This is a genomic window from Janthinobacterium sp. SUN137, from assembly GCF_030587265.1.
Lineage (GTDB): Bacteria > Pseudomonadota > Gammaproteobacteria > Burkholderiales > Burkholderiaceae_D > Janthinobacterium > Janthinobacterium kumbetense.
This window is the reverse complement of the sequence record NZ_JAPWHZ010000003.1, coordinates 342323-399185: the sequence shown is the minus strand read 5'-3', so window position 1 is coordinate 399185 and position 56863 is coordinate 342323. Positions and strand designations below refer to the sequence as shown.

Genomic DNA, 56863 nt, shown 5'->3' with positions numbered 1-56863 from the left:
GCGAAAAAAGCGCCGGTCGCCAAGGTCGCCGCCGTCAAGGAAAAAGCCCGCAAGCCGAAACTGGTGCGCGACAGCTTCACCATGCCGGAAGCGGAATACGAAGTCCTGGGCCAGGTCAAGAAAGCCTGCTTGAAGGCCGGTTTCGAGATCAAGAAAAGCGAATTGCTGCGCATCGGCGTGGCGCTGATCAGCCAGATCGACCTGGCGACCCTGCAAAACGTGCTGGCTGGCCTGCCGCAGCTGAAAACGGGCCGCCCGAAGAAGGATTGATGGCGCGGGCAGGGGCCGCCCCTGCCTGTCCATTCTGGTTTACCATGGGGCCTGTGATAGTTCCCCCATGGTTGCCATGTCAGAAGATACAGATATCGAACGCGCCGGCTTCGTCGAGCGCGCCATCGTCCGCCACCAGGCGGGCGTCTCTACCCCAGCCATCGACCGCGTCGCCGAGGAAGTCCCCGTCGCGCTGGTCTTCAATGGCATTTCCCACGTCGTCATGATGGCCACCCCGCTCGACCTGGAAGCGTTTGCCTATGGCTTCGCGCTGACGGAAGGCGTGGTCGCTTCCGCCGGCGCCATCTTCGATTGCGAAGTTTTCCTGCGTCCCGACTCCGCCGAAGTGGCTTTGAGTATCGCCCAGGAGGATTTCGTGCGCCTGAAGGACCGGCGCCGCCAGCTGACGGGCCGCACGGGCTGCGGCGTGTGCGGCATCGACAGCATCGAGATGCTGGACTTGCAGCCGCAGGCGCTGCCGCCGGCCCTGATCCATGTCGACCTGCCGGCCGCCCTGGCGCGTGCCTCCGCCGGCTTGCGCGCGCACCAGGCGTTGATGCGCGAAACGGGCGGCGTGCATGCGGCTGCGTGGTGCACACCCGACGGCGATATCGTGCACGTCTTCGAGGATGTCGGCCGCCACAATGGCCTGGATAAACTGATCGGCCATTTGGCACTGAGCGGGGCGGACATGCGGCGCGGCTTCGTCTTCCTGTCCAGCCGCGGCAGCTACGAGCTGGCGCGCAAGGCGGCGCGCATGCAGATTCCGCTGCTGGCGACGATTTCCGCCCCCAGTTCGCTGGCCATTTCCATCGCCACGCAGGCGGGCATGAAGCTGGTGGGTTTCTGCCGCCAGGATGCGTACGTCGATTACACGCCCGGCATCACCTTGTAGCCTCCACTGCGCTCCAGCAAAACTGGCACGGACTTCGACGTGGGCGTGCCGGCGCCGTCCGCCGTGCTGGCCAGCGGCACCAGCGCATTCGTTTCCGGATAATACGCGCCCAGGCAGCCGCGCGGGATGTCGTAGGCGACGAGACGGAAGCCGTCGGCGCGGCGCGCCACGCCATCGTCCCAGGCGCCGATCAGGTCCACCAGCTCGCCATCGGCAAATCCCAGCATGGCGATATCTTCCTCGTTGGCGAAGACCACCTTGCGCGTGCCGTACACGCCGCGGTAGCGGTCATCCATGCCGTAGATGGTGGTGTTGTACTGGTCGTGCGAGCGGGTGCTCATCAGGACCATCAGGCGCTCGCCATGGCGCTGTTTCGCGCGGTGCAGCGGCGTATCGAGGTCCAGGGGGGCGACGAGGAAGCTGGCCTTGCCGCTGGCCGTCTTCCACACGCGCTCGCGCGAAGCCACCGTCAGGTGAAAGCCGCCCGGCTGCGCCACCCTGGCGTTGTAGTCATAAAAATCGTCGAACACCTTTTCGATGTCGTCGCGGATGCGCGCATAGTCGGCCGCATAGGCGCGCCAGTCCACCAGGGCGCTGCCCAGCGTCGCTTCGGCCATGCCGGCCACGATGGCCACTTCCGAGCGCAGCTGCGGTGAAGCGGGCGCATTGCGGCCGTACGAGATATGCACCATGCTCATCGAGTCTTCCACCGTCACGCCCTGCGCCACGCCGTGCTGCGAGTCGATTTCCGTGCGCCCCAGGGTGGGCAGCAGCAAGGCTTCCTTGCCGATGACGAGGTGGCTGCGATTGAGCTTGGTGGCCACCTGCACCGTCAGCGCGCACTGGCGCAGGGCGGCAAAGGTCAGCGGCGTGTCCGGCGTGGCGGCGGCGAAATTGCCGCCCAGCGCGATGAATACCTTGACGTCGCCGCGCTGCATGGCTTCGATGGTGGCCACCACGTCGTGGCCATGCGCGCGCGGCGGCTCGAATCCATACACCTGGCCCAGGCGGTCGAGGAAGGCCCTGGTCGGCTTTTCCTCGATGCCCACCGTGCGGTCGCCCTGCACGTTCGAGTGGCCGCGCACGGGGCACAGGCCGGCGCCCGGCTTGCCGATCTGCCCGCGTAGCATCATCAGGTTCGACAGCATGCGGATGGCCGCGACACTGTGCTTGTGCTGCGTCAAGCCCATGCCCCAGGTAGCGATGATGCGCTGGCCCTTGACAAAGATGTCCGTCAATGCCTCGATCTGCGCGCGCGCCACGCCGGACTCCCGCAGCAGCAGTTCCCAGCTTTCCATGCGCAAGTCGTCGCGGAAGGCGTCGAAGCCGCTGCAGTGTTCAGCGATGAAGGCGTGGTCGACGACGGCAGGGGTGCCGGCCGCCTGCGCCGCATCGTCATGTTCGACGACGCGCTTGGCGACGGCCTTGATCAGGGCGAAGTCGCCGCCCAGGGTCGGCTGGACGAACAGGCCGGCCAGGCGCGTGCTGCCCAGGGTTGCCATTTCCAGCGCGCTTTGCGGGTCCATGAAGCGCTGCAAGCCCCGCTCGCGCAGGGGATTGATGGAAACGATGCTGCCGCCGCGGCGCGCGCAGTCGCGCAATTCGCCCAGCATGCGCGGGTGGTTGGTGGCGGGATTCTGGCCGAAGATGAGGATGGTGTCGGCCAGCTCGAAGTCGGCCAGGGTCACCGTGCCCTTGCCGATGCCCACGGTGGCCGGCAAGCCGCGGCTGGTCGCCTCGTGGCACATGTTGGAGCAGTCGGGGAAGTTGTTGGTGCCGTACAGGCGCGCCATCAGCTGGTACAGGAAGGCCGCCTCGTTGCTGGCGCGGCCCGACGTATAGAACGCGGCCTGGTTCGGGTCGGGCAGGGCGCGCAGGTGGCGCGCCACGAGGGCGCATGCGTCATCCCAGGAGATCGGCACGTAGCGGTCGCTGGCGGCGTCGTACACCATCGGCTCCGTCAAACGGCCGTGCTGCTCGAGCGCGTAGTCCGACTGTGCCAGCAGCTGCGTGACGGTATGGCTGGCGAACAGTTCCGGGCCGGCGCGGCGGCTGGTCGCTTCGGCGGCGACGGCCTTGGCGCCGTTTTCGCAAAAGGCAAACGTGGACGCGTGGTCGCGGTCGGGCCAGGCGCAGCCGGGGCAATCGAAGCCGTCTGGCTGGTTTTGCGCCAGCAGCGCCTTCAGGTTGCCGGGCGCGACGCGCTCCTGGCGCAGGCTGATGGCCACGTGTTTCAAGGCGTCCCAGCCGGCGGCCGGCCTGGTGTAGGGCGTGATGTGCGGTGCGTCCTGGTCCTTCATGGGCTCTTTCGGCTGGGCGAGTGTGGTAATTATGCACGATCCCCGGATGACATTGACTTGCGTCATGGAAATGACATTCGGCTGTCATTTTCCTGACATATTAGACAAGTACGCTGGAGTCGTCTTGATCACAGGGGATGAAACCATGCAGAACATAGTCGCATCAAACGAAGCCAAGGCCCGGCCGGTCCAACTGGTGCTGAGTCAGGCCACGACCGCGGCGGAATTGCGCGAAGTCCAGCGTTTGCGTTACAAGGTGTTTATCGAGACCATGGGCTTGACGTCGCTGGCCAACGCCGATGGCCTCGACAGCGACGAATTCGACGCGCACTGCGATCATCTGATCGTGCGCGACGCCGATACCCTGAAAGTGGTAGGCACCTACCGCGTGCTGAGCGCCGCCAAGGCCGCCAAGATCGGCCGGCTGTATTCGGAAAACGAATTTGACCTGAGCCGCCTGAAGAACCTGCGCGGACGCATGGTCGAAGCGGGCCGCGCCTGCATTCACCCGAAATACCGGGGCGGCAGCGTGATCATGCTGCTGTGGTCCGGCCTGGCCGAGTACATGCGCCGCGAGCGCTGCGACTACCTGGTCGGCTGCGCCAGCATCAGCCTGGCCGATGGCGGCCATAACGCCGTCGCCGTGTACCAGGCGCTGGCCGAAAAGCACATGGCTCCAAGCGAATACCGCGTCACGCCGCACCTGCCTTTCCCCATCCACCAGGTGGAAGCGGCGCACAAGCCGCAGGTGCCGCCGCTGATCAAGGGCTATCTGCGTTCGGGCGCCTGGATTTGCGGCGAACCGGCGTGGGATCCTGATTTCGAAAGCGCCGACATGTTCATGATGATGCCGCTGGCGAATCTGGACGAGCGCTATGCGCGCCATTATGGCGTGGTGCCTGGCTAAGGCTATTGAGGTGAATGCCGGGCAGTGACGCCTGCAGCTGGCTGGCCAGCGCCTGCACGGCGCTGCGCAAGCCGCTCTCCGCGCCGTCGGGTGGCAGCAGTTCGAGCAGGAAGCGCAGCGGCGCCGTGATCGCCTCGGGTTCGCCGATGCTGCCGTGGCGCCGCACGGCGTCGAGGTACAGGGCCAGGAAAGCGGTGCGCGCGGAGGCGTCGAAAGGCTGGCCGTCCGGCGCCTGCCACAGGGCCGCCAGCAGGGCGGCGCGAACGGGGGCGCCGGCGTCGATGGCGCGGTGTTCGTCCGCGTGGCGCTGGCGCGCATAGGCGATGGCGTCGTGCAGCAGGTCGCCCAGCTGCGGATCGAGCGCGCGCCAGGCGCCGCTGTCGCCATGGGCTTTCAACAGCAGGGCGCCCGCCAGCACCTGGAAAATCAGGTCGCAGTCGGCCACGCCGCTGCGCCGCCGCGCTTCTTCCAGCGCGGCCAGGCAGGCGTCCGTCATGGCGTGCAGGGCGGGCGCGCCGGAGCTTCCTGCGCGGCCGGCCAGGCGCGCCTGCAAGGCCCAGTAGCGGCCCAGCAGGGCCAGGCGCTGCGCCGTGGGCGCCAGCGCCACCAGCAGGTCGATATGCTGTTTTCCATCCTGCAGCAACTGCCGTCCCTGCGCCATATCCGGCACGGCCGGCACCTCGATGCCGGCGCCCGCATCGAGGCCGCACAGGGCCGCGCCCTGGCGTATTTCCAGTTCCGCCCAGTGCGCCAGCGCGCGCAAGCCCACCTTGCCGTCGGCCGCGCTGTGCGCCGCGCGGTAGTGTTCGATGGCGCGCAGGGTGTTCTCCAGGCCGCCGAGGCCGGCCCGCGTGGCGGCCATGTTTTCGCGGATGTCGGCGCAGCCGAAGAAGCGGGCGCGCACGGCTTCCTCGATGCTGCCCAGCTTTTCCTCGATGGCCGCGCGGCGCGCCGCATCGGCGCCCGCCAGGCGCGCGTGCAGGGTTTCCAGGTCGGCCAGCAGGTGGCCGTGGTAGTGGTAGTCGGGCGCTTGCCAGGGCCGGCTCTGCGTGTTCGGAAAGCGGTAGCGGTCGTCGCCATACGCCTGGTAGGCGCCCCAGGTGTTCGACGCCGGGAACTGCAGGTACGCCGCCTCGCGCGCCAGGCGCACGGCGTCGCCAAAATATTCGCCGCTCAGCATGGCGTGATAAAAGCTGTGCGCGAAGATGCTGGCCGCCTGGTCGTCGATGCGCCAGCCGGCCGCGATCACCGCCTGCGAGCCCATTTCGATGAAGGCCGTGGCCAGGCTGGCGGCCAGTTTCGACCACGGCGCGATGGCGTCCGGGCGCATGTCGCCCAGGTGGCAGCAATTGATGAAGACGAATTGCGGCACGCGCTTCAATTTGCCCACCTGCGCCGCCGTCAGCCGCGTCTTCGGTCCCAGTACCAGGCCCGTATGGGCGATGCCGGGGCCGGCCACTTCGCCGTGGCCGGCCAGGTGGATGGCGAAATAGCGCTCGTCGAACAGGTGCACCAGCACGCGCTGCGCCTGCGGGCGCAGCAGCTCGCGCACCTGGTAGCCGTACGCGCCGAACATGCGCGCCACGTCCTGCGCCTCGGCCTGCGCGGCGGGCAGCTCGGGCAGGCCGGAATCGGTGTCGCCGATCACCAGCACGCTGTTGCTGGGCGGGCTGACGGCCGATGGCTGCTCGCGCAGGCTGGCCAGCTGGCGCACCATGCCGATGCGCGTCGACAGCGGGCTTTCCTCGCTGCCCGCCTCGTCGCGCATCAGCTCCCACGGATAGATGGCGGCGCTCTGGTCGACGGCCAGGATCAGGCCGCGCATCTCGGGGATGGCCGCCTTCAGGCCATTGGGCAGCATCAGTTCGTACAGCGCGCGCGACAGGCCCGGCTGGTCGGTGGTGTTGTCGGTGGCGTCCATGATCAGGCCATCGACGGCTTGCCGCTGGTTCGGCTCCTCGTCGACGCTGTTGTGGGCGCGGTCCGTCAGCACGGTGAAGCGCAGGGCGCCGGAGAGGTCGGCGGCGACGATCTGTACGCGGCGCCAGCCATTGTCGCCGCTCAGGCTGGGCAAGATGCGCCGGTAGCCGCCGGGGCTGTGGCGGATGCGCTGCTCGAACGTGAAGCTGCCCTGGTAGCGCGCCTCGGCCATGATCTGCTCGATGGCCATGGCGGCGGCGATGGCGCGCGCCTCCGACTGTTCGTAGATGGCGATATGGCCGATGCGGCAAGCCATGCCCGCGTCTTCCAGGCGCCGGTTGGCGCTGCGCGCGCCGTCGAGCAGGGCCCGCGCGCACAGGGCGATGCTCAAGCCGCCATAGCCGGAGCCGGACAGCAGGCTGGCCACGCGCAGGCCGTGCTCTCCCATCGGCGGCGCGGCCGCATGGCCGGCGGCGCGCACCTGCAGGCAGACGCACGCGTATTCGAGCAGGCCGCCGGCAAAGGCGCGCGCCAGTTCGCCCGGCGTCAGCTCGCCCAACGCGCCCAGGCCGATGACGATGGCGCCGCCGGGCCGGCGCGCCGCATCGGGCTGCAGCACCACCAGGGCGGAGTCGGGGCGCTGCGGAAAGCGTCCCAGCGCGTGGATTTCCTGCAGCTTGCCCGCCAGCAGGCGGTCGAGAAAACTCATGCTGCCGCGCAGCGATTCTGCGGCATAGCAGCCGCTCATGACGGGCGCGTCGGCCGAGGCCATGCTGCCGTGGATGATGGATAGGCTCAGCTGCGGCGCGCGGTTCTCCGGCGCGATGGCGGGGCAGGCGGCGCCGAGGGCGGCGTCGAGCAATTCCTGCGGCTGCGGGTACAGCGGCGTGGCGTCGGGGGCGTACGGATGGAAGCGGGGCGGGGCGCCGCCAGGCGCGTGCGGCGGGTGCCGCGGCAGGGCTGCGGCCTGGCCGCTGTCGAGCAACTGCGCGATGGCAGGGTAGTATTCCTTTTGCAGCAGCAGGTCGCCGTGCGCCACCGGCAGGTAGCAGGCCGCCACGCCGTCCGGCACCGCGCCTTGCCAGGCCGTGCGGCCATCGCCGTCCGGCGACCAGGCTGTCTCGATGCCGCCGTCGCGCAGGCGCAGGGCCACCGGCGTGTCGGCGCAGCCGGCCAGGTAGCTGCAATGGCGGGCGTCGGGCGGGGCCGCTTCCAGCAGGGCCACGGTGGCGCGCGCCGCGGCCAGCGCCTGGGCCTCGGGCGCCTGCCAGCCGCCGGGCAGGCCCGCCTGCGCGTCGCCGGCGGCCAGCTGTGCCCACGCACCGGCGTCGAAATAATCGATACCGCCCGGCTGCGGCCACGGCAGCATGTCCAGCACGCCGGGAAAGGCGCGCACGAAGCCGAGAAACTGGCGCCGCGTGTGCTTCCAGCCTATCCAGCACGCCAGCATCTGCACCAGCCGGTCGCGCCCCAGCAGCACTTGCACCATCGCCTGCGTGCCGCGGTTGGCCGTGCCCACCTGCAGCAGGCGGCTGCCGGGCAGGGCGTTGAAGCGCTGCCAGCGGTCTTTCAGGGCCAGGCGCGCCACCAGCCCGCCCATGCCGTGGGCAACGATGCGCAGCGGCTGGCCGCGCTGTTCGGCGTCGCGCATGGCCTCGTCGAGCACGGGCAGGAAGGCGTTGCCGGAGTGCTGCAGCGACAAGCGCCAGTCATAGGCAAAGGGCCGCACTTCCTGGCTTTGCGCGAGAAAGCGGGCAAACGGTTCATAGCAGGATTCGACCCAGCCGGCGCTGACGATGTGCGGCTGGCCCACGGCCAGGCGTTCGATGCGCCCTTCGACCAGGTTGACGGGGTCGAACCAGATGCGGTTGCTGCCCACTTGCAGGTGGCTGCCCATGATGTCGGGCAGCAGCAGCACGATGGGCGCTTGCGCGCGCCGTTTCGGCACTTCGCCGCCGCGCGCCAGCGGGCCGTGCTCGATGCCGGGCAGCGGCAGGTAGGCGGTCTCGTCGCCGGTGAGCGCCTGCACGGCGGCCAGGCCGGACGGCGCGCGCTCGAAATAGTTGAGGTGGTGCGCGTGCGGCCCGCGCAGCAGCAGTTGCCGCACGGGCGTGCTGCGCGTGGCGCCGCCGGCCATCGAGGCGCAATTGACCACCAGGTCGTTCTGCCCGCCATACAGCTGGTCGTCGAGGCAGTCGCCCAGCCAGCCCAGCAGGCCATCGCCGCTGCACGCGCCGGCCAGCACATGCAGCGGGCTGGCCACGCGCACGTCGGGCGCATTGAGCAGCGCCACCAGGGGCGAGTCGGGCATCATCGCTTCCAGGCCCGGCAGGATGCGCGCGTCGCAGCGCTGCTGCACCACGGCCAGCAGGAAAGCCATGGCGCCATCGGGCAGGCCGCCGTGGAGCAGCAGGTTGAACATCGCGCTGGCCCAACGGTCGAGGCGGCCCGACATCAAGGTGGTGCCGCGCGCCGGGCAAGCCACGCGCACGAAGCGGGCGATGCGGATGGCGCGCGTCTTCAGCTCCATGCTCAAGTCGCGCAGGCGCGCCGCATCCCCGTCGTAGCCGCCGCGTCCGCCCAGCCGCGCTTGCGCCGTGAAGTGGTCGATATCGTGGCTGTTGAACGCTTCGCCGCCCACCGTGTTTTCGCTCAGCCGCTCCAGGCCGTCGCCTGCCAGGTCGACGGCGCCGCGGCTGTCGATGCGCTGCGCCCGCGCCAGCAATTCGCCCAGCAGGCCGCCGCGCGAATGGCTCAGCAGGTGCAGCACGGCGCCGTGCGGCAACTGGCGCACGAGGGTCAGCGCGTTCTCGATGGGGCTGTCGCTGAGGCTGCGGTGCTCATAGCCATAGATGCGGTTGCCGTACTGCGCCGCCAGTTGCGGCGCCAGGCCGTTGCGCCACAGGCCGGCAAAGCTGCGCTGGGTCGACGAAGCCGTGCCGTGCAACAGCAGCAGCAGCGGTTCCGGCCCGGCGGGCAGGCTGGCGACGGCCGTCATGCTGCCCGCCTCGATGCCGCAGCGGTACAGGCCCAGGCGTTGTTCCAGCTGGCGGTCCTGGAAGGCGCCCGCCGCCGCCAGCGCCGTCATGGCGGCGCCGCCGCAGCGGTACACGCGCACGGCGCGCAGCATCCAGGCGCCCAGGCCGTCGCGGCTGGCGCCCGGCGGCGGGCGCGCCGCCTGCGGGCGCAAGGCCAGTCCCACTTCGATGCTGGCGGGCGCGCCGTCGCGCGCCAGCGTGGCCGGCCCCAGGTAGCGTGGCAGGTCCAGGCTGCCGGCGAGCAGCGAACTGCCGTCGCACAGCAGCAGTTGCACGACGTCGTCCGGGCCGATATCGAGGGCGATGCGGCAACTGCCGATGCCGCGCGCGCCGGACAGCACATGGGTCTGGCTATGCCAGCCGGGCGCGGCGGGGCAGTCGCCGGCGCTGGCGAGGGGATCGCGCGTGAGCGTCAGGCGCAGCACGGGCGGCGCAAGGGGATCGCTGGACATGCGGTTGGGATCGCTGGTTAAAAGCTGACCTTGATGCCTGCGCGGACCATGCGTGTTGTGTCAGATCAAGTTTGAGTGGAAATGCAGGGGAGAAGCTGGGAGGGCGCTGGAAGGCAGAGAAACGGTCAGCATGGTTTGGGCTGGGTCTCTTCGCTATCGTGTCCGGATGCGGTGCGGTGAACGAACTACGCGAATTGTATGGCAAAAGTTCATGGCGCCGGGAACCTGGGTGCCTGGCATGGCATTACAACAGCGGGTAACTCAATGGACTGGCGTGGCGGACAGTTCCTTCAGTTCGCGGATGGTGATGTCCGATTTTTCATGCATGCGCAATAAAATCGTTGCACCGACCGACAGTTTGCCGTGACGAATCTTGCTGATGATGGGAGGCTGCACTTCCAGTACACGGCACAGTTCCGCATCATTTTTCAGGTTCATCTTCTCGATCAGGGTGTCGAGCAGCTTGTTGGGCACAAAACTCGATGGTTCGAGCGCACGCGCCCGGTTCATCGCTTCAATCATTTCCAGCTTCTTTTGCCGAACGTTCATTTACTCCTCCTTCAGGTTATGCAAGGGACGAGACCACTTTGGGTGGTCCCGGCTATAGTTCGTCATCGCAGTACGGCTGTCTGGGTGACGTAGTACAACATTCGCGTTAAAACATTGATAACCAGGCAAGTGTTTTCAATAATACTACGATAACAAAACTTGTGACAGATGGTCAGTTAAATTAACTGATTGTTTGATCAATTTGGTTGACGATTGTTGTATTTTGTAGTCCGCTTTTGGTCAATATCATGGTTCTGTCCGCCATTTCGGCGGCGGCCAGCGAATGCGTGACCATGATCGCGCAACTGCCGTTGGCCTTGATTTCGGCGCGCAGCAATTGCAGGATGCTGTGTGCCGTGTCCGGGTCGAGGTTGCCGGTAGGCTCGTCGGCCAGCACCAGCGCCGGCTTGTGCACGAGCGCGCGGGCAATGGCCACGCGCTGCATTTCACCGCCGGACAATTGCTGCGGAAAGTCGCCGCCGCGTCCGCCCAGGCCGACCGCCTCGAGCATGCTGGCGGCACGCTCCTGGGGCAGTCCGTTGAGCAGCAGCGGCAGGGCCACGTTTTGCAGCAGGGTCAGGTGCGGCAAGACGTGGAAAGCCTGGAAAATAAAGCCCATGCGGGCGCGACGCAGCCGGGTGGCGGCGGCGTCATCGAGGCTGGACATGGCAATGCCGTCCACCAGGATAGGGTGCGCTTCGGCACCCGCGTCGGGCGTATCGAGGCCGGCGATCAGGTTCAGCAAGGTCGACTTGCCCACGCCCGAGTCGCCCATGATGGCGATGAATTCCCCCGCCTTGAAACGGCAGGAAATATTGGCCAGCACGGGACGGGCATTGGCATAGGACTTCGACAGATGGCGCAATTCGAGCATGGTGTTAACGGCTATCGTAAAGGGAGGCACGCGGGGGAGAGGGGGGCCTGGGAACTGCAAAGGGGCGCGGATTGTTTGGCCGGCAATGTGTAGTATACGACAGGCTTATGCTTTTTGCTTGGCAATACCACTTTTGCGTGCACGCCGCCGATATGGACCCTAAGTTACCTGCCGCACGGCTGGCTTGCGCGGATTCCGTTATGATGGAAAAAAGTCATCGGCAAGGCGCCCGCCAAGCACTACGGCAGGGGCGGCGCGCCCGGTGGCCGACCGTGCAAGCCTTTCGTGAAACTAGTGAACCTAACATTGACGACGCCAGCCCATGACCATGCCACTTGCGCAACAGCAGTCCGATTTCCGCCCCGCCAGCCACGCCGCGGCGGCCAGCGCCACTCCTGCCACGATAGCCGAGATCAGCAGCGGCCTGCTGGCGCGCCAGGCCTGGACCTCGCCCAAGTACCTGTACGACGCGCTCGGTTCGAAACTGTTCGAAGCCATCTGCGCCTTGCCCGAGTACTATCCGACGCGCACGGAAGCGGCCATCTTCGCCCGCCACGGCGCCGAGATCGCGCATGCCGTGGGGCCGGGCAGCACCCTGATCGACCTGGGCGCGGGCAATTGCGCCAAGGCCGCCAGCCTGTTCCCGCTGCTGCACCCGGCCCAGTACGTGGCCGTGGATATTTCCTACGATTTCCTCAGTGAATCGCTGAGCCGGCTGCAGCAGCGCTTTCCGCACATCGAGATGACGGGCCTGGGCCTGGATTTTTCCAGCCGCCTGGACTTGCCCGACAGCGTGCGCGAGGCGCGGCGCCTGTTCTTCTATCCCGGCTCGTCGATCGGCAATTTTGCTCCAGAGCAAGCGACCGCCTTCCTGCGCCGCCTGCGCGCGAATGCGGATGGCGATGGCGGCCTGCTGATCGGCGTCGACCTGATCAAGGACGACGCCATCCTCGACGCCGCCTATGACGACGCGCTGGGCGTCACGGCCGCCTTCAACCTGAACATGCTGCGCCACGTGAACGGGCTGATCGGCGCCGATTTCGACGTGCGCGCGTGGCAGCACCACGGCTTTTTCAATGCCGACGAGCGCCGCGTCGAAATGCACCTGGAAGCGCGCAGCGAACAAGTTGTCCATTGGAAAGGTGGCCAGCGGCGCTTCGCGAAAGGCGAGCGCATCCATACGGAAGACAGCTACAAATACACGCGCGCCACCTTCGTCGGCTTGCTGGAGCAGGCAGGATTTTCCACCGTGCAAGTCTGGACGGACCCGCAGCAGTGGTTTGCCGTGATATACGCACGCGTGATTCGAGACTAAAAGGCGACGATGCTGATCGATCATTACCATCAAGTGCGCCAGCATTCTCTGCGGCTGGCCGAACCCCTGTCCGACGAGGATTGCGGCGCGCAATCGATGCCGGACGCCAGTCCCGTGAAATGGCACCTCGCGCATACCACCTGGTTTTTCGAAACGTTTATCCTGGAAAGCATGGAAGCGGCGTTCGCGCCTTTCCACCCGGCCTTCCGCGTGCTGTTCAATTCGTATTACAACGGCGTGGGCGAGAAACACCCGCGCGCCCAGCGGGGCTTGCTGACGCGCCCCGGCATGGAGGTCGTGCGCGCCTACCGTGCCAACGTCGATGCGCGCATCGCGCGCCTGCTGGCGGGCGAACTGGCGCGCGACGAGCGCGAACGGCTGACCATGCTGCTGGCGCTGGGGCTCGAGCACGAGCAGCAGCACCAGGAGTTGCTGTTGACGGATGTCAAGCATCTGCTGGCGCAGAGCGCCCTGTTTCCCGCCTACCTGGAGCGCGGGGACAACGGGCTTACGCCAGCGCAAGAACACGCGCAGCCCACGGCCTGGCTCGCCTTCGACGGCGGCCTGGCGCAGATCGGGCATGCGGGCGACGGCTTTTGCTTTGACAATGAATTGCCGCGCCATCCGCAATACGTGGCGCCGTTCGAACTGGCCAGCGCGCTGGTGACGAATGGCGACTATCTCGCCTTCATCGAGGCGGGCGGCTACCGCACGGCGCACCTGTGGCTGGCCGAAGGCTGGGACTGGGTGCGCAGCGGGCAGTTGCAATGCCCGCTGTACTGGCAGCGCGATGACGCCGGCCGCTGGCAGGAATTCACCTTGTTCGGCTTGCGGCCGCTCGATCTCCAGGCGCCGGCCACGCACCTGTCCCTGTTCGAGGCGGACGCCTATGCGCACTGGGCTGGCGCGCGCCTGCCGACGGAAGCGGAGTGGGAAGTGGCGGCGCAAGGCGTCGCCGTGGAAACGGGCCAGCTGCATCCGGCCGCCGGCGCGCCGGGAACAGGACTGCGGCAAATGTTCGGCCACTGCTGGCAGTGGACCAGCAGCAGCTACGCGCCGTATCCGGGCTACCGCACGGCGCCCGGGGCGCTCGGCGAATACAACGGCAAGTTCATGCTGAATCAATACGTGTTGCGCGGTTCGTCGTGCACCACGCCGGCCGGCCATGCGCGCGCCAGCTACCGCAATTTCTTCCCGGCCGGTGCGCGCTGGCAATTTTCCGGCATCCGCCTGGCGCGCCAGGTGGAATAAGCGGCTTAGTGCAGGCGCGGAACGGACGGGGCAGGGCGGCTTGGCGCCTGGCCACCGGCGCTCTGTTCCAGCTTGAACTGGCTGACGAGGGTTTCCAGGTCGCCCGCCTGTTCATGCATGGCTGCCGCCGCCGCAGCCGCTTCCTCGACCAGGGCCGCGTTTTGCTGCGTCGTCTGATCCATCTGCATGATGGCCGCATTGATTTGCTCGATGCCTTCGCTTTGCTCGTGGTTGGCGACGCTGATTTCACCGACGATGGCGCTGACCCGGCCCACGCTGGCCACCACTTCATCCATTGTCGCGCCCGCCTGGCTGACCAATTGTGCGCCCTGGTCGACCCGGCTGACGGAGTCGGCAATGAGTTCCTTGATTTCCTTGGCGGCCGCTGCCGAGCGCTGCGCCAGGTTGCGCACTTCGGAAGCCACGACGGCAAAGCCCCGTCCCTGTTCGCCGGCCCGTGCCGCCTCGACGGCCGCGTTCAGGGCCAGGATATTCGTCTGGAAGGCGATGCCGTCGATGACGGCGATGATGTCGACGATCTTGCGCGACGAGGCATTGATGGCGTCCATGGTGCCGATCACTTCCGCCATGGCCGAGCCGCCGCGCTGCGCGATGGCCGATGCCGAGCGTGCCAGGCTGTCGGCCTGGCGCGCATTGTCGCTGTTGCTGCGCACGGTACCCGTCATTTCGATCATCGACGAGGCCGTCTCTTCCAGCGCGCTCGCTTGCGCTTCCGTGCGGGCCGACAGGTCGGCATTGCCGCTGGCAATCTGGCTCGACGCCACGGCGATCGTGCCCGTGCCGCCGCGCACCTGGCCCACCAGGGTGGCCAGGTTGGTGTTCATGTCGCGCAGCGCCTGCAGCAGCTGGCCCGCTTCATCCTTGCCGTCGGCCACGATTTTGCTGCTCAGGTCGCCTCCGGCCACGGCTTGCGCCACGCGCAAGGCATACGCGATCGGCGTGGTGATCGAGCGCGTGACCCACCAGGCAAAGAGCACGCCCAGCAGCAGGGCGGCCGTGCCCAGGCTGGCCATCAGCACATTGGCTGCGGAAATATTCTGCTTGATTTGCTGGCCGCCATGCACGACCACGCCGCGCTGGATTTCATTCAGGTGGTTCACCGTCTTTTGCAGCTGGTTCAGGGCGGGCAGGGTATCGTCGCGCACGTGCACGGCCGCTTCCGCGCGCTGTCCCGCCACCAGCAGCTTGTCGGCCTGGCTGAACGACACGACATAGGCCTTGCGCTGTTGCTTCAGCGTGGCCAGCAGTTCCTTGCCTTCAGGCAGCACGATCAGGCGGTCGAGCACGACCAGCGCATCGGTGATGGTGGCCTTGTTGGCGTCGATTTCGCCGTGGATGGCGTTGGCGCGGGCAGGATCTTCATGGATGAACAGTTCCAGCACCAGTGCCGCGTTCGAACGCGTGGTACTGCGGATGGTGGCGATGGCGTCGGCCTTGGCCCAGTCTTTTTCGATGATGGCTTCGCTGAGCGCACCGATCTTATCCAGGCGCAGCAGGCCCGTGCCCACCAGCACTGCCATCAGCAGCAGCACCACGCCAAAACCGGCACCCAGGCGCACGCCTATCTTCATATCCGTTAATTTCATACTGATTCCCTCGGTAGCTAATGATCTGTCTCCGGTGGTCTTGTTATGAAACAATTATACGGCTGGTGATACCTGATTTGCACTACTAATTGCCCAATAGAAATGAAAAAGCGGCACGGCGATCAAGCCGTACCGCTTTTTCTCCCTCTGGAGCGCGCCGAAATTGCTTAGGCAGCGCTGGCAGCCACGTCGGCCGCTGTTGTTTTTTCGGCTTCCGTTTGCCCGATGCGGCGGTTCACGGCGGACAGCACGGCCTTGAACGAGGCGGTGACGATATTGCTGTCGATGGCGGCGCCGAACAGGGTCGGGCCGTTGTCGAGGCGCAATTCCACGTAGCAAGCCGCTTGCGCATTGGCGCCGGAGCCGATCGAATGCTCATGGTAATCCATCAGCTTGATGTCGAGACCGAGCGCATTGACGAAGGCGTCGATGGGACCGTTGCCGCCGCCTTGCAGGGCCAGCGGCGTCTGGCGGTGCGACAGGCTGATGTCGATCTGCACGGATTCGTCGCTGCTCGTGTCTTCCACCATGCGGTGCGAAGCGTAGGCGTACGGCGCCGTCTGCTCCAGGTATTCGCGCTGGAAGATGTCGTGGATATCCTGCGCGGCGATTTCGCGGCCCGTGGCGTCGGCCACGGCTTGCACGGCGCGCGAGAATTCGATCTGCAGGCGGCGCGGCAAGACCAGGCCGTATTCCTGTTCCAGCAAGTACGCCATGCCGCCCTTGCCGGACTGGCTGTTGACGCGGATCACGGCGTCGTAACTGCGGCCCAGGTCGGCCGGGTCGATCGGCAAGTACGGCACTTCCCAGATGGCGCCGGCTTCTTGCTTGGCGAAACCTTTCTTGATCGCATCCTGGTGCGAACCGGAGAAGGCCGTGAACACGAGGTCGCCCGCATACGGGTGGCGCGGGTGGACGGGCAACTGGTTGCACTCTTCCACGCACTTGCGCACGGTATCGATGTCGGAGAAATCCAGGCCCGGATGCACGCCCTGCGTGTACAAATTCATCGCCAGGGTGACCAGGTCGACGTTGCCGGTGCGCTCGCCGTTGCCGAACAAACAGCCTTCCACGCGGTCGGCGCCCGCCATCACGGCCAGCTCGGCCGACGCGACGGCCGTGCCGCGGTCGTTATGCGGGTGCACGCTGATGATGATGGAATCGCGGCGGGCCAGCTTGCGCGACATCCATTCGATCTGGTCCGCATACACGTTGGGCGTGCTGCATTCCACGGTCGATGGCAGGTTGATGATCATCTTGTTGGCCGGGGTCGGCTTCCAGATGGCGCTGACGGCGTCGCAGATATGCTTGGAGAAATCGAGTTCCGTGGTGGAGAACGATTCCGGCGTGTATTCGAAACCCCATTCCGTTTCCGGATGCTGCGCCACCAATTGCTTCACGAGGGTGGTGCCGGTGGTGGCGATATTCGTGATTTCTTCGCGCGACATGCCGAACACGACCTTGCGGAATACGGGCGCCACGGAGTTGTACAGGTGGACGATGGCGCGCTTGGCGCCGACGACGGACTCCACCGTGCGGCGGATCAGCTCTTCGCGCGACTGGGTCAGCACGATGATGGTGACGTCGTCCGGGATGCGGCCTTCATCGACGAGCTTGCGGACGAAATCGAAATCCGTCTGCGATGCCGATGGGAAACCCACTTCGATTTCTTTCAGGCCGATGGCGATCAGCATGTCGAAGAACCGCAGCTTCTTTTCCGCGCTCATCGGCTCGATCAGCGACTGATTGCCGTCGCGCAAGTCGGTGCTCATCCAGATAGGCGGTTTGCTGATGATCTGGTTCGGCCATTGACGGTCGGTCAATTTGACGGGAGGAAAGGCGCGGTATTTGGAAGCTGGGTTTTGCAACATCATGATCGGGTACTCCTGAAGATAGGGGGAAATCAATGGTTGTGGCGCAAGCTTGCCGGGCGGCCACGCAACACTAGGCCAGGCAAGCGATCGGTAGCGATAGCAGTGCAGCGACGATGCCAGCGGGGGCTGTCGCAGTGGGGATTACGTGTACGAATGGGGATGGTGCAAACATCATCAAACCTTCCAGGGTTTTTGAAACACGCCGGCGTGTGGCCAGGCGAAGCAATGCGGCAAACTTATGCGCGTGCTAGTAGTAGTCGCGATAGCGACAGCAGGGAAGGGGATGAATGTTTGAAGGAGGACATGCACTTAATGTACGGGAAATCAGGCGGGGCTGTCAAGCGTTTCCGTTCTACACGTAATGCACGTGCGCCGCCCCGTCCGGCGCATCTTGCGCCATGCGCGCCAGGATGCGCTGCAGGATGGTCGCTTCGTCGGGCAGGCGCGCGGCGAAGGCTGGCCAGCCGCGCAGCTCCAGTTGTTGCGGCATGTCCACCAGGCCCGTGATGGCATCGTGGAAAGCATCCCAGTTCATGCCATAGAAGGAAGGAAAACCCAGTGCGGCGGCCAGCGCCGCGTGCAGCTGGCGTGGCGAGTTGATATCGCTCAAGTCGATTGACACAAGGGTTGGTCTCTTCACACTATTCCCTTGAGCAAGTTCTGCAGGTTGGCACGCATGCCGGCGACCACCGTTTCGTGCCGTTCCAGGATAGCGGACGCATCCTGGAATGGCGCCGGGTCCAGATACAGGCGCGGCAAGTCGGCCACGGCCACGCCGCGCGGGCCGCCGCGCAGGATGTCGTCCGCATGCTGCTGGATCGAGTTGACGGCCGCCTGGATGCGCGGCGTCGCCGAGGCGGCCAGGCAGGCGGCCAGCGCGGCGTCGAGGTCGGCGCGCGCGGGCGCCTGCGGCAGCACGGGGGCGGCGATCTGTTCCAGCGGCGACATATTGACGGCCGGCTTGCGGTAGGCGAGCAAGGTGTCAAGCGCCATCAGCCGGTGCGGGCCGCCGCGCCGCAGCCAGTCCAGGATGCGCGGCCACGGCGTGCCCAGCAGCGCCGCCGCCACGCCCCATTGTCCCGCCACGGGCGAGCCCACATTGGCGTCGATCCAGGCGAGGGCGGCCGGATTGCCCGTGTAGGCCAGCAAGGCGGCGTTCGACGAGCGCAGCGCGGGCGCCTGCGTGACGAGGATGGCGGTCAGCCAGGCGAGGGCGCCGTCGGGCGGCTGCTGCGATAGCTGTTGGGTAAACGGGTCGCTCAGGGCGCGGCTGTCGGAAAATTGATATGCGTCGGACATGTTCTGTGATTCGGCGAGTGAGAAGAGTTTATAGGTTGACTGCCTGCCAGGCCAGGGGCAGGGCTGAGCAAGCAGGGTTGAGCAATACATCGGACGCTGCGACGCCGGAGGGTTGGCGGCTACTGCGCCGATTTTTGGCAGCGTGCGGAAAAGTGCATGGTGGCGCTGTTTTCGAACGGGGAATTGATCTCGCCCTTTACCTCCTTCAATTTGCCGCTAAAGCGCATGGTCAGCGGGCCGCTGGCCGGTCCCGCGTCATATGTGCACGCCAGGTTGTCGCCGCTTTGCCGGCAGTCGTAGAAGTTGCTCGCCTTGCCGCGCTCGTCAACCATGAGGGTGCCTTGCGCCCCGTGCTGGTCGGGGGCGTCAAAGCTGAGTGCTATCGTGTGCTCCCCCGGATCCATGGGCATCTGCAAGTTCCCCGTACAGGTAAAGCCCGCCATTTTCTCCGCGATGTTATTGGCACCCTGCGTCGCCGCGACGGCGTTGGCGCCGGCCGCACCCAGCAGGGCGGCAACGAGCAGGCATGGATGGGCGATGAGGCGTAACAGGTCTGTTTTCATAAGCCGATCAATATAGGTTGGCTTGCGGCGCCAGGCTGGTGCGCGCAATTGATTATATTAAAAACAACATTAATGATGCGGTAAGCCAGGCGCCAGTCTAGCAGCCGCAGTGGCGCGCACGATTCGGAATCTTGTTATTTATTAACATTTAAGGCGGCCTTCAGTGCGGGCGGCCCCGCTTGCGCTACAATCGGCTCTCCTTTGTTGCCACTGCCGCGCGCGGTTCTCATTCTCCACCATGTTCCCTAAACGCCTGACCCTGCTTGCCCTGGCCGCCTTTGCGCTGGCCGGCTGCGAAACCACCGCCCCGAAACCTATCCAGGTATTGACGCCACCCGAGCCCATCGTCGTCACGCCGCGCAAGATCAAGATCGGCCTGGCCCTGGGCGGCGGCGCGGCGCGCGGTTTCGCGCACATCGGCGTGATCAAGGCGCTCGAATCGCAGGGCATCAACGCGGACATCGTCACGGGCACCAGCGCCGGCAGCGTGGTGGGTGCCATGTATGCGGCGGGCAACTCCGGCTTCGCCTTGCAAAAGATGGCGTTCGACATGGACGAGGCGGCCATTTCCGACTGGGCCTTGCCCCTGTTCGGCAAGTCGTCCGGCGTGCTGAAGGGCGAAGCGCTGCAAAGCTATGTCAACAAGGCCGTGGGCGGCGTGCCGCTGGAAAAACTGAAAATTCCGTTTGGCGTGGTGGCGACCGACCTGAAAAATGGCCAGCCGATCCTGTTCCAGCGTGGCAACACCGGCATGGCCGTGCGCGCCTCGTCGGCCGTGCCGGGCGTGTTCCAGCCCGTGACGATCGCCGGCCACACCTATGTCGATGGCGGCCTCGTCGCTCCCGTGCCCGTGCGCTTCGCGCGCGACATGGGCGCCGATTTCATCATCGCCGTGAATATTTCGTCGCAAACGGATACGCAAAAGGCAATCAGCTCGATGGAAGTGCTGATGCAGACCTTCGCCATCATGGGCCAGCGCATCAACCAGTTCGAGCTGAAGGATGCGGACGTGGTGATCCAGCCCAGCCTGGGAACCATGAAGGGCAATGATTTCAACAGCCGCAACCAGGCGATCCTGGCGGGCGAGCAGGCGACCTTTGCCGTCATGGCGCAGCTCAAGCAAAAGCTGAAAGCCAAGCGCGAGCAGTAGGGGATAGCGCTGCTGCGCATTTCGTATACAATTTTGATTCAACATAACAAGGATGCACCATGCAATCGAAACCGATTTTGACCCTGGACGACGTAAAGAAAATCGCTGCCGCCGCCGAAGCGGAAGCGGTCAAGAATAACTGGGCGGTCACGATCGCCATCGTCGACGACGGCGGCCACCTGCTGTGGCTGCAGCGCATGGATGGCGTGGCGCCGATCTCGTCGCACATCGCCCCATCGAAAGCCAAGACGGCCGCGCTGGGCCGCCGCGAATCGCGCATCTATGAAGAGATGATCAACGGCGGCCGCGTCTCGTTCCTGAGCGCACCGGAAATCGACGGCTTGCTGGAAGGCGGCGTGCCCATCGTGTTCGACGGCCACTACGTGGGCGCCGTCGGCGTCTCGGGCGTCAAGTCCGCCGAGGACGCGCAAATCGCGAAAGCGGGCATTGCCGCCCTGACGGCCTAAGTAGTAGCCGCAGTTGCAGAATAAGCCGCCCCGCGCAAGCCGGGCGGCTTTTTTCATGGGGCGGGGGATTTATGCTGCTGCGCAAAAAAATGCCACCGATTCCGAGTTTTCTTCCTTGTGGAAAAGCTTCCTTTTGGTTATAATTCAAAGGTTTAGCCAATCACACATATACCGTAGCGACTACCCATCCCCTCATTCAAAATGACCGTTGAAACACCCTGAGTGCATCTGGCTCGGGTATCTAGGCGGTCGGTCTGACGTGGCGCAGCTACGGTAACTTTATCAGGAGTTGCCCTTGCCGCCATTTTTTTCTGGCCCTGCCGTTCCAGCCATATTAGCGCTTGCTGATGGAACGATCTTTAAAGGTTTTTCGATCGGTGCCGCCGGTCATACCACGGGCGAGGTCGTTTTCAACACCTCGATGACCGGGTATCAGGAAATCCTTACCGACCCAAGCTATTGCCGCCAGATGGTCACCCTGACCTATCCGCATATCGGCAATACGGGCGTCAATCCGGAAGACGTCGAATCTTCCAAGGTTCACGCCGCTGGCCTCATCATCCGCGATCTGCCATTGCTGGCATCCAGTTTCCGTTCCACCCTCTCCCTGTCCGATTACCTGAAAGCTGAAAATATCGTCGCCATCGCCGGCATCGATACACGCAAGCTCACGCGCATCCTGCGTGAAAAAGGTGCGCAGGGCGGCGCCATCCTCGTCGGTACGCAAGGCAACGAGCCATCCGCCGCGCAAGCGCTGGAACTGGCCCGCTCCTTCCCCGGCCTGGCCGGCATGGACCTGGCCAAGGTCGTGTCCAGCAAGGACGCCTACGAGTACCGCGAAACGGAATGGACCTTGGGCGAAGGCTATGGCCAGCTGGCCGACGCGGACGCGAAATACCACGTGGTCGCCTTCGACTACGGCGTCAAGCGCAATATCCTGCGCATGCTGACGGCGCGCGGCTGCAAAGTCACCGTGCTGCCCGCGCAAGCGACGGCTGCCGACGCCCTGGCGCTCAATCCGGACGGCATCTTCCTGTCGAACGGCCCCGGCGACCCGGAACCGTGCGACTACGCGATTGCGGCGACCAAGGAACTGATCGAGAAGGGCATCCCGACCTTCGGCATCTGCCTCGGCCACCAGATCATGGCTTTGGCTTCCGGTGCGAAAACGCTGAAGATGAAGTTCGGCCACCACGGCGCCAACCACCCGGTGCAAGACCTGGAAACGAAACAGGTCTTGATTACCTCGCAAAACCACGGTTTCGCAGTCGACGCGGCAACCTTGCCCGCGAACTGCCGCGTGACCCATGAATCGCTGTTCGACGGCTCCCTGCAGGGCTTTGCCCGCACGGACAAGCCGGCCTTCTGCTTCCAGGGCCACCCTGAAGCGTCGCCGGGCCCGATGGATGTTGCTTACCTGTTTGACCGCTTCATCAACTTGATGGCTGCGGAGGAGAAAAAGAAAAATGCCTAAACGTTTAGATATCAAAAGTATTCTGATTATTGGCGCTGGCCCGATCGTGATCGGCCAGGCCTGCGAATTCGATTATTCCGGCGCGCAAGCGTGCAAGGCCCTGCGCGAAGAGGGCTACAAAGTCATCCTGGTCAACAGCAATCCTGCGACCATCATGACAGATCCGGAAATGGCCGACGTGACCTATATCGAACCGATCACCTGGTCGGTCGTTGAACGCATCATCGCCAAGGAGCGTCCTGACGCCATCCTGCCGACGATGGGCGGCCAGACGGCGCTGAACTGCGCGCTGGACCTGTTCAACAATGGCGTGCTGGCAAAATACAACGTCGAGCTGATCGGCGCGTCGCCGGAAGCCATCGACAAGGCGGAAGACCGTTCCAAGTTCAAGGACGCGATGACCAAGATCGGCCTCGGTTCGGCCCGTTCCGGCGTGGCGCACTCGATGGAAGAATCGTGGGCCGTGCAGCGCACCCTGGGCTTCCCGACCATCATCCGTCCATCGTTCACCATGGGCGGCTCCGGCGGCGGCATCGCCTACAACGAAGAAGAATTCGAAACCATCTGCAAGCGCGGCCTGGAAGCATCGCCGACGAAAGAGTTGCTGATCGAAGAATCGTTGCTGGGCTGGAAAGAGTACGAGATGGAAGTGGTGCGCGACAAGGCGGACAACTGCATCATCATCTGCTCGATCGAAAACCTCGACCCGATGGGCGTGCACACGGGCGACTCCATCACGGTTGCGCCAGCGCAAACCCTGACGGACAAGGAATACCAGATCATGCGCAATGCCAGTCTGGCAGTGCTGCGCGAGATCGGCGTCGACACGGGTGGCTCGAACGTGCAATTCTCGATCAACCCCGTCGATGGCCGCATGATCGTCATCGAGATGAACCCGCGCGTGTCGCGTTCGTCGGCCCTGGCATCGAAAGCGACGGGTTTCCCGATCGCCAAGATCGCCGCCAAGCTGGCCGTCGGTTTCACCCTGGACGAGCTGCGCAATGAAATCACGGGCGGCGCCACGCCGGCTTCGTTCGAGCCGTCGATCGATTACGTCGTCACGAAGATCCCCCGTTTCACGTTCGAGAAATTCCCGACCGCCGACCACCACCTGACGACGCAGATGAAATCCGTCGGCGAAGTGATGGCCATCGGCCGTACCTTCCAGGAATCGTTCCAGAAAGCCTTGCGCGGCCTGGAAGTGGGCGTGGACGGCATGAATGAAAAGACCAAGGACCGCGAAAAGATCGAAGAAGAACTGGGCGAGCCTGGTCCTGAGCGCATCTGGTACGTGGGCGATGCGTTTGCGCAAGGTTTCACTTTGGAAGAAGTGCACAACCTGACCAAGATCGACCCATGGTTCTTGATCCAGATCAAGGAGATCGTCGACCTGGAACTGTGGCTCGATACGCAGAAGCTGGAAAACCTGGACAAGAACACCCTGTACAAGTTGAAACAGAAGGGCTTCTCGGACCGCCGCCTGGGCTTCCTGCTGCAGACGACCGACACGGCCGTGCGCCAGCAGCGCCATGCGCTGAACATCCGTCCCGTCTACAAGCGCGTCGACACGTGCGCGGCGGAATTCTCGACCGACACGGCGTACATGTATTCCACGTACGACGAAGAGTGCGAATCGAATCCGACCGACAAGAAAAAGATCATGGTGCTGGGCGGTGGCCCGAACCGTATCGGCCAGGGTATCGAGTTTGACTATTGCTGCGTCCACGCGGCCCTCGCCATGCGCGAAGACGGCTACGAAACCATCATGGTCAATTGCAACCCAGAAACCGTTTCGACCGACTACGATACCTCGGACCGCCTGTATTTCGAATCGCTGACGCTGGAAGACGTGCTGGAAATCGTCGCCATCGAAAAACCGGTAGGCGTGATCGTGCAGTACGGCGGCCAGACGCCATTGAAACTGGCGCTGGACCTGGAAGCGAATGGCGTACCGATCATCGGCACCTCGCCCGACATGATCGATGCGGCCGAAGACCGCGAGCGTTTCCAGCAAATGCTGCACAAGCTGGAACTGCGCCAGCCGCCTAACCGCACCGCGCGCACGGAAGCCGACGCTTTGGCGCTGGCGCAGGAAATCGGTTACCCGCTGGTCGTGCGTCCATCGTACGTGCTGGGCGGCCGCGCCATGGAAATCGTCCACGAGCAGCGCGACCTCGAGCGCTACATGCGCGAAGCCGTCAAGGTTTCGCACGATTCGCCGGTGCTGCTGGACCGCTTCCTGAACGACGCCATCGAGTGCGACGTCGATTGCATCTCCGACGGCGAAACGACGTTCATCGGCGGCGTGATGGAACACATCGAACAGGCTGGCGTCCACTCGGGCGACTCGGCTTGCTCGCTGCCACCATACTCGTTGGCACCGGAAACCATTGAAGAACTGAAACGCCAGACGGCGCTGATGGCCAAGGGTCTGAACGTGGTCGGCCTGATGAACGTGCAGTTTGCGATCCAGAAGCAAGAGATCGATGGCCAGCTGAAAGACGTCGTCTTCGTGCTGGAAGTCAATCCACGCGCTTCGCGCACCGTGCCTTTCGTCTCGAAAGCCACCGGCTTGCAACTGGCGAAGATCGCCGCGCGCTGCATGGTTGGCCAGTCGCTGGCGTCGCAAGGCATCACGCAGGAAGTCGTGCCGCCATACTTCAGCGTCAAGGAAGCCGTGTTCCCGTTCGTCAAGTTCCCTGGCGTGGACACCATCCTAGGCCCTGAAATGAAATCGACGGGTGAAGTCATGGGCGTGGGCCTGACGTTCGGCGAAGCGTTTGTGAAATCGCAACTGGGCGCCGGCGTGAACCTGCCAAAATCGGGCAAGGTCTTCATCAGCGTGAAAGCGTCGGACAAGCCGCGCGCCGTGCAAGTGGCGCGTGACCTGGTCGAGTCCGGCTTCACCGTGGTCGCCACCAAGGGTACCGCCGCCGTGATCGCTGCTGCCGGCATCGCCGTCACGCCAGTGAACAAGGTGATCGAAGGCCGCCCGCACGTGGTCGACATGATCAAGAACCATGAAATCGTGCTGGTGATCAACACCGTGGAAGAAAAGCGCAGCGCCATCGTCGATTCGCGGGCCATCCGCACGTCGGCCCTGGCATCGCGCGTGACGACCTACACCACCATCGCCGGCGCGGAAGCGGCCGTCGAAGGCATCCGCCACCTGGATGAGCTGCGTGTGTACGATTTGCAAGGTCTGCACAAGACCTTGAACTAAGTGCGTTTGCAGTGGCCGCCGTTAGGCGGTACACTGCATGCTTATCAACCACAGAGTTCCGTGCAGAGCAGCGCGCGGCCTCTGTGGTTTTCACTTGGTAAGTCCGTTAACCGTGGCAAAACACGGACAGCGGCGCCGATAACTAGCAGATAGTAGAGATAACATGACCTCAGTCCCATTGACCAAATACGGCGCAGAACTCTTGAAGGAAGAGCTGCATCATTTGAAGACCAAGGAACGCCGCATCGTCATCGATGCGATCGCCGAAGCGCGTTCGCACGGAGATTTGTCGGAAAACGCCGAGTACGATGCCGCCAAGGAACGCCAGGCCTTCGTCGAAGGCCGCATTGCCGAGCTCGAAGGCAAGCTGGGCGCAGCGCAAATCATCGACCCGACCGCGCTCGACGCGGAAGGCCGCGTGGTGTTTGCCTCGACCGTGAACCTGGAAGACCTGGAATCGGGCCAGAAAGTCACGTACCAGATCGTCGGCCTCGATGAAGCTGACTTGAAAATGAACAAGGTTTCCGTGACGTCCCCGATCGCCCGCGCGCTGATCGGCAAGTACGCCGGCGACGTGGTGGAAGTGCAGGCGCCGTCCGGCCCGCGCGAGTACGAAATCCTGGAAGTGCTGTACATCTGATGCTGATGCGCGTGCGCCTCCTCGTTGCCACCCTGTGGGCCGGCAGCCTGTGGACCATCGGCTTCATCGTGGCGCCCACCCTGTTCGGTACCCTCAGCGACCGCGTGCTGGCGGGCAATATCGCCGGCAGCATGTTCCGCGCCGAGGCCTGGCTGTCCATCGCCTGTGCGCTGGTGCTGCTGGCCCTGTTGCAATGGGGCGCGGGCGCGCTGGAGTTGAAGCGCCGCCGTTTGCTGGCCGCATTGGTACTATCGATGCTGGTGTGCGCGCTGCTCAGCCATTTCGGCATTTCGCCCCTGATGGCCGAACTCAAGGCGCAAGCGCCGTCGGGCATCATGGACGAGGCCATGCGCAGCCGCTTCGGCATGCTGCATGGCGTATCGACCCTGATCTTTGCCGTGCAGAGCCTGCTGGCGGGCGTGCTGATCTGGAAGCAACAGTAATCTTGATTCAGCAGCAATAAAAAAGCGGAGCAGGGAATATCCCGTGCTCCGCTTCTTGTTTCAAGCCCGGCCGCCTTGCGGTGGCCGGGTGAACAGGCTTACTTGCTGCCCAGTGCGCTTTTCTTGGCGCTTTTCTGACGCGGCTTGGCACGCTTGATGGAACCGCCTTCGGTAACGCGCTCATTGCCCTTGATCATGACTTTCGTCACGCTCGGGCGCTTGGTGCCGCTGGCGCTGGCCTTGACGATGGTCACTTCGCGCATGCCTTTGCCGGCGCTGACCTTCTCCTTAACCACTTCTTTTTTCGGACGGTAGATTACCAGCAGTTTGCCAATATGTTGTACCGGGGCGGCGCCGAGATTGCCGCAAATCGTATCGTACATTCCGACGCGGGCTTCGCGGTCGTCGCCGAACACGCGGACTTTAATCAGACCGTGCGAATCCAGGCCAAGGTCGATCTCTTTGAGGACAGCAGGTGTCAAGCCCGCTTCGCCAATAATGACGATAGGCTTCAGCGCGTGTGCTTCGGCGCGCAGTGCGCTGCGCTCTACGGGTGTAAGTTTTAGCATAATAATATTTAGTAATTCCCTTAAAAGCAGTATTCTACGCGAATGGCAAAGAAGAAATTAAACAAAAACTGGTTGCACGACCACATAAATGATCCATATGTGAAGTTGGCGCAAAAAGAGGGCTACCGCGCCCGGGCAGCATACAAGCTGAAAGAAATCGATGAAGACGAGAAACTGATCAAACCTGGCCAGGTGATCGTCGACCTGGGTTGCACTCCTGGCAGCTGGGCCCAGTACACGCGGCGCAAGCTGGCCGGCAAGGACGGCGGCGGGGTCAATGGTACCCTGATTGGCCTGGACATGCTGGAAATGGAGCCGATTGCCGATTTCCACTTCATCCAGGGCGACTTCCGCGAAGCGCGCGTGCTGCGCCAGCTGGAGGTGGTGTTGCAGGGCCGCAAGGTGGACCTGGTCTTGTCGGACATGGCGCCCAACCTGTCGGGCATCGCCACGGCGGATGCCGCGCGCATGGAACACTTGATCGACCTGGCCATCGAATTCTCGCAATTGCACCTGAAACCGTCTGGCGTGCTGCTGGTGAAATGCTTCAAGGACATGGGTTTCAGCCAGATCGTGGAGAAATTCCGCGCCGAATTCAAGGTCGTCGTGCAGAAAAAACCCAAGGCCAGCCGCGATAAATCGTCGGAAATCTTCCTGATGGGCCGTGGAATCAAGAATCCGCTGAAAAATGCCGTGGAAGAAGATGATTCCGCCCTTGATATTTAAGAGGGAATCCGCACATGGGAACGAGAAGTGCAGTAGCGTCTGATGGCATAAAAGCCTAAATTGTTTATACTGCATTTTTTTGCGTGAACGCGATTTTTTCGCGCGCACGGATCGGCGGGCTTTGGCACGGCCCGCTTATTGCGAGTAAAATCGTGTTTCTAGCTATAGGTAAAGAGATGCGCACTGCATCCAAGGAGTCTTCGTGAATAACATGTTTTCCAAATCTGCCATCTGGGTAGTCGTATTGCTGCTGTTGTTCATGCTGTTCAAGCAATTCGACAGTCATGGCGCCACAGGCGGCAGCAAGGCCATCGCTTATTCCGATTTGCTGGATGAAGTCAAAGCCAAGCGCGTCAAGGATGTCGTGATCGAAGGTTCGTCGATCACCGCCAAGCTGATGGACGACACCAAGGTGCGTACCACCGCCACCAGCCTCGACAAGGGCTTGATCGGCGACTTGCGCGACAATGGCGTGCATTTCGATGTGCGTCCGCCCGAGGAAGCGTCTTTCCTGCAAACTATTTTTGTTTCCTGGTTCCCCATGCTGCTGTTGATCGGCGTCTGGGTCTTCTTCATGCGTCAGATGCAAGGCGGCGGCAAGGGCGGGGCATTCTCGTTCGGCAAGTCGAAGGCGCGCATGATGGATGAAGCCAGCAACACCGTCACCTTCGCCGATGTCGCCGGTTGCGACGAAGCGAAAGAAGAAGTCAACGAAGTGGTCGACTTCCTCAAGGATCCGAGCAAATTCCAGAAACTGGGCGGCCGCATTCCCCGCGGCGTACTGATGGTCGGTCCTCCGGGCACGGGTAAAACCCTGCTGGCGCGCGCCATCGCCGGCGAAGCCAAGGTGCCGTTCTTCTCGATTTCCGGTTCCGACTTCGTGGAAATGTTCGTCGGCGTCGGCGCCAGCCGCGTGCGCGACATGTTTGAAAACGCGAAAAAGCATTCGCCATGCATCATCTTCATCGACGAGATCGACGCTGTCGGCCGTCACCGCGGCGCCGGCATGGGCGGCGGCAATGACGAACGCGAACAGACCCTGAACCAGTTGCTGGTCGAGATGGACGGTTTTGAAGCGAACTCCGGCGTGATCGTCGTGGCCGCCACCAACCGCGCCGACGTACTCGACAAAGCGCTGCTGCGTCCGGGCCGTTTCGACCGCCAGGTGTCCGTCGGCTTGCCCGATATCCGCGGCCGCGAGCAGATCTTGAACGTGCACATGCGCAAAGTACCTATCGGTACCGACGTGAAAGCCGATATCCTGGCCCGCGGCACCCCCGGTTTCTCGGGCGCGGACCTGGCCAACCTGGTCAACGAGGCAGCCCTGTTCGCCGCGCGCCGCAGCAAGCGCCTGGTGGAAATGGCGGACTTCGAAGATGCGAAAGACAAGATTTACATGGGTCCAGAGCGTAAATCGATGATCATCCGCGAGGAAGAGCGTCGCAATACGGCTTACCATGAGTCCGGTCACGCCGTCGTCGCCAAGCTGTTGCCGAAGGCCGATCCCGTGCACAAGGTAACGATCATGCCGCGCGGCTGGGCCCTGGGCCTGACGTGGCAGTTGCCGGAACACGACAACTTGTCCGCCTACAAGGACAAGATGCTGGAAGAAATTTCCATCCTGTTCGGTGGCCGTATCGCCGAAGAGATTTTCGTGGGCCAAATGTCCACGGGCGCGTCGAACGACTTCTCGCGTGCCACCAAGCTGGCCCGTTCCATGGTGACCCGCTTCGGCATGTCCGACAGCATGGGCGTGATGGTCTACGAAGACAGCGAAAACGAAGGTTTCTTCGGTGGCGCCACGAAGACGATCTCGGAAGCGACCCAGCAAAAGGTCGATGCTGAAATCCGCAACATTCTCGACAAGCAATATGCATTGGCGCGCACCTTGCTGGAAGGCAACCGCGACAAGGTCGAAATGATGACCAAAGCCTTGCTGGAATGGGAAACCATTGACGCAGAGCAAATCAATGACATCATGGCCGGCCTGGAGCCGCGTCCACCGAAAGTCATCCCGCCACGCCGCAATGCGGGCGACAGCGGCACGGGCGGCATCTCGCCTAACGTGACGGCGCCAGCCTGATAGCGACCACTGCCTGATTAGCGGCATGCAAGAGAAGGGTAAGGAGCAATCCTTGCCCTTTTTCGTTGCCGCCGCAGTTTTTTCCTGACGACTACAAAGAATCACATGCGACACTATTTGCAATTCGGCCGTTTCGGCTTCAACCTGCAGGGCACGCAGGCGCTGGTGATGGGCATCCTGAACATCACGCCCGACTCGTTTTCCGATGCGGGCCAGTACCAGCACCTGGAATTTGCCATTTCCCGCGCCGAGCAGATGATCATGGACGGTGTCGACATCATCGACATCGGCGGCGAATCGAGCCGCCCCGGCGCGCCGCCGCTGCCGCTGCAAGACGAGTTGCAGCGCGTCATGCCGGTGCTGTACGCCTTGCGCGACTGCGGCAAGCCCCTGTCCGTCGACACCTACAAGCCGGAAGTAATGCGCGAAGCCATCCTGGCGGGCGCCGACATGATCAACGATATCAACGGTTTCCGCGCGCCGGGCGCCATTGACGCCGTGCGGGACAGCGATTGCGCGCTGTGCATCATGCACATGCAAAACGTGCCGGAAACTATGCAAGCCCAGCCGCAGTACGAAGATGTGGTGCGCGAAGTCATCGACTTCCTGCGCGAGCGCATCGACACGATGACGGCGGCCGGCATCGCCCGCGAGCGCCTGTGCGTCGATCCCGGCTTTGGCTTCGGCAAGACGGTGGAGCAGAACTACGCCCTATTGCGCGCCACGCGCCAGTTGCGCAGCGAACTGGGCCTGCCTGTGCTGGCCGGGCTGTCGCGCAAGTCGATGATCGGCGCCGTCACGGGGCGTCCCGTCGAGCAGCGCCTGGCCGGCAGTGTTGCCGGTGCACTTGCTGCGGTAGCGCAAGGTGCGGAAATTATCCGTGTGCATGATGTAGCTGAAACCGTCGATGCACTGAAGGTCTGGCGCATGGCACACTGAGCCTGTAAGATTTATCATAAACAACAAAAAGAGAAATACTATGACGCGTAAATATTTTGGCACGGATGGCATCCGCGGCCTGGTGGGCACGGCTCCGATCACCCCCGATTTCGTCATGCGCCTCGGCTATGCTGCCGGCAAGGTGCTGGCCAAGTCGCAAGGCGGCAAGACGCGACCGACGGTGCTGATCGGCAAGGACACGCGCATTTCCGGCTACATGCTGGAAGCGGCGCTGGAAGCGGGCCTGTCGGCCGCCGGCGTGGATGTGATGCTGGCCGGCCCCATGCCGACCCCGGCAATTGCCTACCTGACGCGGGCGCTGCGCCTGTCGGCCGGCGTGGTCATTTCCGCCTCGCATAACCCGTACCACGACAATGGCATCAAGTTCTTTTCCGGCCAGGGCACCAAGCTGCCCGACAGCGTGGAACTGGAAATCGAAGCGGCACTCGACGAGCCCATGGCTTGCGTGCCCTCGGACAAGCTGGGCCGCGCCAAGCGCCTGGACGATGCCCAGGGTCGTTACATCGAATTTTGCAAGGGTACCTTCCCGAACGAGCTGGACTTGCGCGGCCTGAAGATCGTCGTCGATTGCGCGCACGGCGCCGCCTACCATATCGCGCCGCACGTGTTCCATGAGCTGGGCGCGGAAGTCATCGCCATCGGCAACAAGCCCGACGGTTTCAATATCAATGCGGGCTTCGGCGCCACGGCAACCAAGGCCATGGCCGAAGCCGTCGTCGAGCACGGCGCCGACCTGGGCATCGCCCTCGATGGCGACGCCGACCGCCTGATCATGTGCGATGCCACGGGCCGCTTGTATAACGGCGACGAGTTGTTATACGTCATGGTCAAGGACCGCCTGGCGACCGGTCCCGTGGCCGGCGCCGTCGGCACCCTGATGACGAATATGGCGCTGGAAGTGCTGTTCAAGCAGCAGGGCATCGGCTTTGCGCGCGCCAAGGTGGGCGACCGCTACGTGCTGGAAGTCATGAAGGAAAAGGGCTGGATACTGGGCGGTGAAGGTTCCGGCCATCTGCTGTGTCTGGACAAGCACACGACGGGCGACGGCATCGTTTCCGCGCTGCAAGTATTGTCCGCCCTCAAGCGCAGCGGCCAGAGCCTGCAGCAATGCCTGGCCGAACTGGTGCTGTTCCCGCAAACCCTGATCAACCTGCGCGTGGCGCCCGGTTTCGACTGGCAAAAAAATGCCGCCATGGTGGCCGAGAAAGAACTGGTCGAGGCCGAGCTGGGCGACACGGGTCGCGTGCTGATCCGCGCTTCCGGCACCGAGCCGCTGATCCGCGTGATGGTCGAGGCAAAAGATAAGGAAAAGGCCGAGTCGATGGCGCGCCGCATTGCGGATAAAGTGGCTGTGTAAAGGCAGGCGCCGATAGTTATTTCCATCTAATTCGTCTATGGCAATTGACGAAATTGGGTGGGGGCGTTATTATCTTGTCTTCGGAGTGTGGCGCAGCCCGGTAGCGCACCTGGTTTGGGACCAGGGGGTCCAAGGTTCGAATCCTTGTACTCCGACCAAAGTCATAAGCGGGCTGTCAGAAATGACAGCCCGTTTTCTATTCCTCGCTGGCATTTCATTGCTGGCGCGCATGGATTAAAATACTGCACCTCTCCGCCCATCGTTCAACGGATAGGACAACGGTCTTCTAAACCGTGAATGGGGGTTCGATTCCCTCTGGGCGGACCAGTTTCATACTGGCCACGATCATGCTGCGGCAAGCTGCCGCAACGCAACGCACCCTATCTTTCCCCCCCACATCCGGTTTTCGCGCAGCGGTTCAGGGCTGCGCGCCCAGCACTAAGCTCAGCAAATACAGCAGCGGCGCCGCGCACAGCAGCGCGGAACACAGCGACAGTACTTTCTTGCTGGCCAGGCGTGCCAGGCGCAGCCGTTCGCGCACGGGCAAGTGCTGGCGCAGCGCATGGCGCGCGCGCGGCTGGAATGGGGATTCATGCATGTGGGCTCCCTCGCAACGGTGACTGAAGATGCCGGTCAGCATAGCGGGAGAGGCATAAAGGCGGTGTAAAGAGTGGGCGGCGCGGCGCAAGCGCGCTGTAAACATGGGTGCGCCGGCGCCGTGTTGCGGGTCTTGCCCGATGCTCTTATTTTGCCTGGCGGCGGCGCGCCAGGACGCCGAGCAGGCCCAGGCCGGCGAGCAGCATGGCATAGGTTTCCGGTTCAGGGACGGCGGAAACGTAGGCGCGGTAATTGCTCAGGTCCTTGGGCAAGCCTGCCACCGTGAAGGTCGTGCCGGCTGCGACGGGCGCTGCCCATTGGAAGACCAGTTCGCCCTGGCCGAAATGGATGGCCAGGTAATCATAGGCCGCCGCACTCGTGAAGGAATTCACCCCGCCGCTGGCGCCTGCCGTGGTGCCGGCGGTGCAGCCTGAGGTGGCATTGTCGCAAAACGAGACGGCCGCACCCAGGCTGGTGCCGAAAACGCCGTTGATATAGCCCTGGATGTCGGTGGGACTCTGCGGCACGAGATTGTCGTTATAGTATTTCACCATGAGGGCAGGTGACGGCGAGTAAGTGACGGTGCTGCCTTCGATGCTGAAACCGCTGGCCGGTCCCACATCGACCCATGTAGCAGCCTGTGCCACGCCCATGCAGGCCGTCAGGGCGGCCAGCATGGATGCCCGTATGGCAATGCTTGTTATGCTTTTCATGAAAATCCCCTTTTATTTTATTGCAGACATTTCACTGCTTCAGGGTGCGCGCCGTCCGGTCAGGGAGGTCGACTTGTCGCCCGGTCGCCTTTGCGTGAGTACGCATATGCAAGCTTAGTCTTGATGTAAATTAATACAATTTAAATAATGCTATTGGCATGCTTGACAACATCGCATACGGCTATGTATGGCTGTGCTGGCGAAAGCCTGTACGGCGAGCGGAAATGGCGTGACAAGGCACGCCAGCTTGTGCTAGCAATGCATTGAGTAGGGAGAGGGGCGGCGGGTTTCAGTCGCTGTTATTGCTGACGCCGAACAAGCGATCCTTGGCGTTGAGCAGCTTTTGCACCTTGGCGCCCATTTTCATCAGCTGCGCCATCGATTCGGGCGACAGGCGCTGCAAGTCGTCGAACCAGGTGTTGGCCAGGTCGACCAGTTCATACATTTCGCGCATGCGCTCCTGCGCATACTGGTCGACGGGTTCCGTGGCTGGCGCCAGCAGCGATTCGCGCAGCACCGTCAGGGTGGGCGCCACTTCGCGGCGGCGGCGCTCGGCGGCCACCACGCGGAAGATTTGCCACACATCGCCCAGCGAGGAAAAATACTCGCGCCGGTCGCCGGGGATGCGCGACTGGCGGATCAAGCCCCAGCCCTGCAATTCCTTCAAGCCGATGCTCACGTTCGAGCGTGAAAAACTCAGGTGTTCCGCGATTTCATCCGCGTGTAAAGGATGCTCTGCGACAAACAACAAGGCGTACACTTGCCCCACTGTCCGGTTAAAGCCCCAGCGGCTGCCCATCTCGCCGAAATGGCTGACGAAGGTCAGGATCAGCGGCGTCATTTGGATATGTTGAGTTTTCATAATTATCTGAATTTTTTCACGCCACACCCGCAGGGTCAATTGATATATGTCATGTTTCGCAGTATTATGCAAAATATCGAATTTACAGAAAATTCTGAAAACTCAAAAAGTATAGATATGCCTACCACGCCGCTGTCCTTGCCCCGCTTTATCCTTCCCCGTGCCGCCAGCCTGGCGCAGGGCGGCGCCGCCTTGCTGTGGCTGCCGCAAGCGGCTTTGCTGGCCTGGGCCGTGCAAGCCATGCTGGCCGGTGCACCCTGGCGCGCGGCCCTGTTGCCGGCCGCCGGCGTGCTGCTGCTGGGCGTGCTGCGCGCCGGCTGCGAAGCGTGGGGCGCGCGGCGCATGTATGCGGCGGCGCGCGACCACCTGTCCACCTTGCGCGTGCAAGTGGCGCAAGCGCTGGCGCACCGTTCGCCGCTGGACCGCCAGCGCGCCCAGTCGGGCCAGGCGGCCAGCGTCATCGCCGAACAGGCCGAAGCCATCGTGCCCTACCTGGTGCGCTACAAGCCCGCGCGCTGGAAAGTCATGCTCGTGCCGCTCGTGATCCTCGCCGTGGTGACGCCCCTGTCGTGGATCGCCGCGCTGATCCTGCTCATCGCCGCGCCCCTGATTCCCGTCTTCATGGCCCTCGTGGGCATGGGTGCGCAAGCGGCCAGCCGCGCGCAGATGGTGGAAATGGGCAGCATGAACGCCTTTCTATTGGACCGCCTGCGCGGCTTGGCCACCCTGCGCGCGCTCGATGCCGTCGGTGTCACGGCCGAACGCCTGGATGCTTCGTCGCAATCCGTGCGCCGGCGCACGATGGTGGTGCTGCGCATCGCCTTCCTGTCGTCCGCCGTGCTGGAACTGTTTTCCGCGCTCGGTGTCGCCATGGTGGCCGCGTTTATCGGTTTCTCCTTGCTGGGCAGCATCAATTTCGGTACCTGGGGCCGCGAACTGAGCCTGGGGCAGGGCTTGTTCATCCTGCTGCTGGCGCCCGCGTTTTTCGAACCCTTGCGCGAACTGGCCGCCGTCTGGCACGACAAGGCGGCCGGCGAAGCGGGCCTGGCCGGCCTGCACGATCTGGCGGCCGAGGGCGTGCCCCTGCCCGGCGCCGGCGTGGCAGCCGCTGCCGTCTCCGCCGCCGCCATGGCCGTGGCGCCGCCGCCCGCTATCGATATCCATCAACTGCGCTTTGCCCATCCCGGCGAGGCGCCCGTCTTCGACGGCTTCGACCTGACCGTGCGCGCCGGCGAACATGTCGCCCTGCTGGGCGCCAGCGGCGCCGGCAAGACCACCTTGCTGTCCTTGCTGGCCGGCTTGCTGCCCGCCAGCGGCGGCGAGATCCGCATCGGCGGCGTGCGTCTGAACGACGGCACCGTGAATACCTTGCGCCAGCGCATGGCGTGGATGGGCCAGCGTCCCCATGTGTTTGCCGCCTCCGTCAGCCAGAACGTGACCCTGGGCCGCGTGGGCGCGCATGCCGCGCAAGTGACGCAGGCGCTGCACCTGGCCGACCTGGCTGCCGTGGCGCAGGCGCAGCCGGCCGTCATGCTCAGCGATGGCGGGCAGGGCTTGTCCGGCGGCGAAGCCGTGCGCCTGGCCCTGGCCCGCGTGGCCCTGCATCCGCATGCGGACTTGCTGCTGGTCGATGAACCGACGGCCCACCTGGACAGCGAAACGGCGGCGCGCGTGACGGACGCCTTGCTGGAATTGGCGAAAGGCAAGACGATGATCGTCGCCACGCACGACCCCGTGCTGGCCGGCCGCCTGCAGCGCACGGTGCAGGTCGATGCCCGGGCGCAGGCACAGGAGTTGCGCGCATGAACACCACACTGATCTCGCATCCCGTCCTGCGGCAATTGCTGCTGGCCCAACCAGGCAAGCTGATCGGGGGCGCCTTGCTGGCGGCCCTGACGGCGGTGTCCGGCATGGCCTTATTGGGCTTGTCCGGCTGGTTCATCACGGCCACCTCGATTGCCGGCCTGCATGCCTCGACGGCCATCCTGTTCGACGTGTTCGGCCCGTCGGCCGGCATCCGCCTGCTGGCCATCGGCCGCACGGGCTCGCGCTATGCGGAACGCCTCGTCACGCACGACGCCACGTTCGCCGCGCTGGCCAGCATCCGCGTGCAACTGTTTCGCGGCTGGTCGCGCCCGGAAGCGGCCAGCCGCCTGCTGCGCCAGCCCGCCAAGCTGCTGTTCCGCCTGACGGCCGATATCGATGCGCTCGAATCGCTGTACCTGCGCCTGCTGGTGCCCGCCTTCACGGCCCTGTGCGCGGCCTTGCTGGCGGGTGTGGCGCTGGGCGTGATGCAGTGGCAGCTGGGCCTGGGACTGGCCGCGTGGCTGCTGGCCGCCGGCGGCGGCATCAGCTGGAGCGTGGCGCGCCGCGCCCGCCGCCCGGCCATCCTGCGCTCGCGCGGCATCGAAAAACTGCGTTCCGGCGCCATCGACCTGGTGGCCGGCCAGACGGATCTGGTGATGGCGGGCCGCATCGACGCCCAGTGCGCGGCGCTGGGGCGGATCGACCGCTCGCTGGCGCAAGCCGATTTCGCCCTGCTGCGCCTGGAAACGGCGGCGGGCGCCGCGTATGGCGTGGCCGGCAGCGCGACCCTGGCTGGCGTGCTGCTGGCCGTCGCCGCGCTGGTGCAGCAGCAGGCGCTGAGCGTGCCGGCCGCGGCGCTGGCCCTGCTGATCGCCCTGACGGCCGTGGAACCGTTTGCGGGACTGCGCCGCGGCGCGCTGGAGGCGGGGCGCATGCTGCTGGCGATGCGCCGCCTGGCGCCGCGTCTGGAGCAGCAGGATGTCGCCACGCTGCCCCTGGATGCCGCACCGGGCTTGCGCCTGGAACGCGTCAGCGCCGCGCATGCGGGCAGCCATGTGGCCATCCTGTATGACGTATCGCTGCACATCGCCGCCGGCGAGCGCGTGGCCTTGATCGGCCCCAGCGGCGCGGGCAAGTCCACCTTGCTGGCCCTGGCCGCGCGCGAGCTGGCGCCATTGTCGGGCAAGGTGAGCGCGCCGCGCGCCTGCCTGTTCACGCAGAAGACGGAATTGTTCCAGGACAGCTTGCGCGACAACCTGCGCCTGGCCGACCCCGCCGCCAGCGATGCGCAGCTGTGGGCGGCGCTGCAGGCGGCCGGCTTGGACGACGAGGTGCGCGCCCTGGCGGGAGGCCTCGACACCATGCTGGGCGAGGGCGGCCTGGGCTTGTCGGGCGGGCAGGCGCGCCGTTTGGCGCTGGCGCGGCTGTTCCTGCACGAATCGACCTTGTGGCTGCTCGACGAAGCGACGGAAGCGCTGAATGCGGGGACGGCAAGCGACGTTTTGCAGCGCTTGCGCGCGCGCTGCGAAGGGCGCAGCTTGCTGATCGCAACCCACTTGCGGCGCGAAGCGGCGCTGGCGGATCGGCTGCTGCGCATCCGCGACGGCCGCATCGTCGAAGAGCTGCGGCGCGGCACGGATGGCTTCGAAGCGGCCCTGGCGGGCTTGCGGGGGGATTGACAAGAACGGAGACAGGCGGTGCCGCACGCCAGCCCGAAGGCGGCGGAACCAATCGAATCGCATCAGATAGATACCAAGTTTACAATTACAGTAGGGAAACACCAAGGAAATCATATGGACTTCGATATTGTCGCTTTATCCAGACTGCAGTTTGCGCTGACAGCCCTGTACCACTTTATATTCGTTCCGCTGACGATAGGCCTGTCAGTGATCCTCGCCATCATGGAGACGGTTTACGTGATGACGAACCGCCCCATCTGGCGCGACATGACCAAGTTCTGGGGTGTCTTGTTCGGCATCAACTTCGCCATGGGCGTGGCGACGGGCATCGTCATGGAATTCCAGTTCGGCATGAACTGGAGCTACTACAGCCATTACGTGGGCGACATTTTCGGCGCGCCGCTGGCCATCGAGGGCTTGATGGCCTTCTTCCTGGAAGCGACCTTCGTCGGCCTGTTCTTCTTCGGCTGGGACAAGCTGTCGAAGCGGGGCCACCTGGTCACGACCTGGCTGGTGGCCATCGGTTCGAACTTCTCGGCCCTGTGGATTTTGATCGCCAATGGCTGGATGCAAAATCCCGTCGGCGCGGCCTTCAATCCGCAAACCATGCGCATGGAAGTGACGGATTTCGGCGCCGTGCTGACGAATCCTGTTGCTCAGGCGAAATTCGTGCACACGGTGTCGGCCGGCTATACGGCCGCAGCCGTGTTCGTGCTGGGTATTTCCGCCTGGTATCTGCTGAAGGGCCGCCACGTGCAGCTGGCCAAGCGCTCGATGACGGTCGCCGCCTCGTTCGGCCTGGCCGCCTCGCTGTCGGTGGTGGTACTGGGCGATGAAAGCGGCTACCTGTCGTCGGAACACCAAAAGATGAAGCTGGCCGCGATCGAGGCCATGTGGACCACGGAGCCGGCCCCGGCCGCCTTCACGGCCTTCGGCTTCCCCGACGCGAAAGCGCGCGAGACGCATTATGCCGTGCACATCCCGATGGTGATGGGCTTGATCGGCACGCGTTCGCTGACGACGGAAATCCCCGGCATCGAGCAATTGGTCGACCGCGGCGAACTGCTGATCAAGGATGGCATCAAGGCGTATGACGCGCTGCAAACCATCCGCAGCGTGGCACCGGGCAGCCCCGTGCCGCAGGATGCGAAGGACATGTTCGAGTCGAAAGGCCAGTCCATGGGCTATGCCTTGCTGCTGAAACGCTATGTCGACGACCCGCGCCAGGCCACGCCCGAGCAAATTCGCAAGGCCGCGCTCGATACCGTGCCGCCCGTGGCGCCCCTGTTCTGGTCCTTCCGCGTGATGGTGGGCCTGGGCATGTTCTTTATCTTGTTGACCGGCACGTTCTTCCTGCTGTCGACGCGCCGCACCCTGGACAAGCACCGCTGGCTGCTGAAGCTGGCCGTATTCGCCATCCCGCTGCCGTGGGTGGCCATTGAAGCGGGCTGGATCGTGGCCGAAGTGGGCCGCCAGCCATGGGTGATCGAAGGCGTGCTGCCGACGGCCGTGGCCGTCTCGAACCTGGGTGCTTCGACCCTCCTGATCACGATTGCCGGCTTTGCCGCCATCTACACGGTGCTGTTGATTATTGAAATGAAGCTCATGCTCAAGGCCATCCGCAAGGGGCCGGAAGAGAAGGCGCCGGCCCCCGCGCCAGCCCCCGCAGCCATTCATACTCAACGCGCCTAAGGAGGGCCAGACCATGATTTTGCATGAAATGATTTCTTACGAAACACTGCGCCTGATCTGGTGGCTGCTGATCGGCATCTTGCTGGTGGGCTTTGCCATCACGGACGGCTTCGACCTGGGCACGGGCATCCTGCTGCCCTTCGTCGGCAAGACGGACCTCGAGCGCAGGGTCGTCATCAACAGTATCGGTCCCGTGTGGGAAGGCAACCAGGTGTGGCTGATCCTCGGCGGCGGCGCCATCTTCGCCGCCTGGCCGCAGCTGTACGCCGTGTCGTTTTCGGGCTTTTACCTGGCCATGTTCGTCATCCTCGTGGCGCTGATCGTGCGCCCCGTGGCCTTCAAGTTCCGCAGCAAGCGCGAAGACCCCCGCTGGCGCGCCCGCTGGGATGCGGCCCTGTTCGTGGGCGGTTTCGTGCCGGCCCTGATCTGCGGCGTGGCGATCGGCAACGTGCTGCAGGGCGTGCCGTTCCGTTTCTCGGCAGACATGCATATCTTCTATGACGGCAGTTTCTTTGCGCTGCTCAACCCGTTCGCGCTGCTGTGCGGCCTCGTCTCGGTGGCCATGCTGGTGATGCACGGCGCCACCTGGCTGCAGCTGAAAACGGACGGCCCGGTTGCCGAACGGGCGCGCCGCTACGGCAGCGTGGCGGCGCTTGCCACCGTCGTGCTGTATGCGCTGGCCGGCGTGGCCCTGTGGCTGTGGGTCGATGGCTACCGCATCAGCAGCACGGTGGTGGTCGACGGTCCGTCGAACCCGATGCTGAAAACGGCGGAAGTCCACGTGGGCGCCTGGTTCCTCAACTTTGCCGCCCATCCCTGGACCTGGATCGCCCCTGCGCTGGGCCTGCTTTGCCCGCTGCTGGCCTTCGCCTTCCAGCGCGCGCGCCGCGAAGTGCCCGCCTTGCTGGCCAGCGCGGCTGGCATCGCCGGCATCATCCTCGGCGTGGGCGCGGCCATGTTCCCGTTCATCCTGCCATCGTCGATCGACCCGCGCGCCAGCCTGACGGTGTGGGATTCCTCGTCCAGCCACATGACCCTGTTCATCATGCTGGTCGTCACGGCCATCTTCATTCCCCTCATCGTGGCGTACACGACGTGGGTGTATAAAGTGCTGTGGGGCAAGGTTGATGCAAAAGCAATCAAGGACGACAGCGGTCACGCCTACTAAGAATCAACGAAAGGATATAACTATGTGGTATTTCGCCTGGATACTGGGTCTTCCGCTGGCGGCGACCTTCGCCGTGCTCAATGCGATGTGGTATGAAGTCGCCGATGGCGACACGACGCCCGAGCAGTACCGCGACACGTCCGATTAGGAAACTGTCGGTTTGACTGGCCCCGCCCCGTGCGCATGCACCGGGCGGGGCTTTTGTTTTGGATCAAAGCAGGATGAATTCGCCGCGGATGCGCAGCTTCATGCCGCGCGGCGCGTCGGCGCCCGCCGCCACGGCCCAGGCCGTGATCCATTGCGCGCAGCGTTCGCGCTCGGCCGCATCGTGCAAGCGTTGCAGGCGCGCATCGGCCCGGTCGATGCGCTGGGCCAGGTACAGGCGCTGGTCCAGGGGATCCGTCTTTTTGCTGTAGTGCTGCATGGCGTTTCCTTTCCGCGTAGTAACTTCGTTCGGTCGTGGCATAGCCATCTACGCGGGGGCGGGGCGTCCGGATTCAGTTCAGGCAAAAAAAAGCCACCGCAACGGTGGCTGGCAAGGTGTGCCTTCAGGACGGCGTCTTGCCGGCTGGTTTTGGCGTGGCAATGGCGATCGGGTCGCTGGCCGGAAAGCTTTCCTTCAGCGCTTCATCGAGCGCTTCCTCGGCATGACTTTCGCTGGCCGGCGTGGGCGAATCGCGTTCCGGTGGCGGGGCAGGTGCGGTGGCGGCGTTGGTGCTCGAATGCATGGTGATCCCCTCGCGGTAGTGCGCCAGGCTGCCGGAATGGGCATGGCGCGTGCTGATGCTTCCAGCCTAGCACATCGCGCAGCGTCCCGCTGCGCCTGCCGAAGGGGATGAGGACGAGGTCTGCTACACTGCGCTCCACTTTTATCGATGGAACCGCCATGACTGCCATATCCCTGCCATACCGCGCCACCGCCCTTGACGCCTGTGCCTGGCTGGCTGAACAGACGGGCACGCCGTGGACCCTGGCGCGCTTGCTGGAGCAGGGCGGCTTGCCCTACGTCTGGCTCGATTACAGCGACGCATGGGCCGAGCTGTTCCATGACGGCGTGACGCGCTATGCGGCGCCCGTCGTGTTTATCGGGGACAAGCAGCACCTGGCCTCGGGCGCGGACGACGTGTGGCTGCGTTTTACGCGCGACTCGGGCAATATCGCCATCGAACTGAAGGCGCCGGGATTGCGCGCGCCGCTGGACGGCTTGCACTTCCAGGAGCGCGACCTGTTGCGTTTGCTCAAGGAGTTGCAGCATCCGCAGCCGGATGTCGCAGAGGCGGACAAGGGCCCGGTGATCTTGCCCAGCGCCTTGAAGGGCCTGGCCCGCGAGCAGATTTTGATCGCCTTTGCCGGCGTGGGCAAGGTCGACCTGGACAAGGGGCTGGCCAGCGGCGTGGGCATCTTCGGCGACGATGGCGCGCGCGTGCGCAAGAATTCGCGCGGCGGCAAGAACAGCCATCTGTGGCATCCGGTGACGTTGGCGTTCGGCTTGCACGACGTGCACCGCGTGCCGATGGCGCATCTGAAGAAGGCGTTCGCCACGCAACCATTGCTGCGCGAATGGAAGGCGGACTGGCTGGAATCGCTGCGCCTGCTGGGTGAGTAAGCAGATGCATCAAGCCTGCCGCGCGTCGTTCATCGCGCCTTGCGCTCGGCACGCGGCATCCTGTACGACGGCATCAGGCTGTCCGCGTTTATTCGCTTTCCTCGATCCTGCCGCCGCATTGCGTATAGCAGCTTCGGTAATCCGCCTCGCATTGCCACGTTGCAGAGTTGTTTGAGGAACAATATTGGCGTTTCTTCGAGCACAGTTCCCGGTCCGCATCTGTTTTCGCCACGGCCAGGCAGAGGGAAACGGTACTGACGTTGCGCATCTCGCAAGCTTGCGCCTGGGCCGCGGCAACTTGTTCCTTGCCGGCTATGCATATTTGCCGATTGGTCCCGCAACTCGTCACGCATTGACGCCCCGCATCGGAGTCCGGGGGAATAAAGCGATAGCTTGTGCAGCCCGCCAAGGTGATGGCGAAACAAATCGCGGCGGCAAGGCGGAACAGGAAGGAATTGTGGAATTGCAAGGTACGCATGGTCGAAAAGGGCTTTCCCGTGTAAATGAATTGGCTTGAATATCGTGAATATTGATATTCTGACAGGCGATCATTTCAAGAACAACGGGCTGCAATAATTGTTACATCTTGGCTTGCAGCGGTTTTACAGTTCGATGGGTGCCACCTCGGTGCCGATATCGGGCGCCGCGTAATGCATGCTGAAATACACGAAGGCGCCGATATTGAGGGCAACCGTGATCCAGAACAGGATGCGGAACGAGCGCTTGCTGGACTTGTGGCGCAGCCATTGCTGGGCCAGCACGGCGCCCGGCCAGCCGCACAGCAGCCCCAGCAGCAGCAGGGTGCGTTCCGAGGTGCGCCAGCGGCCCCCTTTGGCGGCCGATTTGTCGATCGCATAGGCAACGAAACAGCTCAGGCTCAGCACGCCATACACGAGGGCAACCAGGGCGGGGATGTGAAAAAAGAACGTGGCCAGCAAATACAGGACGACAAAGAACAGGATGACAAGGTAGGGCATAGGGTGTGTTTGCTTGAACGGAGGGCGTGAGTATCCCACAAGGGGAGCGATGCCGCGTCTAAAACAAGCAGCCTTGCGCCGTATCGACGGGCACGGCGCGGCGGCGGGCGTGACCCGTTTTCAGCGCTTCGCGGTCGCTGGACAGGGCGATGCCTTCCAGCGCCAGCAGGGTTTCCTTGGCATGCAGGCCGCCCGCAAAGCCCGTCAACTCGCCCGTGGCGCCGATGACCCTGTGGCAGGGGGCGATGATGGAAATGGGATTCTTGCCGTTGGCGGCGCCCACGGCGCGCACGGCGGCGGGACGGCCGATCTGGCGTGCGATCTCGCCATAGCTGCGCGTCTGGCCATACGGTATCGTCAGCAGTGCGCGCCACACTTCCTGCTGGAAAGGCGTGCCGGCGAAATCGAGCGGCACGTCAAAACGCTGGCGCGTGCCGGCGAAATATTCCGCCAGCTGGCGCGCTGTTTCCTGCAGCACGGCGCAACCGTCATCGACGCGCATCGCGCCCAGGCGCACGCGGTTGGGCTTGTCATTTTCCCACAGGATGGCGGCCAGGGCCGTCCCGCGCGCCACCAGCGTCAGCTCGCCCACGGGCGAGGGCACCACGATGCAGTCGTATTCCATGTTGGTTCCTTGATCAGAGAGCGCCAGTGTAGCAGGATGGCGGCAGGCCGCGTATCGCGTGTAGGATAGTGCTTTTCGGCAAGGAGCACTGGCTGTGACAGACATTTCAACCTATGACGCTATCCGCGCGATCGCCGTGCGGCTGGTGCGTGAACGCTATCCCACGGCCGTGGCGGCCATCATCGGCGGTTCGTTCGCCACGGGCCGGCAGACGCCCACTTCCGACATCGACTTGCTGCTGCTGTTCGACCACGTCGATTGCGCCTGGCGCGACACCCTCTTGGCCGAAGGGCGCACGGTGGAACTGTTCGCGCACGACATGGCCACGTTCACGTATTTTTGCAAGGAAATCGATGCGCCGGGCGGCAAGGTGCCGCTGGTGATGATGGTGGTGGAAGGAGAAAACATCCTTGCACCCGGAGCGCAGCACGCGCAGCTGCTGGCGTTGGCGCAAGCCATCGTCGCAGCCGGGCCGCCCTTGCTCGACGTGGAAAACCTGCAGCGGCGCCGCTACGCCATCACCACGGCGCTGGAAGACCTGGTCGACAGCGCGCACCCGGGCGAGGCGCTAGCCGTGGCTTGCCAGCTGTACGAAGCGCTGGCCGACCTGCATTTGCGCGCGGCGGGCGTATGGAGCGGCGGCGGCAAGCATCTGTTCCGCCGCCTGCAGGCGTTCGACGCCGCCGTCGCCGGGCAGCTGGACGGCGCGCTGCGCCTGGTCGCCAGCGACTTGCCGGCCGGCCAGCATGCGTTCGGGCAGGTGGCCGCCGCCGTGCTGGCGCCCGTGGGCGGTCCTTTGCTCGAAGGCTTCACTTTGCCCGCGCCCGCGCACTGGCGCAGCGCGCCGGCAGCCTGATGCACTGCGTCCCGCTTAAAATGCCGTGCGCACGGCCAGGCTGATGTTGCGCGGTTCGCCCCAGAACACGCCGTCGAAGAAGCCCACGTTGCGGTAGTACTTTTTGTCGAGCAAGTTATTCACGTTCAGCTGCACGCTGGCATGGCGGTTGATGGCATAGCTGGCCATGGCGTTGACCAGCGCATAACCGGCTTGCGGGATGTTCGTCATCTCGCTTGACGGCGGACGGCCGTACCACGATTCGCTGTAGGTGGCGCTTTGCGCCGTCATGCTGGCGCCCGCTTTCAGCCCTGCCAGGCGGCCGTCGAAACGGTAGCTGGTGGCCAGGCGCAACAAATGGCGCGGCTGCGTGGTGGCGGCGCGGCGGCCATCGGCCTCGGCCGCGTGCAGATAGGTATAGCCGCCGCTCGCTTCCCAGGCGGGCGTTAACTGGCCGGAAACGTCGAATTCGACGCCCTTGGCCGTCACGCCGGCGCCGTTGGCCACCATGGCCTGGCCGCCGTCGGGCAGCAAAAAGCCGGGCGGCACGGAACGGTCGAGTTCCGCCAGGTTCTTTTTCTTCGTGTGGAACAGGGCGGCCGACGCATTCAGCTTGCCTTCATAGAATTCCCCCTTGACGCCCAGCTCGGCATTGTCGCCCGTTTCCGGCGCCAGGAACTGGTTGTTGCGGTCCTTGCTCGTTTGCGGGTTGAACAGCTGCGTGAAGCTGGCGTAGGCCGAATATTGCTTGTTGATATCGAACACGGCGCCCACGTACGGCGTGACTTCATTGCGCGTTTCCACAAAGTCGCTGCTGCCCGTGTACACGCCTTGCGTGTTGTAGCTGCGCGTGTCCGTGCGATAGGTGCTGCTGCGCGCGCCGATGATCACGTGCAGCGGGTCGGCCAGGCTCAAACGCGTGGCCACATAGCCGCCCGCCAGGCGCGTCACGCTTTCCGTGTGCGAGCCATCCGGGGTGAACACGGGGCGGGGGATGTTGCCCGTCCAGCTGCGGTAATCGGGGACCAAAGGTTCATAGTCGATTTTCGCCTTGCCGCCGGGGGAGCGATCCTGGCCGTTATTGCCATTCCAGCCGATGATGGCCGTGTGCTTGCGTCCCAGCAAGGTAAATGGTCCGCTGGCGTAGACGTCGAAATTGTCGCTGTTCCTTTCTCCCGCACCCCGGGCGCCCGTCCACAGTTCCATGCCTTTACCCGTGGCGGGATCGGGATAACCTTTGCCCGCATACAGAACGGTGGTGCGGTTCGTGCTTTCCGTGCGCGCATAGCCGAGGTGCAGATTCCAGTTGCCCGGCAGGCGCTGGTCCACCGAGGTGAACACCGTGTGCTGCTTTTCGGCCCAGGTGCTCCATGGCGCCGTCCAGCTGGTGTTGCGCGGCAAATTCGCCAGGCTGCCGTCCGCGTTCCAGTAGGGCACGGCGCCCCAGGTGGCGCCCGTGGGCTGGTTGTCCTGGAAGTCGACGCCCGCCGTCAGCAGGGTGCCGGGACGCAGGTCCGCCTCGACGATGAGCATGCCGACCGTCTTGCGTTCGTGATACATGTCCAGGTAGGAGTCGCGTTTTTGCCAGGCCAGGGCCGTGCGCGCGCGCACGCTGCCCTGCGCGTTCAGCGGCGTGGACAGGTCGGCCTCGACGCGCTGATCATCCCAGCGGCCCATGATGAGGCCGGCGCTGGCCTGGAATTCCTTCGTCGGCCGCTTGCGTATCATGTTGATGGTGGCCGACGGGTCGCCCTTGCCGCCCATCAGACCGGTGGCGCCGCGCACGACCTCGATGCGGTCGTACAAAATCGTGTCTTGCAGCGGCGCATTGCCACCGCGCGCCATGCCGTCGATCTGGATATTGTTGATGCCGAAGCCGCGCGCATAAAAGGTCGTGCGCTCCGTGTCATTCTGGCCAACCTGGATGCCCGTCGTCTGCGCCAGCGCCTGGTCCAGGCGCACGGCGCCCAGGTCGTCGAGCAACTGGCGCGTGATGACGCTGACCGATTGCGGCGTTTCGCGCAGGGACAGGTCCATGCGCGTGGCGCTGCGCGCTTCGCCTGTCGTGTACGACTGCGTGCCTTCCGTGCCGGCCATCGACTGGCCCAGCACGGTGACGGCCGGCATGGTGACGTCGGCCGCGGCGGCGCCGGCGGCCTGGGCCGGCAAGACTGTGCCGGCGGCTAGGCTCAGCAGGGCGACGTGTAACAGGCGGGGGAGGGGGCGCAAGGCGGGCTGGCGCGAAGGAGGGAAGACTGTCGTTGATTGCATCATTTTCCTGGCATATTGTAGTTGTGTGTTTTCCTATCTCGTCTGGCGAGGTGCGCAGTAGCTGGGGGATGGCGTGACGCTGGCCCGTGGTCTGGCTTGGATAGCAGTTCCACCGCAAGGCCCGGCGCGTGCGGGCAGTGGAAAAGAAGGGCGCGCGATTCCCTCCACTTATGTGAATAAGAATCATTATCAATATAAGTTGTATTTGTTAAATAATCAAGCGTGCGCACCAAAAGAGTGCGACCAGGCCAAGGGCGGCGCATGGGCTGGCCTTCTGCGATAATGCAGGCGCTGATAAAATATTTTCCTCATTGAAAGAAATGCATGCGTACATGGATCGCTTGTGCCGGATGGTTGTGTGTCGTGTCGCTGGGCCAGGCCCAGGAGCACGCGCCGCCGGCTATCCCCGCGCCGCTGCAGAGCGCCAGCGTGCCGCCCGCCGCCGTCGCGCCACCGCCGCTCGTGCCGCCACCGCTCGTGCAGCCACCCCCTGCGCCAGCCACGCCCGTGGCGCCAGCGGCGCCGGCGGGCGCGGAGGAAACCTTGCCATCGCAAACGGTGACGGTCACCGCCAGCAGCGACGCCAAGGCGCCGCGCGTGCGCTTCACGGCTTACCGCGACAGTTATCTGACGGCCCGGAAAGTGTGGCAAGTGTCGAGCGGCAGCGTGGTCATGGCCCTGCGCCTGATTCCGGCCAAGCTGAGCGCCACCATCGACGACGTGCGCGTGGCCTTGCAAGGCAATGGCGCGCCCATGCCGATCAAGGTGTCCGACGGCGGCGTGTTCGTCGTGCCGCTCAACGAAGACATCGCCGCGCAGGACGGTACTTTCCTGGTGAATAAGAGCAGGGGCGAGTTGACGGCGAATATCGTGCTCCAGCCGTCCGTGGCGCGCGATGCCTGGAACGTCAAGCGCGTGGGGCAGGTCTTGCAGGACGCCCGGCGCGCCGTGCGGGCCATTACGCCGTGGTACAAGCGGCCGTTCGCCAGCGACGTGCAATCGCTGGCGTTTTGCGCTGCCGAGCGGGGCAGCGCGCTGCAACTGGTCGAAGGCGAGCAGCTGATCGCCACCCTGCCCATGAACGAGGCCGCCGTCAACGACATCAACCAGCCCGTGTTTTGCAAGATTTTCGATGGCGAAGACAAATACCCGGGCCACTACCGCGTCGTCTTGCCCGAGCAAGCCACGGTGCTGCTGCTGTAGAAGCTAGCTAGGCTGGCGCTGCACCAGCTCCAGCGCCGCCGCCAGGGCCAGGTCCATCGTGGCCTGGTGAAAGATCAGCCATTGCGGCAACAGCGACAGCGCATGGCGCCCCTGTTCCAGGTCGCCTTCATCGACGGCGGCCCAGGCATGGTGCAGACCGCTGAGCACGCGCGCATGCTGTTCGCGGTGGTTGGCCAGCGAGGGAAAGGCGATCTGCTCCATCAAATCCTCTTCCTCGCGGAAATCGCGTTCGACGGCCGCGATCAGCTCGCGAAACGCCATGCTGAAATGCTGGTCGCCCAACTGCTGCAGCCGCGCCAGTTCCTGAAACAGCGCCTCATGCGCCTCGTCGATGACGGGAACGCCCAGCGCCATCTCATCCTTCCAATCCGATTTACCCATGCTGATGCTCCAGGTTAAGTCCGTCACGGTGCGAAGCGGACTGTTCCAGTTTGGGCGCAGCAAAGGTGGAAATCCATGATCTGGATCAAAAGTACTGCGAAGAGGGGGAGCAAATCAAGGCAAAAATAAATGGGAGGAGAGAACAAATCCCCATCCGCAAAACAAAGCGGTTTTAACGATGCAATCCACTACCGAGCGCCGCTGAAAAACGCCGCTGGCAAGGCGTCTTTGACGCAGACAGTACGCGAGTACGGCAAGTCAAAGCAACGCAGTCAGCGGTGTTTTCTCAGCCGCGCGTATTGCTATTGCTTGGGCCAGTGGGCCCACATGCCTTGCGCATCAACATTCGGCACCTGCAACTGCTGCCCGGCGGACGTCTGCATCGCGTCGCGCAGCACGAGGGGTACGAGCAGCAAGGCCGACAGGGCAAGGCAAGCCAGCACTTTGAGCGTCAACATGGTCGTCTCCCGGTGTCCCGGCGGCGGCGCGGGGATGCGGCGCCTGCCGGTCACTTCCTTATGTACTACCATGCTTGCAGTTTAGTTCATCTGATTGAAACTTCAATTTATTGCTGTGATGCACCGCACCAGTTCGCCCGTTGCCAGGAGCTTATTTCGCCTTGCGGCTGCGCCGCGGCTTGCCTGTCGGGGGCAGGAAGGAATCGAACCACACTTGCGTCAATTGCCGCGTATTTTTCGCCGCTTCGCGCTTGACGGCGGCCGTCGCATGGCCGCGCGCCGTGTTGGCGATGCGGTTGGCGGCGCTCAGGTACATGCTCATCCAGGGGTTTTTCATGGGAAGCCTCGCAGACAGTGAGTGGGGCGGCGCGGGTTTATCGCCCTGCCGCCATGCCCTCACTGTAGTCCGATGATTGGCGCCGACCGTGCGCCGGCCCACATAGCCGGGCGGCGCCGGCGATGGCTTGAGCCAGGTCAATACACGTCGCGGCGGTAGCGTCCGGCCGCCAGCAAGGCGTCGAGTCCCTCCTGGCCCAGCAATTCTTGCAGCACAGCATCGATTCCTGCCGCCATGCCTTGCAGGCTGCCGCACACGTAGACGATGGCCCCTTGCGCCAGCCAGTCGCGCAGCGTCCCGGCGTTGGCGCGCAGGCGGTCTTGCACGTATTCACGCTTGCCGGCATCGGCGCCATCGCGCGAAAAGACGCGGTCCAGGCGCGCCAGGTGGCCAGCGCCCAGCCAGCCTTGCAACTCTGTGCCGCAGACGCTGTCAAAAGCTTGCTGGCGCTCGCCGAACAGCAGCCAGTTGCGGGCCAGTCCCGCCCGCTGGCGCGCGCGCAAGTGCGAGCGCAGGCCGGCCAGGCCGGAACCGTTGCCGATATAAATGCAGGGCACGTCGACCAGGGCGGGGGCGAAGGCCGGATTGGCTTGCAGGCGCAGGCGGATGGTGGCGTCCAGCGGGGCGAAGCGGGTCAGCCAGCCGGAGCCGAGGCCATGGCCTTGATTTTCCTCGCCCGCATGGCGTTCCTGGCGTACCAGCAACTGCAGTTCGCCATCGGACGGCAGCGAGGCGATCGAGTAGCTGCGCGGCGCGTGATGGGCATTGCTGGCATCACCATCGCTGCCGTCTGCATTGCAGGGAATGATTTCCGCCAGCGCGCCCGCTTCCCAGCTGGCGCCGGCCGGGCCCGTCAAGGTGATTTCATGCAGTTCGCCGCTCTGGCTGCCCGGGTTGAGCAGCACGCGGCGCGCCAGGCGCCACTCGGCATATGACGCTTCTTCCTGCACGCCGATGGCGTCGATGGCGCTGCCGCTGCAGCGGGCCAGCGCTGTGGACCAGTCGGCCAGGGCGGCGGGGTCGTGCTTGTCCACTTCGATCAGGGGGAACAGGGGCGTGGCGCCCAGCGTTTGCAATTGTTGCGCCAGCGCATGGCCAAAGCCGCAGAAGGCGCTGTAATGGCGGTCGCCCAGGGCCAGCATGCCGAATTCCAGGCCCGCCAGCGGCGTGCCGGAGGTTTGCTGCAGCAGGCGCGCGAAGCGGCGCGTGCCGTCCGGCGCCTCGCCTTCGCCAAAGGTGCTGGCGACGATCAGGGCCCGTTCGTACTGGCGCAATTGCGCGGGATCGAACTGGTCCAGCGATTGCACGTCGACGGCCACGCCCGCCTGCTGCAGGGCGCGCGCGCTTTCCAGGGCCAGGCGCTCGGCCTGCCCTGACTGGCTGGCGTAGGCCACCAGGGTGGGCAAGCCCGTGTCCGTCTTACCCGGCGCGCCGGCGCCCAGCATGGCGCGCTGCGCCTGCACGGCGCGTTTCGCCTTGCGGCGGCCCAGGTACAGCATCCAGCCCGTGATGGCGAACAGGGGCAGGCCCAGGCTGGCCAGGGTGACGATGATGCGGCCCGGCAAGCCAAAATACGTGCCCATGTGCAGCGGATAAATGATGTTGACGAGTCGCGCACCCAGCGCTTGCTGGCTGTACGGTTCGTTTTCCGTCACTGCGCCGTCGGCCGCTGCAATGCTCATGCGGCTGCGCGCCCGCTCGTGCGGCGCGTCGCTGGCCAGCCACGTGAATTGCACGGCTTCGCCGGCGCGTGTCGGCAGGCGCACGCTGGCCAGGGTCCAGCCGGCCGCGTGCTGCTGGAAGCTGCTCCAGGCCGGACCGAGGTCGACGGCCGGCGCTTCTTTCTTTTCCCTGGGCTGGCCTTGCTTGCCCGGCGCTTGCGCCACGCGGGGCGGCTTGCCGGCCCAGGCGTCGATATTGTCGCGCACCACGTCATAGCTCCAGTAAATGCCCGTCAGGGTCAGCGCCACGTAGACCACCAGGCACCACGTGCCGGCCACGGCGTGCAGGTTCCACAGGAAGGAGCGGCCTTTTAATGCAGGGTCGAAGGTCAGCCAGGTGCGCCAGTCCAGCGGACGGCGGGGCCAGCGCAGATACAGGCCGGACAGGGCCAGTCCCAGCAGGCACAGGGCCAGCGCGCCCGCCACTTGCCGGCCCGGATCGCGGGGCAGCAGCAGCCAGCGGTGCAGCGATTCCGTCCACTCGAAAAAGCCCGCCCCCGTCAGTGCCGGCTGGGTGGCGCCCGTGTAGGGGTGGACATAAATGGACTCGCCGCGCCGCTGGCCATTCTTCGGCGCGAAGAAGACGCGTGGCGCCGCGCCCGCTTCGGCATACATGGTGATGGAGGCGACGCGCTGGCCATGTTCGTCAGCGGCAATGTTGCTCAGCTGGCCAGGCGTCAGCGGCGCGCGCGTCTCCACGGCGACATGGCGCACGCCGGGGTTCATGACATCGAGCAATTCATCCTTGAACGCCAGGGTAGCGCCGCTCAGGCCGATGATCACCAGCACCGTGCCGGCCGTGATGCCGATGAACCAGTGCAATTGAAACCACACCTGCTTCCAGCTCCAGTGCCAGCGCCGTTGCGGCGGGTTGGCGGCAGGCTGGTGTTGCTGTTGGCGGGTCTCCGGCGCCTCGTCGGCGCTGGCGCGCAACTGGGGTTGTGGAAGGGAGGAGGTCGTCATGGCGGCTTTCGATGGCGCCGCCATGCAGAGGCGTCAGGCATGGCGGGGAAGAAGGAAGGCTGACATTTTAACGCAAACGAGAATCATTCGCAAATGATGAAGCATTGGCACTGTTGCGCAAAATGCCCGCGCCAGGCCAGGATGATGCTTTTGATAATTTACATCGTCGTGAAATTGTGTGAAAATGAAAATCATTCTCATTCGTGATGCAATGCTGACCCACTTGACCGGCAAGTATGGCAGCCCCTTTGTTTGTTTGCCCGTGTCCACCATTTCTCCCTCCCTCGATACCTTTAGCGACCTGTACGCCAGCCACCATGGCTGGCTGTATAACTGGCTGTGGCGCAAGCTCGGTTGCCGCGACGGTGCGGCCGACCTGGCGCAGGACACCTTCGTGCGCATGCTGGCGACGCAATCGGCGGACAGCCTGCGCGAGCCGCGCGCCTACCTGAGCACGGTGGCCAATGGCTTGCTGGTCAACCACTGGCGCCGCCTGACCCTGGAACGCACGTTCCTGGCGGCCCTGGCTAGCCATCCCGAAATGACGGCGCCGTCGCCGGAAGAGCGGGCCCTCGTGGTCGAAGCCCTGTGCCGCATCGATGCCATGCTCGATACCCTGTCGCCGCGCGCGCGCCAGGCCTTCCTGCTGGCGCAGCTCGACGGCCTGACGTATGCGCAGATCGCCGGCCAGCTGGACGTATCCGAACGCATGGTGAAAAAATACATGGCGCAAGCCATGCTGCAATGCATGCTGTGCATGGATGATGCCGCCTAAGCCAGGCGCCGCCATGCCGCCGGCCGACTACGCCATCCTGCAGGAAGCGGCCGAATGGTTCGCCGTGCTGCGCGGGGACGATGCCGGTCCTGCCGACCAGCAAGCCTGGGAGCGCTGGCATGCCAGCTCGCCTGCCCACCGCGCCGCCTGGCGCAGGGTGGAAGCTGTCAGCGCCGAATTTCGCCAGGTGCCGGCGGAACCGGCGCGCCAGGCGCTCGACGCCGCAGGCCCGCGCCAGAGCGACGCCGCGCGCCGCAGCCTGGTCAAGGGCTTGCTGGCGCTGTGCCTGACTGCCGGCACGGGCGGCGCCGCGCTGCTGCGGCGCGATACGCGCAGCTGGGTTGCCAGCCTGCATGCGGGCGAAAAAACGCCGGTCGGCACCATCCGCCAGCTGGCGCTGGCCGACGGTTCGCAACTGTGGCTGAACACGGCAACTGCCCTCGACATCGATTACAGCGACACGCTGCGCCGCATCGCCCTGCATGGCGGCGAAATCTATCTCGCCTCCGCGCGCGACAGCCGCCAGCCGGCGCGCCCGCTCGTGGTCGACACCGTGCACGGCCGCCTGCGCGCGCTGGGCACGCGTTTCAGCGTGCAGCCGCAGGGCGATGCCACCTTGCTGGCCGTCTACGAGGGCAGCGTCGAGGTGGCGCCCCGCGATGGCGGCGTGCCGCGCATCGTGCCGGCCGGCCAGCAGGTGCGCTTCGGCGACGGTTTCATCGGCGAGCCATACGCCGCCGACCCGAACGGGGCCGCGTGGATCGAGTACCGCCTGCAGCCGGAACAGATGCGGCTCGATGATTTCCTCGCGCAACTGTCGCGCTACCGGCGCGGCCACCTGGGCTGCGCGCCCGAAGTGGCCCACCTGCGCCTGGTGGGCAGCTACCCGCTGGCCGATACGGACCGCATCCTGGCGGCGCTGGAAGCGACCTTGCCTGTGAAAATACATCGCCTGCATGACTGGTGGGTGACGGTGGAAGCCCAGCTGCCGCAGTCAAAATAGTAAATGAGAATATTTCTCAAAAAGTAGTTCCCTTTTTGAAAAGTTGTTTGGCAAGGTAGAAGTAAGCTGCTCAACATCAATAAGGAATGCCGTGCCGCCGTACCCTGTCTCCCTGCCGTTTGCCCGCCGTCTGCTGCCGCTGTCCCTGGCCGCGGCGTTGCTGGCCGTGCCTGTCATGCATGCGATGGCAGCAGCGGCGGAAGAGACCGTGCACAGCTTCCGCATCGCCGCCGCGCCCCTGGGCCAGGCCCTGCGCCAGTTCGCGGGCCAGGCGGGCATCTTGCTGTCGGCCGAAGGCGGCTTGACGCAGGGCAAACGCAGCGCCGGCTTGAACGCCACCGTGGCCACGGGCCAGGGCTTGCAGCAATTGCTGGCAGGAACGGGCCTCGTGGCCGTGCAGTTGCCGGACGGAAGTTACATCGTGCGCCTGGCCCCGACGCCCCTGCGCGCCGACCTGGACGGGGAGGGCGCCGGCTTGCAAGTGCTGGCGCCCGTCACCGTGCAGGGCAGCGGCGACGATGGCTACCGCCGTACCAGTTCTTCCGCCGCCAGCCGCAACGACACGGCCCTGCATGACACGCCGCAGGCCGTCAGCGTGGTGAGCCGCGAATTGATACGCGACCAGGACATGCGCACCCTGGCCGACGCCATGCGCTACATGCCGGGCGTGGGCACGGCCGCAGGCGAGGGCAACCGCGATACGGCCGTGCTGCGCGGCAACAGCTCGACCTCGGATTTCTATCTGGACGGCATGCGCGACGACGTGCAGTACTACCGCGATTTCTACAATATCGAAGCGGTCGAGGCCATCAAGGGGCCGAACGCCCTGGTCTTCGGCCATGGCGGCGGCGGTGGCGTGATCAACCGGGCCACCAAGCAGCCGCAGTGGGTCAATGGCGGCGAAGCAACGCTGAGCCTGGGCGCCTGGCGCAACGGGCGCGCCGCCATCGATCTGCAACAGGTCGTGAAAGGCGACGTGGCCGTGCGCGTCAACGCCATGGCGGAAAACAGCGGCTCGTTTCGCCAGGGCGTCAAGGTGCGCCGCAGCGCCGTCAACCCCGTCGTGGCCTGGCGCCTGTCGCCGCGCACCACCGTGCAAGCCAGCTATGAACACTTCCGCGACGACCGCGTGACGGACCGGGGCGTGCCTTCGTACCGGGGCCGGCCGTTCGACACGGACCCGTCCACGTTTTTCGGCATCGCCGGCAGCAGCCCGTCGTGGGCCTACATCGACGCGCTGGGCGTGACCATCGAGCATGCGTTCGCCGGCGGTGCGGTCTTGCGCAACCGCACGCGCCTGGCCGATTACGACAAGCTGTACCAGAATGCCTTTCCCGGCCCCGTCAGCGCGGACGGCGCCAGCGTGACGGTGCTGGCGTACAACAGCGCCACCTTGCGGCGCAACCTGTTCAACCAGACTGACGTGGAGTGGACGGTAAGCAGCGGCGCCGTGCGGCACCGCCTGACGGCGGGCGGGGAACTGGGCCGCCAGACGACGGACAATCTGCGCAACACCGGCTATTTCACGACCCTGGGCGAGGGCGTCACGCACATCAGCCTGCCCACTTCGCACCCCGTGACGGACTTGCCCGTGACCTTCCGCCCCAGCGCCACGGATGCCGACAACCATGGCGTGGCCGACACGGCCGCCCTGTACCTGCAGGACCAGGTCCGTTTCAGCCCGCAATGGCAGGCGATTGCCGGCCTGCGCTACGAGCGCTTCGCCGTCGATTTCGTCAACCGCCGCAATGGCGCGCGCATCGCCCGCACGGATGCGCCGTGGTCGCCGCGCGCGGCCCTGATCTATCAGCCCGTGCCCGCGCTGTCGCTGTATGCCAGCGTCAGCCAATCGTTCTTGCCGCGCGCGGGCGAACAGCTGGCGTCATTGACGCCCAGCAATGCCGTGTTTGAACCTGAACGTTTTCGCAATGTGGAAGCGGGCGTGAAATGGGAAGCCACGCCGGACCTGTCGGCCAGCGCGGCCCTGTACCGTTTGACGCGCAGCAAGGTCGCCGTCACCGACCCGAATGACGCCACGCGGGCCATGCTGGTCGATGGCCAGCGCAGCGAGGGGCTGGAACTGGAAGTGAAAGGCAAGGTCCAACCCGGGTGGAGCATCGCGGGCGGCTATGCCTGGCAGCGGGCCGTGCTGACGGCCACGCAATCGGCCACGGCATTCGAGGGGGCCACGGTGGCCCATGTGCCCCGGCACAGCCTGTCGCTGTGGAACCGCTACGATTTTTCGCCGGCCTGGGGTGCGGCGCTGGGCATCATTGCCCGCAGCGCCGTGTATGCGTCCGTGTCGAATACGGTGGCGCTGCCGGGATTTGCCCGCGTCGATGGCGCCGTCTACTTCAAGCCGCAAGGGGCATTCCAACTGCAGCTGAATGTGGAAAACCTGTTCAACAGAAAATATTTTGCCTCCGCCCACAGCAACGACAACATCGCGCCCGGCTCGCCCCGGGCGTTGCGCATGACGGCGCTGTGGCGGTTCTAGTTTTGTCGTACCCAAGCAATCAACGAGCCAGCCAGGCGCCACGGCGCAGTAGCCAGCCATAATTTAATCCATCCGATAGAGTGAAAGATAGCGATGACATTGAAAGACCAAGCGGGCGCCGCCAAGCCGGCAGCCCTCATCCGCAGCCGCAAGCACCACACCACTTCCGCGCCACGCATGCATGGCACGGCCCTGGCCGCGTTTGCCACCCTGGCCATGCCGCTGGCGCTGCACGCGCAAACGGTGGACAAGCCGCAGCAGTTGCAGGAAGTCAAGGTCGTGGGCACGGCTGACCGCCTGATCCAGGCGCCCGTCAAATCGGCCAACGACAAGCTGACGGCGCCGCTGCTGGACACGCCGAAATCCGTCACCGTGATTCCTGCCGAAATCATTTCGCAAACGGGCGCCGTCTCGCTGACGGATGCGCTGCGCACCGTGCCGGGCATCACCATCGGCGCCGGCGAAGG

Annotated in this window: 50 protein-coding genes and 2 tRNA genes (2 of these 52 cut by a window edge); 29 read left to right on the top strand and 23 right to left on the bottom strand. The window is 64.4% G+C overall.

Annotated features, from left to right (window positions below):
• On the top strand, positions 1 to 270 hold the 3' portion of the coding sequence (locus O3298_RS16715; protein ID WP_369811600.1) for a hypothetical protein. It extends 423 nt beyond the left edge of the window; only the last 270 of its 693 coding nucleotides appear in the window; its start codon lies off the left edge, out of view; the stop codon is at positions 268 to 270.
• Positions 271 to 337: 67 nt separating this feature from the next.
• A complete protein-coding gene (gene fdhD / locus O3298_RS16710) occupies positions 338 to 1165 on the top strand; it encodes a formate dehydrogenase accessory sulfurtransferase FdhD (protein ID WP_305060038.1) in 828 nt (275 codons plus the stop codon).
• On the opposite strand, the gene O3298_RS16705 is transcribed toward fdhD, so the two are convergent.
• Positions 1141 to 3465, bottom strand: a complete 2325-nt coding sequence (locus O3298_RS16705) for an FdhF/YdeP family oxidoreductase (protein WP_305060037.1) — start codon at positions 3463 to 3465, stop codon at positions 1141 to 1143. The two genes, fdhD and O3298_RS16705, sit on opposite strands and share 25 nt — an antisense overlap.
• Before the next feature lie 145 nt (positions 3466 to 3610).
• Between O3298_RS16705 and O3298_RS16700 the strand changes: the two genes are divergently transcribed.
• On the top strand, positions 3611 to 4372 hold the full coding sequence (locus tag O3298_RS16700) for a GNAT family N-acetyltransferase (RefSeq protein WP_099664512.1): 762 nt from the start codon (positions 3611 to 3613) through the stop codon (positions 4370 to 4372).
• Here the strand turns inward: O3298_RS16700 and O3298_RS16695 are convergent.
• The 3 genes from O3298_RS16695 to O3298_RS16685 all read right to left on the bottom strand — a co-directional run bounded on the left by O3298_RS16695 (position 4305) and on the right by O3298_RS16685 (position 11205).
• Positions 4305 to 9782: a CHAT domain-containing protein gene (locus O3298_RS16695; protein WP_305060036.1), complete on the bottom strand. Its 5478-nt coding sequence runs from the start codon at positions 9780 to 9782 to the stop codon at positions 4305 to 4307. The two genes, O3298_RS16700 and O3298_RS16695, sit on opposite strands and share 68 nt — an antisense overlap.
• Positions 9783 to 10043: 261 nt before the next feature.
• The gene (locus O3298_RS16690; protein ID WP_034786045.1) at positions 10044 to 10331 is read right to left on the bottom strand and encodes a hypothetical protein; all 288 of its coding nucleotides are present in this window, start codon (positions 10329 to 10331) and stop codon (positions 10044 to 10046) included.
• A gap of 181 nt (positions 10332 to 10512) precedes the next feature.
• Complete coding sequence (locus O3298_RS16685) at positions 10513 to 11205, bottom strand: ABC transporter ATP-binding protein (protein WP_034757401.1); 693 nt, start codon at positions 11203 to 11205, stop codon at positions 10513 to 10515.
• 322 nt (positions 11206 to 11527) lie between these two features.
• On the opposite strand from O3298_RS16685, the gene egtD reads away from it, so the two are divergent.
• Together egtD and egtB are read left to right on the top strand one after the other, a co-directional pair.
• A complete protein-coding gene (gene egtD, locus O3298_RS16680; RefSeq protein WP_251351217.1) occupies positions 11528 to 12520 on the top strand; it encodes an L-histidine N(alpha)-methyltransferase in 993 nt (330 codons plus the stop codon).
• 9 nt (positions 12521 to 12529) lie between these two features.
• Complete coding sequence (gene egtB, locus O3298_RS16675) at positions 12530 to 13771, top strand: ergothioneine biosynthesis protein EgtB (protein WP_305060035.1); 1242 nt, start codon at positions 12530 to 12532, stop codon at positions 13769 to 13771.
• 5 nt (positions 13772 to 13776) lie between these two features.
• Here egtB and O3298_RS16670 read toward each other — a convergent pair whose 3' ends face one another.
• The 5 genes from O3298_RS16670 to O3298_RS16650 all read right to left on the bottom strand — a co-directional run bounded on the left by O3298_RS16670 (position 13777) and on the right by O3298_RS16650 (position 19114).
• Entirely contained in the window at positions 13777 to 15378 is a 1602-nt protein-coding gene (locus O3298_RS16670; protein WP_305060034.1) for a methyl-accepting chemotaxis protein, read from the bottom strand.
• A gap of 167 nt (positions 15379 to 15545) precedes the next feature.
• A complete protein-coding gene (gene leuA, locus O3298_RS16665; RefSeq protein WP_099664506.1) occupies positions 15546 to 17252 on the bottom strand; it encodes a 2-isopropylmalate synthase in 1707 nt (568 codons plus the stop codon).
• A 352-nt stretch (positions 17253 to 17604) separates the two neighbouring features.
• Positions 17605 to 17874, bottom strand: coding sequence for a barstar family protein (locus O3298_RS16660; protein WP_289915755.1), 270 nt, complete (start codon positions 17872 to 17874; stop codon positions 17605 to 17607).
• Between the two features lie 14 nt (positions 17875 to 17888).
• Complete coding sequence (locus tag O3298_RS16655; protein ID WP_305060033.1) at positions 17889 to 18551, bottom strand: hypothetical protein; 663 nt, start codon at positions 18549 to 18551, stop codon at positions 17889 to 17891.
• A 119-nt stretch (positions 18552 to 18670) separates the two neighbouring features.
• Positions 18671 to 19114 (bottom strand): hypothetical protein, encoded by a 444-nt coding sequence (locus O3298_RS16650; RefSeq protein WP_251351222.1) that lies wholly within the window; start codon positions 19112 to 19114, stop codon positions 18671 to 18673.
• A 238-nt stretch (positions 19115 to 19352) separates the two neighbouring features.
• Between O3298_RS16650 and O3298_RS16645 the strand changes: the two genes are divergently transcribed.
• The 6 genes from O3298_RS16645 to O3298_RS16620 all read left to right on the top strand — a co-directional run bounded on the left by O3298_RS16645 (position 19353) and on the right by O3298_RS16620 (position 26511).
• Positions 19353 to 20264 carry a patatin-like phospholipase family protein gene (locus O3298_RS16645; protein ID WP_289911558.1) on the top strand — a complete coding sequence of 304 codons (912 nt, stop codon included), beginning with the start codon at positions 19353 to 19355 and terminating at the stop codon, positions 20262 to 20264.
• Positions 20265 to 20323: 59 nt separating this feature from the next.
• Positions 20324 to 20731 (top strand): heme-binding protein, encoded by a 408-nt coding sequence (locus O3298_RS16640; protein WP_034786036.1) that lies wholly within the window; start codon positions 20324 to 20326, stop codon positions 20729 to 20731.
• Positions 20732 to 21026: 295 nt separating this feature from the next.
• Complete coding sequence (carA, locus tag O3298_RS16635; RefSeq protein ID WP_099664495.1) at positions 21027 to 22205, top strand: glutamine-hydrolyzing carbamoyl-phosphate synthase small subunit; 1179 nt, start codon at positions 21027 to 21029, stop codon at positions 22203 to 22205.
• On the top strand, positions 22198 to 25428 hold the full coding sequence (gene carB, locus O3298_RS16630; protein ID WP_099664494.1) for a carbamoyl-phosphate synthase large subunit: 3231 nt from the start codon (positions 22198 to 22200) through the stop codon (positions 25426 to 25428). Before carA ends, carB begins: the two co-directional genes overlap by 8 nt.
• Positions 25429 to 25591: 163 nt before the next feature.
• Positions 25592 to 26068: a transcription elongation factor GreA gene (gene greA / locus O3298_RS16625; protein ID WP_034757428.1), complete on the top strand. Its 477-nt coding sequence runs from the start codon at positions 25592 to 25594 to the stop codon at positions 26066 to 26068.
• Positions 26068 to 26511, top strand: coding sequence for a DUF4149 domain-containing protein (locus O3298_RS16620; RefSeq protein ID WP_305060032.1), 444 nt, complete (start codon positions 26068 to 26070; stop codon positions 26509 to 26511). The genes greA and O3298_RS16620 overlap by 1 nt, the downstream gene beginning before the upstream one ends.
• Before the next feature lie 98 nt (positions 26512 to 26609).
• Here the strand turns inward: O3298_RS16620 and O3298_RS16615 are convergent, their stop codons facing one another.
• Positions 26610 to 27080, bottom strand: coding sequence for a YhbY family RNA-binding protein (locus O3298_RS16615; RefSeq protein ID WP_010397237.1), 471 nt, complete (start codon positions 27078 to 27080; stop codon positions 26610 to 26612).
• 42 nt (positions 27081 to 27122) lie between these two features.
• Here O3298_RS16615 and O3298_RS16610 point away from each other — a divergent pair, with 42 nt between their 5' ends.
• The 6 genes from O3298_RS16610 (at position 27123) to O3298_RS16585 (ending at position 32533) form a co-directional block, all read left to right on the top strand.
• Entirely contained in the window at positions 27123 to 27806 is a 684-nt protein-coding gene (locus tag O3298_RS16610) for an RlmE family RNA methyltransferase (RefSeq protein ID WP_034757436.1), read from the top strand.
• Between the two features lie 202 nt (positions 27807 to 28008).
• On the top strand, positions 28009 to 29889 hold the full coding sequence (gene ftsH, locus O3298_RS16605; RefSeq protein ID WP_035817778.1) for an ATP-dependent zinc metalloprotease FtsH: 1881 nt from the start codon (positions 28009 to 28011) through the stop codon (positions 29887 to 29889).
• A 105-nt stretch (positions 29890 to 29994) separates the two neighbouring features.
• Positions 29995 to 30828 (top strand): dihydropteroate synthase, encoded by an 834-nt coding sequence (gene folP / locus O3298_RS16600; protein ID WP_251351226.1) that lies wholly within the window; start codon positions 29995 to 29997, stop codon positions 30826 to 30828.
• 40 nt (positions 30829 to 30868) lie between these two features.
• Positions 30869 to 32206: a phosphoglucosamine mutase gene (gene glmM / locus O3298_RS16595; protein ID WP_099664491.1), complete on the top strand. Its 1338-nt coding sequence runs from the start codon at positions 30869 to 30871 to the stop codon at positions 32204 to 32206.
• A gap of 81 nt (positions 32207 to 32287) precedes the next feature.
• Positions 32288 to 32364, top strand: a tRNA-Pro gene (locus tag O3298_RS16590).
• Positions 32365 to 32458: 94 nt separating this feature from the next.
• A tRNA-Arg gene (locus O3298_RS16585) sits at positions 32459 to 32533 on the top strand.
• Between the two features lie 91 nt (positions 32534 to 32624).
• Here O3298_RS16585 and O3298_RS16580 read toward each other — a convergent pair.
• The 3 genes from O3298_RS16580 to O3298_RS16570 all read right to left on the bottom strand — a co-directional run bounded on the left by O3298_RS16580 (position 32625) and on the right by O3298_RS16570 (position 34357).
• A complete protein-coding gene (locus O3298_RS16580; RefSeq protein ID WP_251351227.1) occupies positions 32625 to 32804 on the bottom strand; it encodes a hypothetical protein in 180 nt (59 codons plus the stop codon).
• Between the two features lie 145 nt (positions 32805 to 32949).
• Entirely contained in the window at positions 32950 to 33516 is a 567-nt protein-coding gene (locus O3298_RS16575; protein WP_099664489.1) for a PEP-CTERM sorting domain-containing protein, read from the bottom strand.
• Between the two features lie 289 nt (positions 33517 to 33805).
• Positions 33806 to 34357, bottom strand: a complete 552-nt coding sequence (locus O3298_RS16570) for a GbsR/MarR family transcriptional regulator (protein ID WP_170909696.1) — start codon at positions 34355 to 34357, stop codon at positions 33806 to 33808.
• Between the two features lie 138 nt (positions 34358 to 34495).
• Between O3298_RS16570 and cydD the strand changes: the two genes are divergently transcribed.
• The 5 genes from cydD (at position 34496) to cydX (ending at position 40871) form a co-directional block, all read left to right on the top strand.
• Entirely contained in the window at positions 34496 to 36184 is a 1689-nt protein-coding gene (cydD, locus tag O3298_RS16565; RefSeq protein WP_305060031.1) for a thiol reductant ABC exporter subunit CydD, read from the top strand.
• Positions 36181 to 37863: an amino acid ABC transporter ATP-binding/permease protein gene (locus O3298_RS16560; RefSeq protein WP_305060030.1), complete on the top strand. Its 1683-nt coding sequence runs from the start codon at positions 36181 to 36183 to the stop codon at positions 37861 to 37863. The genes cydD and O3298_RS16560 overlap by 4 nt, the downstream gene beginning before the upstream one ends.
• Positions 37864 to 37977: 114 nt before the next feature.
• Positions 37978 to 39555 (top strand): cytochrome ubiquinol oxidase subunit I, encoded by a 1578-nt coding sequence (locus O3298_RS16555; protein ID WP_305060029.1) that lies wholly within the window; start codon positions 37978 to 37980, stop codon positions 39553 to 39555.
• A 13-nt stretch (positions 39556 to 39568) separates the two neighbouring features.
• Entirely contained in the window at positions 39569 to 40723 is a 1155-nt protein-coding gene (cydB, locus tag O3298_RS16550; protein WP_305060028.1) for a cytochrome d ubiquinol oxidase subunit II, read from the top strand.
• Between the two features lie 22 nt (positions 40724 to 40745).
• The gene (gene cydX, locus O3298_RS16545; RefSeq protein WP_077402854.1) at positions 40746 to 40871 is read left to right on the top strand and encodes a cytochrome bd-I oxidase subunit CydX; all 126 of its coding nucleotides are present in this window, start codon (positions 40746 to 40748) and stop codon (positions 40869 to 40871) included.
• Positions 40872 to 40934: 63 nt separating this feature from the next.
• Here the strand turns inward: cydX and O3298_RS16540 are convergent, their stop codons facing one another.
• Positions 40935 to 41147, bottom strand: a complete 213-nt coding sequence (locus O3298_RS16540; protein WP_099664484.1) for a hypothetical protein — start codon at positions 41145 to 41147, stop codon at positions 40935 to 40937.
• A gap of 124 nt (positions 41148 to 41271) precedes the next feature.
• Entirely contained in the window at positions 41272 to 41451 is a 180-nt protein-coding gene (locus tag O3298_RS16535; protein WP_251351231.1) for a hypothetical protein, read from the bottom strand.
• Positions 41452 to 41609: 158 nt separating this feature from the next.
• Between O3298_RS16535 and O3298_RS16530 the strand changes: the two genes are divergently transcribed.
• Positions 41610 to 42329 carry a hypothetical protein gene (locus O3298_RS16530; RefSeq protein WP_305060027.1) on the top strand — a complete coding sequence of 240 codons (720 nt, stop codon included), beginning with the start codon at positions 41610 to 41612 and terminating at the stop codon, positions 42327 to 42329.
• Between the two features lie 88 nt (positions 42330 to 42417).
• Here the strand turns inward: O3298_RS16530 and O3298_RS16525 are convergent, their stop codons facing one another.
• The 3 genes from O3298_RS16525 to O3298_RS16515 all read right to left on the bottom strand — a co-directional run bounded on the left by O3298_RS16525 (position 42418) and on the right by O3298_RS16515 (position 43931).
• Positions 42418 to 42807, bottom strand: a complete 390-nt coding sequence (locus O3298_RS16525) for a hypothetical protein (RefSeq protein ID WP_289905478.1) — start codon at positions 42805 to 42807, stop codon at positions 42418 to 42420.
• 124 nt (positions 42808 to 42931) lie between these two features.
• Positions 42932 to 43306 (bottom strand): DUF1294 domain-containing protein, encoded by a 375-nt coding sequence (locus tag O3298_RS16520; RefSeq protein WP_099664481.1) that lies wholly within the window; start codon positions 43304 to 43306, stop codon positions 42932 to 42934.
• Between the two features lie 58 nt (positions 43307 to 43364).
• Positions 43365 to 43931 (bottom strand): methylated-DNA--[protein]-cysteine S-methyltransferase, encoded by a 567-nt coding sequence (locus tag O3298_RS16515; RefSeq protein WP_289905476.1) that lies wholly within the window; start codon positions 43929 to 43931, stop codon positions 43365 to 43367.
• Between the two features lie 94 nt (positions 43932 to 44025).
• On the opposite strand from O3298_RS16515, the gene O3298_RS16510 reads away from it, so the two are divergent.
• Positions 44026 to 44787 carry a nucleotidyltransferase domain-containing protein gene (locus O3298_RS16510; RefSeq protein ID WP_305060026.1) on the top strand — a complete coding sequence of 254 codons (762 nt, stop codon included), beginning with the start codon at positions 44026 to 44028 and terminating at the stop codon, positions 44785 to 44787.
• A 15-nt stretch (positions 44788 to 44802) separates the two neighbouring features.
• Here the strand turns inward: O3298_RS16510 and O3298_RS16505 are convergent, their stop codons facing one another.
• Positions 44803 to 47037 (bottom strand): TonB-dependent siderophore receptor, encoded by a 2235-nt coding sequence (locus O3298_RS16505; RefSeq protein ID WP_305060025.1) that lies wholly within the window; start codon positions 47035 to 47037, stop codon positions 44803 to 44805.
• Between the two features lie 324 nt (positions 47038 to 47361).
• Here O3298_RS16505 and O3298_RS16500 point away from each other — a divergent pair, with 324 nt between their 5' ends.
• Entirely contained in the window at positions 47362 to 48240 is an 879-nt protein-coding gene (locus O3298_RS16500) for a hypothetical protein (RefSeq protein WP_305057201.1), read from the top strand.
• Positions 48241 to 48243: 3 nt separating this feature from the next.
• Here the strand turns inward: O3298_RS16500 and O3298_RS16495 are convergent, their stop codons facing one another.
• From O3298_RS16495 to O3298_RS16480, 4 genes are all read right to left on the bottom strand, one after another.
• Positions 48244 to 48642, bottom strand: coding sequence for a bacteriohemerythrin (locus tag O3298_RS16495; protein ID WP_099664476.1), 399 nt, complete (start codon positions 48640 to 48642; stop codon positions 48244 to 48246).
• A 302-nt stretch (positions 48643 to 48944) separates the two neighbouring features.
• Positions 48945 to 49100, bottom strand: coding sequence for a hypothetical protein (locus O3298_RS16490; protein WP_180278567.1), 156 nt, complete (start codon positions 49098 to 49100; stop codon positions 48945 to 48947).
• Positions 49101 to 49251: 151 nt separating this feature from the next.
• Entirely contained in the window at positions 49252 to 49437 is a 186-nt protein-coding gene (locus O3298_RS16485; protein ID WP_099402374.1) for a hypothetical protein, read from the bottom strand.
• 137 nt (positions 49438 to 49574) lie between these two features.
• The gene (locus tag O3298_RS16480; RefSeq protein WP_305060024.1) at positions 49575 to 52121 is read right to left on the bottom strand and encodes a sulfite reductase flavoprotein subunit alpha; all 2547 of its coding nucleotides are present in this window, start codon (positions 52119 to 52121) and stop codon (positions 49575 to 49577) included.
• Positions 52122 to 52332: 211 nt separating this feature from the next.
• Between O3298_RS16480 and O3298_RS16475 the strand changes: the two genes are divergently transcribed.
• The 4 genes from O3298_RS16475 to O3298_RS16460 form a co-directional block, all read left to right on the top strand.
• Positions 52333 to 52896: a sigma-70 family RNA polymerase sigma factor gene (locus tag O3298_RS16475; RefSeq protein ID WP_305060023.1), complete on the top strand. Its 564-nt coding sequence runs from the start codon at positions 52333 to 52335 to the stop codon at positions 52894 to 52896.
• On the top strand, positions 52883 to 53899 hold the full coding sequence (locus O3298_RS16470; RefSeq protein ID WP_305060022.1) for a FecR domain-containing protein: 1017 nt from the start codon (positions 52883 to 52885) through the stop codon (positions 53897 to 53899). The genes O3298_RS16475 and O3298_RS16470 overlap by 14 nt, the downstream gene beginning before the upstream one ends.
• 91 nt (positions 53900 to 53990) lie before the next feature.
• Positions 53991 to 56396: a TonB-dependent siderophore receptor gene (locus O3298_RS16465; protein ID WP_289911540.1), complete on the top strand. Its 2406-nt coding sequence runs from the start codon at positions 53991 to 53993 to the stop codon at positions 56394 to 56396.
• A gap of 93 nt (positions 56397 to 56489) precedes the next feature.
• Positions 56490 to 56863 carry the 5' portion of a TonB-dependent siderophore receptor gene (locus tag O3298_RS16460; protein WP_305060021.1) on the top strand. 1975 nt of this gene lie beyond the right edge of the window, so 374 of the gene's 2349 nt are visible here — the first part of the coding sequence; the start codon lies at positions 56490 to 56492; its stop codon lies beyond the right edge, outside the window.

Excerpts from the sequence above, each read along its gene's own strand:
- fdhD (WP_305060038.1), top strand. The coding sequence starts at position 338 with ATGGTTGCCATGTCAGAAGATACAGATATCGAACGCGCCGGCTTCGTC.
- O3298_RS16705 (WP_305060037.1), bottom strand. The coding sequence starts at position 3,465 with ATGAAGGACCAGGACGCACCGCACATCACGCCCTACACCAGGCCGGCC.
- O3298_RS16700 (WP_099664512.1), top strand. The coding sequence starts at position 3,611 with ATGCAGAACATAGTCGCATCAAACGAAGCCAAGGCCCGGCCGGTCCAA.
- O3298_RS16695 (WP_305060036.1), bottom strand. The coding sequence starts at position 9,782 with ATGTCCAGCGATCCCCTTGCGCCGCCCGTGCTGCGCCTGACGCTCACG.
- O3298_RS16690 (WP_034786045.1), bottom strand. The coding sequence starts at position 10,331 with ATGAACGTTCGGCAAAAGAAGCTGGAAATGATTGAAGCGATGAACCGG.
- O3298_RS16685 (WP_034757401.1), bottom strand. The coding sequence starts at position 11,205 with ATGCTCGAATTGCGCCATCTGTCGAAGTCCTATGCCAATGCCCGTCCC.
- egtD (WP_251351217.1), top strand. The coding sequence starts at position 11,528 with ATGACCATGCCACTTGCGCAACAGCAGTCCGATTTCCGCCCCGCCAGC.
- egtB (WP_305060035.1), top strand. The coding sequence starts at position 12,530 with ATGCTGATCGATCATTACCATCAAGTGCGCCAGCATTCTCTGCGGCTG.
- O3298_RS16670 (WP_305060034.1), bottom strand. The coding sequence starts at position 15,378 with ATGAAATTAACGGATATGAAGATAGGCGTGCGCCTGGGTGCCGGTTTT.
- leuA (WP_099664506.1), bottom strand. The coding sequence starts at position 17,252 with ATGATGTTGCAAAACCCAGCTTCCAAATACCGCGCCTTTCCTCCCGTC.
- O3298_RS16655 (WP_305060033.1), bottom strand. The coding sequence starts at position 18,551 with ATGTCCGACGCATATCAATTTTCCGACAGCCGCGCCCTGAGCGACCCG.
- O3298_RS16650 (WP_251351222.1), bottom strand. The coding sequence starts at position 19,114 with ATGAAAACAGACCTGTTACGCCTCATCGCCCATCCATGCCTGCTCGTT.
- O3298_RS16645 (WP_289911558.1), top strand. The coding sequence starts at position 19,353 with ATGTTCCCTAAACGCCTGACCCTGCTTGCCCTGGCCGCCTTTGCGCTG.
- O3298_RS16640 (WP_034786036.1), top strand. The coding sequence starts at position 20,324 with ATGCAATCGAAACCGATTTTGACCCTGGACGACGTAAAGAAAATCGCT.
- carB (WP_099664494.1), top strand. The coding sequence starts at position 22,198 with ATGCCTAAACGTTTAGATATCAAAAGTATTCTGATTATTGGCGCTGGC.
- greA (WP_034757428.1), top strand. The coding sequence starts at position 25,592 with ATGACCTCAGTCCCATTGACCAAATACGGCGCAGAACTCTTGAAGGAA.
- O3298_RS16620 (WP_305060032.1), top strand. The coding sequence starts at position 26,068 with ATGCTGATGCGCGTGCGCCTCCTCGTTGCCACCCTGTGGGCCGGCAGC.
- O3298_RS16615 (WP_010397237.1), bottom strand. The coding sequence starts at position 27,080 with ATGCTAAAACTTACACCCGTAGAGCGCAGCGCACTGCGCGCCGAAGCA.
- O3298_RS16610 (WP_034757436.1), top strand. The coding sequence starts at position 27,123 with ATGGCAAAGAAGAAATTAAACAAAAACTGGTTGCACGACCACATAAAT.
- folP (WP_251351226.1), top strand. The coding sequence starts at position 29,995 with ATGCGACACTATTTGCAATTCGGCCGTTTCGGCTTCAACCTGCAGGGC.
- glmM (WP_099664491.1), top strand. The coding sequence starts at position 30,869 with ATGACGCGTAAATATTTTGGCACGGATGGCATCCGCGGCCTGGTGGGC.
- O3298_RS16580 (WP_251351227.1), bottom strand. The coding sequence starts at position 32,804 with ATGCATGAATCCCCATTCCAGCCGCGCGCGCGCCATGCGCTGCGCCAG.
- O3298_RS16575 (WP_099664489.1), bottom strand. The coding sequence starts at position 33,516 with ATGAAAAGCATAACAAGCATTGCCATACGGGCATCCATGCTGGCCGCC.
- O3298_RS16570 (WP_170909696.1), bottom strand. The coding sequence starts at position 34,357 with ATGACGCCGCTGATCCTGACCTTCGTCAGCCATTTCGGCGAGATGGGC.
- cydD (WP_305060031.1), top strand. The coding sequence starts at position 34,496 with ATGCCTACCACGCCGCTGTCCTTGCCCCGCTTTATCCTTCCCCGTGCC.
- O3298_RS16560 (WP_305060030.1), top strand. The coding sequence starts at position 36,181 with ATGAACACCACACTGATCTCGCATCCCGTCCTGCGGCAATTGCTGCTG.
- O3298_RS16555 (WP_305060029.1), top strand. The coding sequence starts at position 37,978 with ATGGACTTCGATATTGTCGCTTTATCCAGACTGCAGTTTGCGCTGACA.
- cydB (WP_305060028.1), top strand. The coding sequence starts at position 39,569 with ATGATTTTGCATGAAATGATTTCTTACGAAACACTGCGCCTGATCTGG.
- cydX (WP_077402854.1), top strand. The coding sequence starts at position 40,746 with ATGTGGTATTTCGCCTGGATACTGGGTCTTCCGCTGGCGGCGACCTTC.
- O3298_RS16540 (WP_099664484.1), bottom strand. The coding sequence starts at position 41,147 with ATGCAGCACTACAGCAAAAAGACGGATCCCCTGGACCAGCGCCTGTAC.
- O3298_RS16535 (WP_251351231.1), bottom strand. The coding sequence starts at position 41,451 with ATGCATTCGAGCACCAACGCCGCCACCGCACCTGCCCCGCCACCGGAA.
- O3298_RS16530 (WP_305060027.1), top strand. The coding sequence starts at position 41,610 with ATGACTGCCATATCCCTGCCATACCGCGCCACCGCCCTTGACGCCTGT.
- O3298_RS16525 (WP_289905478.1), bottom strand. The coding sequence starts at position 42,807 with ATGCGTACCTTGCAATTCCACAATTCCTTCCTGTTCCGCCTTGCCGCC.
- O3298_RS16520 (WP_099664481.1), bottom strand. The coding sequence starts at position 43,306 with ATGCCCTACCTTGTCATCCTGTTCTTTGTCGTCCTGTATTTGCTGGCC.
- O3298_RS16515 (WP_289905476.1), bottom strand. The coding sequence starts at position 43,931 with ATGGAATACGACTGCATCGTGGTGCCCTCGCCCGTGGGCGAGCTGACG.
- O3298_RS16505 (WP_305060025.1), bottom strand. The coding sequence starts at position 47,037 with ATGCAATCAACGACAGTCTTCCCTCCTTCGCGCCAGCCCGCCTTGCGC.
- O3298_RS16500 (WP_305057201.1), top strand. The coding sequence starts at position 47,362 with ATGCGTACATGGATCGCTTGTGCCGGATGGTTGTGTGTCGTGTCGCTG.
- O3298_RS16495 (WP_099664476.1), bottom strand. The coding sequence starts at position 48,642 with ATGGGTAAATCGGATTGGAAGGATGAGATGGCGCTGGGCGTTCCCGTC.
- O3298_RS16490 (WP_180278567.1), bottom strand. The coding sequence starts at position 49,100 with ATGTTGACGCTCAAAGTGCTGGCTTGCCTTGCCCTGTCGGCCTTGCTG.
- O3298_RS16485 (WP_099402374.1), bottom strand. The coding sequence starts at position 49,437 with ATGAAAAACCCCTGGATGAGCATGTACCTGAGCGCCGCCAACCGCATC.
- O3298_RS16480 (WP_305060024.1), bottom strand. The coding sequence starts at position 52,121 with ATGACGACCTCCTCCCTTCCACAACCCCAGTTGCGCGCCAGCGCCGAC.
- O3298_RS16475 (WP_305060023.1), top strand. The coding sequence starts at position 52,333 with ATGCTGACCCACTTGACCGGCAAGTATGGCAGCCCCTTTGTTTGTTTG.
- O3298_RS16470 (WP_305060022.1), top strand. The coding sequence starts at position 52,883 with ATGATGCCGCCTAAGCCAGGCGCCGCCATGCCGCCGGCCGACTACGCC.